We start from the raw sequence: 57,671 nt of genomic DNA on the forward strand, positions 1-57,671 counted from the left end.
ATAAATACCACTCCTAACAAATAATTCAATTGTAAACTTTTCATAGCTAATTAATTCTTATAATTGTATTTGTTTTCTTTTAAAAGATTCCCGTCGGCATCTTTTATAAATTCTAATCGGTTAAAATCATCATATTCGTAATACACCGTTTGTCCTCTTGGATCGGTGATACTTGTAACTCCTATTAAGGGATCGTAGGTGTAAAAAGTTATTTGCGAATCGTTTAACGCTGTCAGCTGGTGTAACTTATTTAAATAAAAACGCAATTGTCCTTCATTTCCAGCATAATTAATTACATTACCATTTATATCTCGGGTATCTATAGTTCTATCATCATCTAAATTTGATGCATTTTTTATTGGATCAATATAGGTGTTTGGTATATCAGACAAAGTAGCATTCTCTATCTTAGCTATAGGTTGAGTTTGATTATATCCCCAGATATAAACAATATGAGTTCCATCTGCTTTACTTACCTCTGTAGGGTTTCCTTTAGCATCATAACTGTGATATACAACTCGGTCTTCTAACACATTGGTTGTGCTTGGAGCTCCTTTTAATGTCTGTATCTTCTCAGGTAAATATATCCCTTCAAAATCTTTATAAATAGTGTTTTGTTTAGCTAATTTTGTTATGCTTGATCCAACCTCTTTTGTAGTTTCTACATTGATAGGTTCTGTTACTCGGTTTTGATTAATTAATTCTGTGACTGCTACTGAAGGATTAGTAATATCTTCTGGGTATTTAATCTTTTCTGTTATTTTAATCCCTTTACTATCAGTTTTTATTACACTTGTTTTAAGTAAATGATTAGGGTTCTCATATGAGTATGTTGTTGTGTTGGTTATAATATTATTGTTATCAAAATAATCTTTTTCTATTGTTTGATACAAACCACTCCACCCTGTGCTTACTTCATAACTTATTATTTTATTAGGTGTATTATAATCTGCTTGTAAAATAGTCCACTTTGAAGCAAAACCTGATGGGAAGAGAACATTTTTTCCTGTTTTCAAAGCAAATACAATATTCGGATTAACTGAAACTCCTGTATACTTGTTTTCAACAGATTTGATTAGCTTTAAAATGTCTTGTTCTTTTTTATAATATTTAATTTCCTTTATTTGACCTCGGTTAATTTTATTTGATTCGGCAGGTAAATAAGGAAAAGAGGTATAAAAATAGTTATCTTTAGTATGTGTAAAATCATAAACAGTTATACCTGATTTTTCAGGAGTTAAAGTTTCTTCTATCACGGTAGCATACCCTACTAAAGAACCTGAATCACTTACCTGTTGCACACCATTATTGGATCTTATTCTTATATAATCTGCTTCAACAAGTAGTATTTTATCTCCTAAATTTACTTCATTATAAATAGTAACAAAATCATAAAAATTAAAAATTGGTGAGCTAAATAAAACTCCTGATGTTTCAGTTGAATTATAATCTTTTGTATACTTATATTTTTTTACAATAGGTTCCGAATTAGCGTTTGAATAACTTCTAATTTCTTTTATTCTTAAACCGCCAATATATTTATGATTAGTGTTTATCTTCCTCCATTCAGCTATAAAGTGAAAATTTTCATATTGAGCAGATGATTGATTAAAACTTGCGCTCATACTATATGTACCATTAGGTAAATAAAATGAAGAACCTTCTGCTTGAATATAATATTTTTCACCTGTTGACGCTGTAACAGTAAACAATGCACAGGGGTTTGCCCCTCCACTTAAATCACAACCATAATTTCCAATAGAAAAACTAACTATTGCTCCTCCTTTTGGATTTTCATTATTGAGCGTTAAATCTGGAGGGTTATTTATTGTAAAAGTTTTAGTAAAACTACTTGTTATTGGGATAGTAGATTCTGCTTCAAAATATTCCTCACCTGCTAATGATTGATAGTCTTTAACATAATCTAAAGGAAGATTTTCATCACTAGCCTGATTATTTTCATAATCGAATTCTGTATATCCTCCTGTTGGATAAACTATTTTCTTCAAAATTCCAAACTGTGAATATTGAGTAGCAATATTTCTATTTGCTCCAGGAATATAATGTCCTTCGACTGTGTTATTATTTAAAAACAAAGAAGGTATCAAATCTTGATTTGAACTCTGCCCATTATGATACCCCCAAAAATCTTGAGCAAAACTAGTTCTATCTGCAGGAAAATTATCCATATCATAGCTAAATAAGTGTGTTAGTTTTGATTTTCCGTCATTAGACCATTCATTTAAACTGTTTAATATTAACCAATGTTTAGAGAAGTCATCTCCTAAATTAGTTCCAGAACCTACCTTATAACTATACTCAAAATCAAATTTCTTTACTTGTCTATTATTTTTATCCTTTATAATAACTTCTTTTAGACTATACCCTAAGTTTAGGTCTAATCTGGTAGACGAACTTTTCACAAACTCAACTTTACCATTACTAAACTCTATACTGTTTAATCTTTGAGCAGTTATAGCATTAGATAAGCTCAATGGTTTGTCTGTTAAAAAATTGACATTTATTCCACCTCCACTTCTCGATACATATTTTGTTTTAGAAGTAACAAATTTTCTTAATTGTTTTTCTATTTCATAATTGAAAATAATACTTTCATTAGTTTTTGATGAAGTTATCTTTGTTACATTCCAAACATTGTCAATTGGATCTACAACTCCAGTTCCAAATTCATAACCAACTTCGGCTGAGTCTTCTCTTCCTAACGGGCCAAACTCATATACAATTCCTTCTTGTGAAAAAATTTTAAATGTAAGATGCCCTGAAGTATTGTCTCTAATAATTTTAGTATTAGAAACTGGATAGGTTACAAACTCTTTAGTTTCTTGGTTATAAAAAAAAGTACCTGATTCCCCTTTTATGTTATAATAAAAGATATCGGGCTCAGAATCTCTATCCCCTTGATTCAAATCTCGTAATAATTCTTGACATTGATTAGTATTACATTCAACATTTGTACTATAAATTGTTGATAATGGTGCTCCTGAAAAAAAACCTCCTGCATGATCATCTGGAAGTCCTCTAACACTTCTAGAAATAGAAGGAATAGTTCCTAAAGACCAACCTAATCCAACCCATGAAGCTACATCTTCTACTCTATTACCCCCTGCATGATAACTTAATGAAAGAGGTAAACTTAGATCTCCTGAGCTTATAGTATATAAAGGAATTTCAATATTAGGCGTTCCTGTAAAATGCCCTACAGGAACTTCTCCATATTTTGCAATTGATGCTGCATTAGGACTTAATGGAACTACTTTGGGTAATTCTTGTGTATACCCCCATACACAAAATAGCATTGTAAAAATGCTTAACATAGTTTTTTTCATTAAAAAATGTGTTTGATTAAATTAGCAATTTGTTTTCTTTATATAACTTGATTATAACCTAAATACCAGTTACTACTTTTTTTAAATAAATTTTTAATTGTAGATACTCTTTATTTGTTCTATAATTTTTCTTTTTTAAAAATTTAAAATTTTTTACTTCTCCCAAACCTTGTTTTTCTATATAATTTAAAAAAGACAATAATTCATTAAAGTTTCCTTTTACAATGATTGTATATAATTGAGCATTTACTTTATTATCTTTAATTGCAACAGGGTTATCAAACTCTATTAATTCAATTCTACCCTTTTTTTTAAACTCATTTATTTTTTTCAGGAAAACTTGTTGAAACGAATTCGTTATTGAAATGTTCTCTTTTTTTAATATCGAATCTAAAAAGCTTGATTTTTTTCTTAATTGTAAGGCTTCTATAGTACTATTGTTAACCTGTTCTTTTTCTTTACATAATTTAGTATACTCTTTCTTATAATTTAGTGTTTTAGAAACACTAAAAACATAAATAAACCATAATAAAATTATAGCAACAACTAGAAGTATTATATTCTTCTTTTTATAATCCATCCTCTATCTTTATTGAAAAATAAAACTTAGATCCTCTTACTGTATTCACTATCGATAACTTTTCAATTGCTTTAATCCAATTTAACCTCTCCAACTTATCTATCCAACCACTGAGATCTGAATTATTCTTAAAACTACCACTAATCTTTATTTGGCTTAATTCATTTTTAATTTCTTTTCCTTCCTTAATTGAACTTGAAAAAGGTTGATAGTTTAACTCTGATAATAAAATAGATGAAGGTACTATAGTAACAATTTCGTCTACATACCTTGACAAGTTACTTGAAACATAACTTTTTATTTGACTTAATACATTCTCTTTCTCGCTTACTTTACTTCTTAGTAAATTCAATTCTGTTCTTGTATTGTTATATAAATCTATATGGTTATTCAATTGCTCTACTTTTTTGTAATATGTATTAAAAACCAAAAAATTAATTAGCAATATGAGAAAACAAACCACTAAAATTACTTTATAACCCTTCTTAAAAATTATTCTACCCTTGTAAGTACTTACTCTCTCTTCACCTTGATAAAAATTACTTTTTAGATAACAATTAATAACTGTTCCGAGTGATAAAAGGCTCGAATTATTTAATACTAAACCATTCACCTTATACTCTTCTTTTTTATCAAAATGCTTTAATTCAATATCAATTATCCTTTCAGATTCAATTATTATTTCTGCATTCGACGTATAAATTTTAGAAGTTTTAAATAAACTAGTAATTCCATAAATAGCTAAGTTTCCTAATGAAAAATCTAATACTGAAATACCTTTAGAATGATATAATTCCAATATTTCATCTACATATAATCTTCTAGCAAGTGCTATAAAAACATAGTGATTACTTCTTTCACTCTGATAGTAAAAATCTTTTAGTTTTAAATTAGGATACGCACTTTGAACTACATTTTGATTTCCTTCCTCTTTTATTTTTTTTGATAATACTTGTTGATTATTAATAGTTAAGACTATGTGCTGTTGTTTATTTGATTTTAAAAAACTTATAAGCTCTTCATTAGACAGAAAAGACTCTTCTTTTTCTATAAAAAGTTCATTTCTTTTTTTTCTTAGTAATAAACAATTAAAACGTTCACTACCATTAATATCAATCGCATGTTCTACTGCACAAAACCTACTACTATATAAAAACCAATCTTTAAACATTATCTAATAATTGTTGGTTTTATTAAAACAGATAATTTCTTTTTAGAGTCTATACGTTTTCTTTTACTAAACAACCATTTTATTACAGGTATTCTAGATAAAAGTGGTACTCCAGATCCCGAATCATTTTTCAATTTCTCTTCCAACCCTCCTAATATCACCACGTCTTGATCTTTTACTCTAATTATAGATGTAAATTCTCTGGAATTCATTCCTGGAGGAGCTTCTTTATCAATTCTCTTTCCATTAAAACTTGATTGTACAACGTTAATACTCATTGTAATTTGATTATCTCCTGCCACCATAGGTTTAATGGCTATTGACAAATCTGCATCAATAGGTACGTAATTTTTGATTTCTGTTGTTTGAGGATTCTGAGAACCAATTATATCTCTTCTTATTATTGCATAATATGAACGCTCTCCATTAGATAGTAATGCTTGATGTCCGTTTAATGTTGACAATTTAGGAGTGGAACGAATTTTAATATTCCCATTAGCTTCCATAGCACTAATCTTAGCATAAAAATTAGGCACCACTTTACCCACATTTAACGAACCAAACCCATTAAATCCTCCTATAATTTTATTTATTGTAGTCGCTCCTAAAGTAACATCTGTAGAAGAAAATATCTGACCTATATCTTGTGTAGGTTTCTTACCTATGCCAAATTCAACACCTGTATCTACTGTTGCTGACTTGTTAACTTCTATAATCATGACCTCTATCAAAATAACAGGTACGGGTTTATCAATTTCACTAATAAAAGCTTTGAATTTCTCTATTTTTTGTGCATCTCCACTGACAATAAAACTATTTCTTTCAATGTCTGTTTTTACTTCTAAGTCATTTGTAATCTCTTTCGGTAAAATATTTACCAATGCCTCTGCCTTATTATTGTAATTACCAAATGAATTGTAATTTTGAGTATTTATGCTTGTTCGCTGTGTATTAAAATTATTATTAGTAGCAGTATAATTTTGGTTATAACTGTTATTACTATTAAAATTTTGATTATTCATTGTAGAATTGTCACTAAACTGATTTCTACGACGCATTGAAGTAGTCATAATTTCTATAGACCTATACATCAATGGAACTGTAACCACTCTTCTTAAAGAAGCTTGTTCTCTCTTGCCTATAAAGTACAAGTTTTTATCTTTTCTAAATGCATAAGGAGTATCCTCTAATAGTTCAAATAATAACTTATCATAAGTAATATTTTTTGCTTTAACTGATGCTGTTCCTATATCTGACAGTGAAGTATTTGTAAAAATTCCTATTTTTAAATTATATCCAATATCTTTTATTATTGATGCTATATTAATATTTTCAAAATCAACATCTAAACTTTTTTTTACTGTATCATTTATTTGGTAAAAGAAATTTGAGTTTCGATATCTTCTTGGCCTTTGTTTCGATTTATGACTTACTGAGTTAGAAGCAACTACTGAGCCATCTTCAAACAAATAATAATCATCTTTAGTTTTTGTTACTGATAAATTATTTGAAAAAGCTATTTTATCTAAAGTACTTTCAAAAGGTTTACTTTGTATATATCCTGATATCAATTTATTTCCCAATCCTACAGAATATACTAAGTTCTTACCTGTTACGTCTGTTATTTTCTTAAATGCAACTGATAATGTATCATTAATCAGCTCTATAGAAAACTTGTCTGTAACTGAATCATACTTTACAGGGATATTTCTTTTTTCAAACACAAGTTTTGGAGCATATTTCTTTATTGACAAAATATTCCCCAAAGGTTCAATTGTTAGAGAATATTCTTTGCATAAGTACAATAAAATATTACTTACCGTTGCATCTGAAAAATTATGGGATAAAGTGTAGTTATTTAAACTTGGGTCAATACTTATATTTACTTTATGGGTATTAGCCACAGACCTAATAAAAATAGGTAATTCAATATCATTAACACTAAAATCGACTTTCTTGTTAAGACCTATTATTTTAGTTTGTAAGCTATCTAATGTTATTTTCAATTTTTCTATTCTACTATCATTTTGCTGTGAAAAAACAATAGAATTAAATAAAAAAAATAGTAGTATGAATATATTCTTCAAAATGTATAGCAATTAATTTATAATAAAAGAACTGATGGTTTCTTGCGTTTCGTACCCTGAGTTCTCTCCTCGAACACTCCACTCATAACTCCCAGAATCTAGATTTTTGGTAATTAGTGTCTCTGTAACAATTGTATCTAATACTATTTTAGTAGCATTATTAAAGTTTGGTGTTATAATTTTTAAATGATATACATCAACATCGCTAACTTCATTCCATGAAAAAGTCACTTCAGAATTATTTAATTCGGTTCCTTCAGAAGGAGAAATAACTACAATTTTTTTATCTGAAATATTCTCAACAAAAATAGCTTCGCAGCTTGAGCTTGCTATAATTAACACTAAAAGAAGTATTAACTTTATCTTTTCCATATATTTCGCAATTTTGTGCGGCAAATGTAAAAAAATATTTCATTTTTAATACTTTTGACAAAAAATATAAAAATAATATGAAATTGAAATTATCAAAAAAAGTTGATGCCTATAACTTACAAGAACTTTTGGTTGTACTAGTTATTATTGGAATTCTTATTCTTATAGCCTTACCTTCTTTAATGCCACAAATTTCAAAAGCTAAAAGTATTGAAGCTAAAGTTCAATTAAATCATTTGTACGGATTACAAAAAAGCTATTTCTATCTACATTCTAAGTATTCAAATGATTTTAATGAAGTAGATTTTATTATTCCTAAAAATATTAACCAAGGTGGTACAGCTTATTATAGTTATGAAATAATTGAAGCTAGCAATAACTCATTTAAAGCAAGAGCCACAGCCATCAGTGATTTTGATGGTGATGGAACTTTTAATATTTGGGAAGTAGACCAAGATAAAAATTTAAAGGAAATTGTGAAAGATTAAATTAACCTATAACTGTACTTAATTTAAACATTGGTATATACATTGCTATTAGTATTGTAGCAACTATTACCCCCAATATTAAAATAATTAAAGGCTCTAAAGCAGTACTCAACATTTTTGACTTGTACTCTATATCTTTATTATACTGCGTTGTTAAACGTTCAAAAATAACTTGATTTTGATTCGTTTCTTCTGCTACTTTTACTAAAGAAACCATTTTGGAATCAAAAATTGTATGCTTTTTAATACTTTCTGATAATGTTTTACCTATTAAAATATCATTTTCTACACCTATTAACGCTTGCTGTAAAGGATAAAAATCTATCATCTTTTGTGTAAGTTGAATTCCATTTAGCAAAGGTACTTTTGCCCCTAAAAGCAATGTTATCGCTTGCGTAAATTGAGCTATTTTTACTTTTTTCACAAATTCTCCTACAAAAGGAAACCTCAGCACCATTTCAGATTTTATTTGCTTATACCATAATTTCTTTTTAAATAACTTCTTTAGTACCAAAACAAAAATTATCGTTAAAAAAAGCACCCAATAATAACTTTTAAAAAAAGTTGAAATATTAATAATTTTAACTGTAATCCAAGGAAGTTCTACATTATTCTGTTTAAATATATCGGCAAACATTGGTACCACAAATTGTAACATAAAGAATACCGCTAGAAAAGCGGTAGTAAGAATTATAATAGGGTAAGAAAGTGCATTCAACACCATTCTTTTCTGTTCATTTCTTTTTTTATAATAATTACCAAGCTCTTCAATAACTTTATTTAGTGTACCTGTTTTCTCTCCTATTTGAATAGACACACACTCATAAGTCGTGAAGAACCTAAGTTCCTCTAATGCTTCTGAAAAATTTTTCCCTAAAATTAATTTTTCTACTACCGACTCAATTAATTTCCGGTCTGCTTCTTTCTTTTGTTCTTTTGAAATCAGTTCTAATGCATCTTTTAACTCCAAACCTGCTTGTAAAAGCACATAAAGCTCGCTATAAAAACTTTCTTTCTTTTTATTAGAAAATGTACTTCCAAATAAGCTTATCTCTTTTTTTAACAATTCATCTAAATCAAAAGACTTATCCCTTACTTCTCTTTTCTTAATATTTTCTATTTGAAACCCCATCTTTTATTCATTAAGATAAAATGAAACATCTTTTCTTTTATACACAAACAATGTATTATTAGCATAAGTGTCATCAAATACTAACTTCAAAGCATCAATAAAACCGTTATTAACTTTCAAGCCATCTAAATAAAAACTTTTATGATTAATTTGAATAGAAAAACTATCTTTCTCTCTAACAATTATCTTTTCCTCAAAATTATATACTACAGTGTCCATATCTTTTTCAAAGAATAATTTTTTATTTTTTAATGACACCTTTTTACATTCATTAAAATCTTTCCAGAACACTCTATCTAAATGTTCTATTATTTGTTTCTTGTCTATACCTTTTTTTATGACATTAAGCTGTTTCCGAACCATCGTTAACATCAAAAAGGCTAAAGATATTACTATAGTAGACACAACCATAACTACTAGAAGTTCTGTCAAAGTAAAAGCCTTAATCTTTTTCATAACTAATAACTTTTCTAGTTATCATTTTACCGGTTTTTTCAAAGGTAACCTCAAACTTTATCTCATTAAAATCATTATTTTTTTCGTTTAAGACATAAATTAAAAAACCTTCTTCTTTAACTCTATATGGTATTTTTATAATATTATGATGATATTGATATATTACTTCGTTTAATTTATTCTGTAAGGGCTTCTCTTTTCTATTAACTATATTTTGCATGATATTACTGAGTGAAGCTATAGCTATACCAAAAACAACAACAATAACTATAGTAGCTACAATAACTTCATTAAGAGATGATGCTTTTATTTTTTTTAATATAACCACTTTACTACTTTTTGATAATCTGAATTTATTTTTAGCCCCACATATTCACTATATAATTCTCTCTCATTAATCCTACCATTGTAAATATGATTTAAGTAAGTATTTCCAAACTGATTAGCTATAAAACCTTTTGCTATAACAGTTCCATTTATACTCCCTAACAATTCTACATTACCTTCACTATACGTTTCTCCAACTAGTAAAGCTTTGTCTTTTACTATTATTTGAGGTATGTAACTCCTTTTTCCTTGCTTACTTTGATCTTTATATAAAAGAATCCCTTTAAAAACACTCCCTTCTCCTATTTCTATTTTGTTTCCGTTTTTTTTATCCTCCTTATCATCTATCAAAACTAAAGCTGAAGGATACTCAATCTTACAATTTTTCCCTAGGATAATTGACTTAGTTGCAAAAACTTGGAAATTACCATAAACATTCTCTTTTAATTCTATTTCAGGAGCAATAAGTATAACATCGTTGAGCTTTGCTGATGCTTCAACTATTATCTTTTTCTCAGATCTAATAATAATATTTCCTTTTAAAGTTATATTACGTAAAAAAATTCCAAAACCTGAATCATTTAGCAAAGTTTGTTTATTAAATGATTGCATCATATTTAAATTATTTTCCAATTCAAATCTTTGGATAGAATCATTTAAATATGATTGATTCATTACCTCATTTAATATCTCTACATTTTCAATACTTGGTAATTTACTTATGCTAATATATTTTTTACCTATGACTAAATTATCTCCATAAAATGAAATCCCTCCAATGTTTCCTGTTTTTACTCCCTGTTCTGGTAAACTCACATCCCCTATTATTATCGATTTACCCACCAAAACCAGAGGATTATTATTATCTTGGAGATATAACGCTTTTCTATCTTTTTGTTTCCACCCTAGAAGTCCTGTCTTTTGAAAAAACTCTTTGCCCACTTTTGATTTAACCATTCCTAAGTCAAAAAGCCCCCATTTTTTTCTCAGTACTGTAGTTTCTTCTTTTGGGTTATCTGAAAACTCTCTTGACAATTTTTTATTGTACTCTACATAACTATTTGATAAATAATCAAATCCATAATTAACACTATAAATAGCTTGTTTATAAAAAGTATGTTTGGTTGAAATTTGTCTCTGTAAATTAATAAGTAACATAAAAGCAAACATTATAACAGCTATAATAACAGATACCACCAATACATACTGTAAAGCTCCAGCTTTTATTTTTGTTAATTTATATAACATTATTAATTAAGAGTAACTTTTTTACTATTTCCTTTGTAGCTTACCTTAATTTCTTTTTTGCTTCCTGAAAGTAATTTAACACTGTTAATCGTTTGTCCTATTTTTTGGATATTTTGATTTCCATTAATCGATATAATGTAAGATTGATTTTTTCCACTTTGTATCATCCCATTATAAATTATTGAAGGAAAATTTATTGGCTCATCTACTTTTTTTCTTTTTGTCTGTTTCTTAGGAGCATCTAATGACTTTCCTAAAAAAGGATCTCTATTGTGTTCTTTTACTGTATAGTTCTCTCTTTTACTAAACTCGTTTTGATTAAAAACAATTTGCCTATTTGCTACAGGAAGCTCTACCTCTTTGGGAGTGAAATGCTTAAAAACTTGTACTCCTATTATTCCCCATACAATAATTACAACTATAACAAGTATATATGTTTTATGTTCCTTTTTCATTTTACGAAATCAATATTGAGTATACTTCATCCACTGAAGTTATTCCTTCTTTAACTAAAGAAAGTGCATTATCTTTTAATGTTTTTATTTTACTTTTAGTCAAATATGTATCTATTTCTAACTCTTCTTTTTTTATTGCAGAAACAACCTCTTTACTAGCAGGTATAATTTCATATATCGCCTTTCTCCCCTTATAACCAGTGTGATAACATTTTTCACATCCTACAGCAATAAAATGCTTATTCAACACATTTTGTAACTCAGTATAATTTGTTACTGGTTCTTCTTTTTTACAAGAATTACACAACTTACGAACTAACCGTTGTGCTACACTAACGTTTAGAGTACTAGCTATTAAAAATGAAGGCACTCCCATATCTATCAACCTTGAAACCGTACCCCAAGCAGAATTAGTATGTATAGTAGAAAGTACCAAATGTCCTGTTAATGCAGCTCTAATTGCCATATTAGCTGTTGCAACATCTCTGATTTCTCCTACCATTATTATATCGGGATCCTGTCTGAGAAAAGTACGCAGAGTACTTGCAAAATCTAATCCGATATCTTCCTTCAATTGAACTTGATTTACTCCTTCTAATGTATATTCAACAGGATCTTCAATTGTTAAAATATTAGTATCCTCTTTATTTAGCTCTTTAAGTGTTGCATACAATGTTGTTGTTTTCCCTGAGCCTGTTGGACCAGATATTAAAATAATACCATTAGGCTTTTTTACGGCTTTTTGGTATGCACTTAACTCTAACTCACTAAATCCTAATTTGCTCAATTGAATATCAACATTATTTTTTGATAAAATACGTAACACTAATTTTTCTCCTTGTAAAGTAGGTAATGATGATACTCTAATATCAAAATCTTCTTGTTCTGTGGCTAAATTAATACGACCATCTTGTGGCAACCTCTTTTCAGAAATATCCATACCCGCCATAATTTTTAATCGATTGATTATTTTAGGGTATTCTGAAATTGTAACAACATATTTCTCTATTAATTTACCATCTATTCTAAATCGTACTCTTTTTTGTTTTTCAAACGATTCAAAATGAATATCACTACTTCCTATTTCTTTAGCTTCATGTATTATATTCAATAAAAAGTCGTCAGAATATTGCAATGCTAATGATATGTTTCGTTCTCTTTTTCTATAATTTGTCTGAAGATAATTATCAATATTGACAGTCAACTCTTTTTCTATCTCTAGATCTCTTCCTAAAATTATTCGAAGTTCGTTCTTTAAACTTTCTACATCATAAGTATCCGTTACAAAAACAACATTCCCATTCTTGTTTTCAACAGGTATAACCCTATACTCATAAGCTAACTCAGAAGAAATAAGCTGTAATAAATCAGTTGGTAAGTCAAAGTCTTTCTTTTTCATTAAAGCATATAAATATTTACAATATCAAAAATCAAATTTATAAATAATATTAAGAATAAAAACAAAGCTTGAAAACCAGCTAAGGGAACTGTTTTATATGCCATTTTTGATTCTAAAACAGTAAATAGTATAAAAGTAAATATTAGAGATAAAGAGAAAATAACTAAGAAAGAAATAGTAGGAAAACTAACACCTAGAGCTATAAAAAACAATAAATCTCCCAAACCAAATGATTCAAAAAAAGATTTATTTAGCTTAAACTTAGAGTAAAGATAAATTAATAGAATTAGTATAGATAAAAGCAAGAAATTTGTTAGAATGTTGTGCATAAAAAGCTCTAACAATGAGTTTTTAAAATGCAAATATCCTCCTAAACTTAAACTTAGTAATAAAGCTAGTAAAAAAACTTGCCTTTCTTTGAAGTCTTGATAAAAGATTACTAATAATAATACCAGGAAAATATAAATCAATTTTTTAACGACAAAAGTAAAATATTTTTCGAATTATATATCACCAAAAAAGATATCAGTGTATTTTTCTAAAAAAATTATTTAAGGTTTTTGGTAGAATTGTTTAAGTAAGTGAATTACCAATCTAATTAGAAAGCTGAAAATAAGACATGTCTTTCAAGGACTCTAAAATTTAGATTTTATTATCTCAACAAAAAAAGGGGTAAACTTAACAGTTTATCCCTTTTTTACTTATAAGTAGATGTATAAAATCTGTTGTATAAAAAAGCACCAGCTATTTCTAGTGGTGCTTTTTGCTTAGTAGCGGGAGCAGGACTCGAACCTGCGACCTTCGGGTTATGAGCCCGACGAGCTGCCTACTGCTCTATCCCGCGATTTGCGGTTGCAAAGATACGTCCTTTTCTTTGTTTTCTCCAAATAAAAAAGCATTTATTTTTAATTTATTTTTTAACCTACTCAATAACAAGCTCATAAAAATAAACAATTCTTCCCTAAAACAACTTATCTTTGCCCCATGACACATAAAGCAGGATTTGTAAATATTATCGGAAACCCAAATGTGGGGAAATCAACATTGATGAATGCATTGGTGGGTGAAAAATTATCTATCATTACTTCTAAGGCACAAACCACCAGACATCGTATTTTGGGTATTGTAAATAATGATGATTATCAAATTGTTTTTTCTGATACTCCAGGAATTATAGAACCCGCTTATGAACTACAAGAATCTATGATGGATTTTGTAAAATCTGCTTTTGAAGATGCTGATGTACTTATTTACATGGTAGAAGTAGGTGAAAAGGAATTGAAAAATGAAGCTTTCTTTAAAAAAATCATTAACAGTAAAATTCCAGTAATTTTACTACTTAACAAAGTTGATAAATCTACTCAAGAGGAAGTAGAAGAAAAAATAGCATACTGGCGTAATAAAGTTCCAAATTCTTTTGTGTATGTTATTTCTGCTCTTGAAAAATTTAATGTAGATAGCGTTTTTTATAAAATCATTGAGTTATTACCCGAATCACCACCTTTTTACCCAAAAGATCAATTAACCGACAAGTCTGAACGCTTTTTTGTAAATGAAAAAATTCGTGAAAAAATTCTTCAACACTATAAAAAGGAAATTCCTTATTCAGTAGAAGTAGAAACTGAAAGTTTTGTTGAAGAAGATGATATTATAAAAATTCGCTCGGTTATAATGGTTGAACGTGAAACTCAAAAAGGAATCATCATCGGTCACAAAGGCAGTGCTATTAAACGTGTTGGAACTGAAGCCCGTAAAGATCTTCAACAATTTTTTGAAAAAAAGGTGTTTTTAGATTTGCATGTAAAAATCAACAAAAACTGGCGTTCTAACGATCGTCAACTAAAACGCTTTGGCTATAAAGATTAACTATTTTTAATTACCCTTAGCAATTGCTTGGCATATTCCTTTAACTCATCCATTTGTTCTTTTCCTTTTGTTTTTCCTAAACGGCCAACAAGATAAAGTAACACCCATACAATAGGCATAACAATCAACATTACAACAGGAAAAAACATGCTTTTATGCAACGCCCAATTGCTATAAGCAATACCAACAAAAGTTAAAAAAATAGTTATTACGATAAAATGGGAAATTATAAAAAGAGTCCAAACCTGAGGTTTTGGGCCAAACAATCCTTTTATAAGCGATAAGCTTTCAGAAATTTCTTCTATTTCAATATGTAATTGGGGCGACCACAAATGTGACTCTTTTTCAGGCACATCAATCACTACATGGTTATCTACAACCTTCATCTTATACTTTGAATCATCATTTAAATGTTTTTTAATTTCCTCCAACAAAACCTGAGAGTTCATTTCATATTCTAATTGAAATCGAGGTTTTAAAAAAATCTGATTGTATATTTTATCGTCCATCAAAATAAAGTATTAAACGACAACAATATAACAAAAACCATATACTCTTTAAAATTCATTACAAATCATATACTAAATTGTATCTTTGCACAAATTTTTTGCAAAATGAGTATTATTGCGATTGTAGGAAGACCAAACGTAGGTAAATCCACTTTATTTAACCGACTAGTAAAACGCCGTGAAGCGATTGTTGATTCTGTTAGCGGAGTTACAAGAGACAGACATTATGGTAAATCTGAATGGAACGGAAAAGAGTTTTCTGTAATCGATACAGGAGGATATGTTATTGGCTCTGACGATATTTTTGAAGGGGAGATACGTAAACAGGTTCAGTTAGCTATTGACGAAGCTGATATTATTCTTTTTGTGGTTGATGTTGAGCAAGGGATTACTCCTATGGATGCAGAAGTTGCTAAAATTTTACGTCAAGTTGAAAAACCTTTATTTATAGCTGTTAATAAGGTAGATAACGCGATGCGCGATGCCGATGCTGTAGAGTTTTACAATCTTGGTTTAGGTGAATATTACACGATTTCTTCTATTAACGGAAGCGGAACAGGTGAATTATTAGATGCAATCGTTGAAGAAATTCCTGAGCCTGATGAAGACGAAGTAAAAGACGATGAATTACCTCGTTTTGCTGTGGTTGGACGCCCAAACGCAGGAAAATCTTCATTTATCAATGCTTTAATTGGTGAAGACCGAAATATTGTAACCAATATTGCAGGAACAACGAGAGATTCAATTGATACAAAATATAATCGTTTTGGATTTGAGTTCAATTTAGTTGATACAGCTGGGATCAGAAAGAAATCAAAAGTAAAAGAAGATTTAGAATTCTATTCCGTAATGCGTGCTGTACGTGCAGTTGAGCATTGTGATGTAGCCGTACTAGTTATTGATGCTACTCGTGGTTTTGAAGGACAAGACGAAAAAATATTTTGGTTAGCGGAGAAAAACCGAAAAGGAATTGTCATTTTGGTAAACAAATGGGATTTAATAGAAAAAGAAACCAATACCATGCGTGATTTTGAAGCAAAAATCCGCCAAACAATTGCTCCTTTTACAGATGTACCAATTATCTTTATTTCTGCATTAACTAAGCAACGTCTTTTCAAAGCAATTGAAACCGCTGTAGAAGTTTTTGAAAACAGAAAACGTCGTATTCAGACTAGTAAGTTAAACGAAACAATGTTAGAGATTATGGAGCATAATCCGCCACCAGCAACCAAAGGTAAATTCATCAAAATAAAGTACTGTATGCAGTTACCAACGCATACACCTCAGTTTGCCTTCTTTGCTAATTTACCTCAATATATTAAAGATCCTTACAAGCGTTATGTTGAAAACCAATTACGCGAACACTATAATTTCAATGGTGTACCTATAAGTATCTATTTTAGACAGAAATAAGTTTAACAATAATATAAAGAGCCACTAGTAATTACTAGTGGCTTTTTTAATTCTCTTTTTTGAAAGCTGAAGCTACAAAAATCGACTACCTGTTTACAATTTTGTAAATTTGTATTTATAGATAGAGAACTATGAAAATTAGACAAACGAAAGATATTCATACTGTTGAGCTTCCCTTCAAACTCAAAATAAGTTTTGAAAAGATTTTCAATCTGCTTCAAAAATACGCTGATGAAGAATTCAAGGAACATCCTTATCATGAACCATCAAAAAAAATAATTGAGGAAGTAAAAAATATACCTGAATTAATTGATGGATTTTCTGACGAGTCTCTCTTAAAAAAACACGAAGAAACTATTGAATTACTATTAGACCCTCTATTTCCTGAGCTACTATTAGAAAACGAAATTAAAGCGGTAAGTATCCCTTTTACTTTCACTACTTTTAAATTCACTTCTCGATTTGAAAAGATATTACAAAATGCAGGAGAAGATTATGAGCTAAAGGTTCGGAACTTCGAAAGTGATCTAATGTATATTTATGCATGTACTTTAATTTTAGCGAATGTACACAGTTACCCTGTCGATTTAAAGCGTCCCTTTTTCTTTGATATTCCTGACAAAACAACCAACTCTATAAAAAAATATCGCGCTGCTTTTAATGCTGATTTTATGGATATTTTCCCTACAGAAACTGCCCCAAAGCTTAGCGAAGATGATATAAAAATATTGCTTGACAATTTTGAAAACATTGATGTTTGGAAAGAAAAACTCCCTCCAAAATCCTATATATTCAAAGGGTTTGGAATAATGAATTTATTCGATGTAACTACTGATGAAATTATCTCAGAAATAAGAACGAATCTGTTAAAAAGAGAAGACAACCTAGTTCACACTTTACAAGCTAGTTTTCGTAAATTTTTTGGCATTGATGATTTAACATTAGGCTTTTCAGTTTTTGAAATTGACGCTAACAATCTAGCTTACTCTCGTATTAAAAAAGAAGAAAGTTTAGTTTTAAACTATGTAAAAGACATTTCTTGTAATGGTGTTTTTTGCAACTACGTCTTAGAAAAACTTTTTTTAAACAATGAAACTCTTGCTATTTCTGATGTAGAAAAATACGGACAGCAAACTAAAAAAAATAATTTCTATCAAAGATTAAAAAACATGAATATTGGTAGTATTATTTTAGTTCCTATACAAGCCTCTGTAAAAGGAGATTTATCTATTATAGAAATAGCTTCACCAAGACCTTTCGAACTAAATTCTATCAATCAAAATAAGTTACAAGATCTTATTCCATTATTTAAAATTGCTGTCGATCGCTTTTCAGAAGAGCATCAAAATGTATTAGAGGCCACTATTCAAGAAAATTACACCTCTATTCACCCTACTGTAAAATGGCGTTTTTATGAAGCTGCCGAAAAATTTCACAGAGAAAGTTTTGAAAAAAAGGAAAAAGCTAAAGTAGAGGATATTATTTTTTCGGATGTATATCCTTTATATGGTCAATCAGACATTAAAGGTTCTTCTATTGCTAGAAACCAAGCTATCAAAGAAGATTTAACCACCCAACTATCTTTAGCTATTTCTGTGTTATTAGAAGCTTGTAAATCAGAAAGGCTTCCAATCTATAAAGAATTACGATTTAGAGTTGATCAATATCTTTCTGAGGTAAAAAGAGGTTTAAAAGCAGGAGATGAAATAAGTATTTTAGATTTCCTAAAACGTGAAATTTATCCTGTTTTTAATCATATCAAAGAAATCAACAACGAATTAAAAGATTTAGTTGACACTTATATTAATCGCTTAGACCCTAGCTTACATGTAGTGTATGAAAAACGTAAAGCGTATGAAGATAGTGTTACCTTACTAAACGATCAGTTAGCATCATTTCTCGACACAAAACAAGAAGAAGCACAACAAATGTTTCCTCATTACTTTGAGCGTTATAAAACGGATGGTGTTGAGTACAACATGTACATAGGTCAATCGTTAACTAGAGATAAGAAATTTGACAATCTCTACCTATACAACCTAAGGTTGTGGCAATTACAAATTATGTGCGAAATGGAAAATGTTGCGTTAAAAGCAGCAGAACAAATGGACCACAAACTTCGTGTAGCATCTTTAATCTTAGTTCACAGTAATCCTTTAGCTATAAAGTTTAGGATGGATGAAAAACAATTTGATGTTGATGGTGCTTATAATATTCGTTATGAGATTATCAAAAAACGTATTGATAAAGCTCATATAAAAGATACCGAAGAACGCTTAACAGCACCTGGTAAAATTGCCATAGTATATTCTCAAGATAAAGACGCTCAAGAATATTATAAATACATTAAATACTTACAATCTAAAAAATTATTAGGTAAAGTTGAAAAACTAGAGATTGAAGATTTACAGGGTGTTTCTGGATTAAAAGCACTATGTGTAGAGGTTGTATATCAAAAAGATTTTGACATACAAAAAACCATAACCATAGACGAGTTAATTCAAGAGTTTAAATAATCACCTATAATAGCATTGAAACTGCTTCACCTGCTTTCGAAGCATTTTCTTGCATATTGAAAGCAATAGAAAAAACTATTACACTTACTAAGATACCTACCATAAACACTGTATAGGTGATTCTTAGTAATTTATATTTTCTATTTAAAACCAATCCTAAAAAGTATAAATCTTTAGTTAACGAGCCGTATAAATAATCACGGTCTTGCATCATTTCGTTCATCGCCCATTCAAAATCTAGCAACTTCATTTGATGAAAATTACCAAAGAATAATAAATTTACTTTTTTGTTTGCCACATCTTCTTTTGTAAATTTTCCTTCAGTAACATTAGGGCGAGTAGCCATAACCGATAAGACTATAGATATCACTGTAAAAAGCACAAAAACAATTGTTGGTATAATTAAATAGTGGTTTGACGGATTATCAAGCTTTGGTATTAACGTTGATAATGTCATTGAAATAATAATAGCATTTACTGATAATAAAATGTTTGCTTTGGTATCAGCAATATCACTCAAGGTTATATGATTACGAAGCGCTACACGGAACATCGTCTCTATACCTCTCTCAGGTAACTCTATTTTAGTCTTCTTTAATTTTAACTCTTCCTTTTTTTGTTTCTTTTTGAAATTTTCTTCTGAAAGCTTTTTTTGCCTTTTTAAAAGTTGAGCTATATTTTTACTTTTTTGCTTTTCCCATAACCTTGCTGCTCCATTAGAATAAAAACGATGTTTTGTTAAAAAATCTAAATTGGTATTATCCCACTCAATATCGCTATACGTTTCATTTTTAACAAGCTCCCATTCTCTACGTAATAATTCATTAAAATCTGAGTAATTTTTACTTCCCACATGCGAACAATCGGCATCTTTCAATAGCTTCTCCAAAAGAGTCGTTGGTTTCTCTCCCATTTTGGTTGAAGTAATTAATGAAGCAACCTCTTCTATTACATCATTATCTACCTGCTGTTTAACTAAAAAACCTGTTGCTATTCTTACACTTTCCTCTTCATGGTTATCGGCATTTACAGTATACCCAGTATCGTGAAACCATGCTGCCAAAGTTAAAGTTTGCTGTTCCTTTTCCGAAAGGTTCTCTTCTGCAGATAACTCAAGTACTTTTTCAAGAACCCGTTGTGTGTGTGCAATGTTATGATACACAAAATTAGTATCTAGCTTTTCATTCAATAAATTAATTACAAATTTCTCTGTTTCTTGTAACAAATTTTCCATAAAAAAGGTTTTTGCTAAAATAATAAATTATTCCCCAGTATTATTTTTTAATAAAGCGATAAAAAAAATGTATTTTTAAAAGAGTTTTACAAGCACAACAATGACACACGAATTTAAAGACATTATATTTCAAGCTAAAATTAATCAACAAAATGGAATTCAAAATGTACTCGCTACTGTGGTCGATTTGGACGGATCTTCGTATCGAAAACCAGGTGTACGAATGTTACTGTCTTCTGATGGAAAAATGGTTGGTGCAATTAGCGGAGGATGTGTAGAAAAAGAAATACAGCGTAGAGCTCAATCAGTTTTTAATGACAATAAACCTAAAGTAATAACTTACGACGGGCGTTATCGCTTAGGTTGTGAAGGAATATTATACGTTTTATTAGAACCTTTTACTGTTTCTTCTGAATTTATCAATGCTTTTAACGAAAATAATATCCAAAGGAATTCCTATAACATTATATCTTTCTTTAAAAAAGAAGATGAAATATATGGCAACTTTGGATCTGTAATTCAATTTGAGAATCAACAAAAATTCTCTTTTAACAGAGAATTTATTCATGAAAAGACCAATGACTTGGTTGTTTTCAAACAAACTTTGCAACCCTTATTTCGTTTATTAATTATTGGAGGAGAACACGATGCGGTTAAGCTTTGTACACAAGCAACTCAATTAGGATGGGAAGTTGATGTAATTACCTCAGTGAAAGACCCGAAAGAATTATCAGACTTTCCTGATGCTAAATCAGTAATTGCACAGACACCTGAAATGATTGAACTTTCGGATATTAATAAAAATACAGCTGTTGTAATTATGAATCATAACTTTACGTACGATTTACGCTGGTTAATCAAACTACAAGAGCAAAATCCTGTATACATCGGAATCTTAGGAGCAGCTAAGCGTCGTGAAAAGCTATTTAATGAGCTATTTGAGTTTGCTCCAGATGTTTCGGATGCGTTTTTAGAAAAAATCCACACACCAGCAGGATTGAACATTGGTGCTGAAACACCTGAAGAAATTGCCCTCTCTATTTTAGCTGAAATACTTTCAGTAATTCGCAACAAAGAAGTTTTTTCCCTGAAAAAGATTACTGGGAGAATCCACAATTAACCTAATGAAAAAAACAGCAATTCTTATACTAGCGGCAGGTAGTTCTTCTCGAATGGGAACAATAAAACAATTGCTTCCTTATCAAAACACTACTTTATTAGAATGGGCTATTGAACAGGCTAAAAAATCAAATACCAAAAATGTGTTTTGTGTATTAGGTGCCAACAGAGAAACCATAGAAAAACAAATTTCAAAAAAAGATATAGAGATTATTTACAATCCCAACCATCAAGAAGGATTAAGCACCAGTATTGTAAATGGAATTAAGTATTTGCAGGCAAAAGAATTTGACTCTATCTTAATTATGTTGGCAGATCAACCTCATGTAACTTTTGAATATTTAAATAAACTTTTTAAAATTTCAGAAGAAAACCCTTCTAAAATAATAGCTTCAAATTACCAAGATAAAATAGGTGTTCCTGCTATTTTCCCAAAAAAATACTTTAATGAATTATTGAATTTAAAAGGAGACCAAGGAGCTAAAGTTTTTTTACAAAAACATCCAGATATTATCATAGAAGCTAATACTCCTCTAAATCTAATTGACATAGATACTCCCGATGACTATCAGCACTTGCTTAAGCAATAATTTTTAGTTTAAAACCCTTATTTTTACATAACCAAAATTCAACCTAATGAACTTTACCAAGTTTTGCTCGTACCTAACTATCATTGTAATAGTTAGCAGTTGCGCATCCTATAAAGCCAAATATACAGACAAGAGTTTTTCAAAAGCGATTCAAACAGAAAAAGAGTTGGTACACTCTTTTTATTTAATTGGAGATGCTGGTAATGCCAAAATAGGGGAAACAATTCCTTCTTTAACTTACTTTCAAAAAGAATTAGCGAATGCTCCTAAAAACTCAACGACTATTTTCTTAGGAGACAACATATATCCTTACGGAATGCCGGGTAAAGAAAGTTCAGAAAGAGTTTTAGCTGAACACCGTCTACAAACTCAAATTGATGCTGTGCAAGACTTTAAGGGTAAAACAATTTTTATCCCTGGAAATCATGATTGGTACAATGGTGTTAAAGGTTTAAAGCGTCAAGAAAAAATGGTTGAAAAAGCCTTAGGAGATGATTCTTTTTTACCAGAAAATGGTTGTGGTTTAAAGAAAGTAAACATCAATGATGACATTACATTAATTATTATTGATAGCCGTTGGTTTATTGCTGATTGGAATAAACACCCTACTATTAATGAAAATTGTGACATCAAAACCCGCGAGCATTTTATTGAAGAGGTTTCTAGTTTATTCAAAAAAAACAGGTATAAAAATGTTGTGGTAGCTGTTCATCATCCACTGTATAGCAATGGTCCTCACGGAGGTAGCTTTTCAGTAAAAGATCATATGAAACCACTGCCTATTTTAGGAACTTTTAAAAATGCCTTGCGTTCACATGCAGGAATTCAAACCGATATCTTCAATAAAAACTATTCCGACTTTGTCTCTAAAATACAAACCATTGCTGACGATTTTAGCAAGAATGTTGTTTTCGTTTCAGGGCATGAACACAACTTACAATACATAGAAGAAGATGGATTTAAACAAGTTATTAGTGGCTCTGGATCAAAAGAATCTGCTGCTTTAATTGGTTACGGAGCACAGTTTACTTATGGAAATCACGGGTACGCTAAACTAAACTACTACAAAGATGGTTCAGCTATTATTGAGTATTATTCAGCAAATACAAAAGACGGAAACAAGTTATTGTTTAACAAACAGATTATAGCTCCAAGAGCAGCTAAGAACCACACTAGTTTCCCTGAATATGATGAACATAAAGAATTTGTAGAAACTTCCATTTATCCTCCAGAAGCAACCAAAGCTAGCGGTTTTCATAAGTTTATGTGGGGTGATTTGCATAGAGAAAAATATGGTAAAACGATAAAAGTTCCTGTTTTAGAACTCGAAAAGGTTTTTGGTGGTTTACAACCTATCAGACGTGGTGGAGGAAACCAAACCAACTCATTACGATTAGAAAACCCAGAAGGAAAACAATTTGTATTACGCTCAATGGTTAAAGATGGTAGTCGTATTATGGGAGGTATTTTAAAAGGAACTTTTTTAATTGATTTGGTACAAGACATATTCACTATGTCGCATCCATATGCTGCTTTTGTAATTCCTGATATGGCAGAAGCCGTGAATATTTACCATACCAACCCAAGATTGTATTACATGCCTAAACAACCTGCTTTAGGGCAATACAACGAAATTTTTGGAGGTGGTCTGTATTTATTAGAAGAACGTCCAGCAGGTGATAGAAGTGAATTAGACAATTTTGGAAACTCTGAAGATATTATCAGTACATTTGATGTACTTGAAAAAATCAGAAAAAACGGCAAACACAGTGTAGATCAAGAATGGGCAATACGCTCACGTTTGTTTGATATGGTGATTGGCGATTGGGATCGTCATGAAGACCAATGGCGTTGGGCATCTTTTAGAACAGAAGATGGCAAAACGTATTACAGACCTATTCCGAGAGATAGAGACCAACCTTTTTCAAAATTTGACGGAGTAATGATTCCGCTGTTTCAACAATTTGCTCCCCTTGTAAAAAATATGCAAACTTTTGATTACGACATCAAAAACATGAAATGGTACAATAACTATCCTCGCTTTTTTGATACCCGATTTTTAAATGAATTAACTTTAAACGATTGGTATAAACAAGCTGAATATATTCAACAGCATTTAACCGATGAAGTAATTGAAAAATCCATTCAACAATTACCAAAATCTGTATATGATATTGACGGAAAAGAAACCATAACTAAAATAAAAGCGAGAAGAAATATACTAAAAGACATTGCTAAACGCTATTATACAAAACAAGCAAAAACAGTACATGTTATTGGTACCGATAAAGACGATAAATTTATCATTAAAAGATTAAATGATGATGAAACCAGTGTGACGATTTATAGAAAAGGTGATGAAATTTACAATCGTACTTTTAATACTAAAGAAACAAAAGAAATTCAACTTTACGGATTAAATGGAGATGACGAGTTCTTAATTTCTGGAAATGTTAACGATGGAATTTTACTAAGGATTATTGGAGGGCAAGACCATGATGTTTATACTGATAAATCATCCGTTTCTGGCTGGAGCAAAAAGACTAAAATTTACGATTACAAATCCAAAAAGAATACTGTTAACAAAAGTAAAGAAACTGCTGATCTACGCTCTGATAGCTATTTTAAGAACACCTACAACCACAGAAACATAAACAATAACACTACGGTTGTTTTTCCAAGCTTAGGAAGTAACCCAGATGATGGTTTTTTCTTTGGTGCTTCTCTCACTTACACACAACAAGGCTTTAAAAAAACTCCGTTTGCAAATCAACATACAATCACAGCAAATCACTATTCGTCAACAAATGGTTATGATATAGAGTACAATGGTGAGTTTACAGAGCTTATTGGTTCATGGAGTTTGAATTTATATGCCAAAGCTACAAGTGATAATTACTCTTTTAATTTCTTCGGATGGGGTAACGAAAGTGTTTATAATCAAAGTTTCGATTTAGATTATTATCGTGTTAAAAAAGAAGAACGTAGTTTTTCCCCTTCTTTATTAAAAAGATTACGAGGTGGTAGTATTTTTAAAATTTCTGGAATTGTCGAATCTATTGAAATTGAAGATACTCCTAATCGATTTATTAATAATTTTGATAACCAACCAACGGCTATTTTTGATGTCAATTATTTTTGGGGTGGTGAGCTTAATTTTAACCATAACCGAGTAGATAATCTAAGTTTCCCTACCAAAGGAATGAACTTTGACTTAGCTGTAGGTGCCAAAGCAAATGCCGACGACTTCGACCGTCGATTTGGCTACATTAAAAGCTCTTTAGCCATGTATCAAAATTTAGTATACAATCGCTCACTAGTATTTGCTTCGGAAATAGGCACACATGTAAACATAGGAAATCGTTTTGAAGTTTATCAGGCAGCAACCTTAGGAGGCGAGCGTAATTTACGTGGATTTAACAGAGAGCGCTTTTCAGGAAATGAAAGCTTTTACCATAGCAATGACTTACGTTTACGTTTCGGACGCATTAAAACTGGTATTATCCCCATGAAAATAGGTGTTACTGGAGGTTTTGATTACGGGCGCGTTTGGTCTCCTTATTCACCTGAATCTAAAAAATGGCATACTAGTTACGGAGGCTCTTTATGGTTAAGTGGAATCGATTTATTTACAGCAAACGTTTCTTATTTTAAAGGAAACTCATCAGAAGACAGAATTGCCTTTACTATTGGTTTTTCTTTTTAATTTTAACAATTATGACACAACAAATTATATTAGTTTTTGGCGCTTCCTTTGGATTATTAGCGGTAGTTTTTGGTGCTTTTGGTGCGCATGCTTTAAAGAAAGTATTAACCGAAGAGCAATTAAAATCATTTGAAACGGGAGTGAAATATCAAATGTACCACGCACTAGTTTTATTATTTACAGGAAGTTATTTTAATAGTCCAGCTCCATTAATAGGTTGGTGTTTTATCATTGGAATAATGTTATTCTCCTTTAGTATTTATGGTTTGGTGTTATCAGATACAAGAGGAAAAAAAATGAAATTTCTAGGACCTATTACTCCTTTAGGTGGTTTATTCTTAATTATTGGATGGGTTATGTTATTGGTCGAGTTTTTATAATAACTATTTTTTTAATGAGAATTCATACAATCTAGCACTCATCATTTTTGAAGCTTCATCCGTAATATATAACGTTGAATTATCTTTAAAAGTGATTCCTTCTTTTTGAGAAATATGGTCAAAAGAATAATTCTCCATATCTCCGCTAAGAAAATCATCCTCTTGAAAATTGGTAAACACCAATACGGACTGGTGTGTTAACAAGGCTACTTTTTTTCCATCAGGAGAAATCGCTGCATCTGTTATTGAACAATTCACATCACTACAGTGTTCCATTTCGGATATATATTCAGCAGTATAATCACCTTTTGAAGCAGGTATTCTATACAATACTGTCTTTCCGTAATTATTATGCACTCTGCTTTTGGTAAAAACATATAAAAATCCGTCTTTATAAAGCAAAGACTCTGCATCAAAAAATCGATCTTTCTTTTTAGGTGGGTACTTAGTTTGGTTAGGATATGAAAACTTTATTTTCTCCACTTCAATTACATCGTTCTCTAATAACTCTTGTTTATTTATTTTAAGAATCACTAAGTTTTTACGCTTGTTATTATTGTTACCAAAATCTGCTATATAAACGTTTCCCTTTTTGTCTGAAGTAATTGCTTCCCAATCGTGATTCTTAGCCTGTACAGCGAATACATTTTTAATCTCCCCTTTTAAAGACACTTCATATAATTCAGGTTCATTTCCACTATCGTTTATCATCCAGAGTGCATTCGAATCTGAAGTTACTTGTACCCCTGAAACCTCTCTTAAGCCATTAGGTAAATAAGATAGCATCTTTAACTTGCCATAATGAGTACAATTAAGAAAGCCTCCTACCAGTAGTAATAAAAATAGTTTTCGCATAAAAGTAATTTTCTGTGCTATGTAAAAATAGTGAATTATCACAACGAAAAAAGCTACTGAATATTCAGTAACTTTTTATTATCATTTTATAGAAAACACTTTTATAAGATAGCTGTTTTTCCTATGCTATTCGTGTACTCTTTACTTGTTACGATATCTATAAAATTCCAATCAGTTTTTATTGAACCTGAGGTAACCGTCAACTTCATAAATCCTCTTTGAGAGAGATTGCCATACTGCAAATCGTCTATTAACAACTTTAATGCCTCTTCTAGTTCTGTTGCCGAAGCTCCTAGATATTTTTCTAATCCGGGAGAAGACACTGAACTTGTAGCTACTTCAACACCAACTTTTTCTCCAGAATTATTAGTTAAATTACTATACCAAGCATTATGAGTATCTCCGGCCAATACTACTACATTCTTATTTTTAAAACTTTCTAAAACTCGCTCTCTTTCCATAAAATATCCATCCCAAGCATCTAAGTTATATGGTAAAACCGTTTCTATTCTTGCTTTCTCTTCTGCTGTTAACATAGGATCGTTTTGTAAAGCTCTTGTTTTAATGGTTACCAACTCTGTAATAGAAGTTTTAAGCAAATTAAAAGTTTCTTCACTTGCTGATCCTGTAGCAGATACTTCTGCCAATAGTTTTGCTAAAAGTGTTAGTAATTCAGCAGGAATTAACATTTTTCCCATTAAAACTTGCTGTCCTATAATTTGCCATGTATTATTGCTAGCCGCTAGTTCACTTTCTAACCACCCTAATTGGGTAGTTCCTAAAAGTGTACGTTGTGAGTTTAACCATGCTTGTTGAAAAGCCGCTGCATCAAACTCCCCTTTTTCATTATAAAATGCTGAATATTCTAACTGCTTATCTCTTCCAACAATACGCGTATCTAGCATAATTAAATCTACCAAACTTCCAATTTTCAAGTTTCTATAAATAATAGAATTATCAACAAGATTGGTCATGTTAGGTAAATATTCGCTGTATGCTTTTAATGCGCTTTGTTTTCGGGTAGTAAAACTTCCTTCTCCTTCTTGATGGTTTTCAGCTCCGTCTTTATAAGTATCGTTTGCTACCTCATGATCGTCCCAAACACAAATAAAAGGTTTAGTTCTATGCAATTCCTTTAATTGTTCATCTGAACGATATTGACGATAACGAGTACGATAATCTTCTAATGAAATGATTTCACCCTCTGGTTCAGGTGATCTAAACGAACCATAACTATTTTCACCATATTCGTAAATATAATCTCCTAGATGAACAACAACATCTGCATCTGACTTTTTAATTTCTTCATACACGTTAAAATACCCATAAGCAAAGTTTGCACATGAAGCTACAGCCAGTTTTACTTCGTTGATTGATTCGCTAAACGTAAGTGTTTCACCTATAGGAGAAGTTGCTTTAGCATTAACATTTACAAAACGGTAGTATAGTTTTTGTCCTGCTTCTAAGTCTTTAATTTCAACAGCTACGGTAAAGTCTCTTGAAGCATCGGTAGTTACTTCTGCTTGACGAACAACGTCTTTGAAATTTTTGTCTTTCGCTATTTGCCAAACTAAGGTTGCAGAAGATTTATTTGTAGTATAACGTGTCCAAATGATAACTTGTGAATTTGTAGGATCGAAACTAGCAACTCCTTGCTCAAAGTTTTTCTCTGCTAAGTTACTTGGTATAGGTAATTCATCGATATCGTCATCTTTACAACTGATAAAATTAGGCGCTAAAAGTATACCTCCAGTTGCTAATAATGAGTTTCTTAAAAAGCTTCTTCTTTTAATATTAGTTTTCATTAGTAAGGGTCATTTAATTTTCCTGCATAAGTACTATTTCAACTTTGCTTTAACGTTAACTAACCTTTACCAAATAAATGAAGTTACTACCAGCCTCCTGTGGCTCCACCACCACCAAAGCCTCCGCCTCCGAAACCTCCGCCGAAGCCGCCTCCGCCACCAAAGCCTCCTGATGATCCTCCACCAAAACCGCCTCTTCCTGCGTTGCTTAAAATAATAGTTTCTAAAATCCCTCTTGCTACATCCGATTTTCTGTAGCCTCTTCCTCCTCCACGGTTTCCTTTACTTCCGCTTGAGATAATAATAAAAAATACTACCAGAATAATGATAAAGATAATAAAGCTAAAGTCTGTTTTTTTAGATTGTTTTCTAGAGCCTTTGTATTCACCACTCATTACCTTAAAAATAGCATCTACTCCACTGTTTAACCCAGCATAATAGTCACCTTGTTTAAAATAAGGAATAATGTCGTACTCTATAATTTGTCGAGAAACATAATCAGTTAATAAGTGTTCGGTTCCATAACCTGTTCGTATAGTTACTTTACGGTCATCTTTAGCCAACAACATAAACACTCCATTATCTTTCTCTTTACTTCCTCCTATTCCCCATTTGTGTGCCCAATTGGTAGCCAAATATCCTATTTCTTCTCCTTCAGTTGAGCTTATAATTGCTACTACTACTTGTGTTGAAGTGGTATCAGCATATTTAATTAGCTTATTTTCTAAGCTTTTCTTTTGATTAGGTGATAAAAGATTGATATAATCGTAAACACTTGTTTGAAACTTAGGTGTCTCAGGAATTTCAAATCCTTGTGAGAAAAGAGTTTGCACACAAAAACATGCAACAAGAAAAAGAATAACTTTTAAGTTATATAACTTGTTTATTACTCTATACGATAGCCCTATATTTTTTACCATACTCTTTCTTTCTACAAAGTCCTTACCCTTTAGACACTTCATTACTTAATTCATCTTCATTATCAACAGTCCACGGAAAGTGAGCTTGTAATTCTTTTCCTGCTTTCAAAACACCATCAATAATCCCTTGTTTAAAATCTCCTTTCTGAAATTGCTTTTGTATAACTTCTTTCGTTGTTTCCCAAAAATTTTCAGGAACTACTTTGTTAATCCCTTCATCTCCATAAATTACAAACTTATGGTCATCAACTGCTATATATAATAATACAGCATTACGTTGTTGGGTATTAAACATTTTAAGCATACGAAATACTTCTAATGCTCGGTCATAATGAGGGACATCTGTAGTTCTCTCAATATGTACTCGTATTTCACCAGAAGTATTTCGCTCTGCTTGTCTAATAGCTAGAACGATTTCCTCTTCTTCTTTAGCAGTAAGAAAATCTTTTATATCAGACATTTTTTAATTTTTGAAGTCAAAGCTTGCATCTGGAGCTTTTTCTGAACCTGGGTCAGCTTTATAACGTGCCATTTCAGTAAAACCAAACATACCTGCTAATAAATTTCCAGGAAACATTTTAATGTGTTTATTATAAATATTTACTGCTTCATTATAACGATCACGAGCTACATTAATTCTATTTTCAGTTCCTTCTAACTGACTTTGTAATTCTAGGAAGTTTTTGTTTGCTTTGATATCTGGGTAACGTTCTACAGATACTAATAACTTAGACAAAGCTCCACTCAATCCTGTTTGTGCTTGTTGAAATTGTGCCATTTTTTCTGGCGTTAAATCTCCTGCATTAATATTTACTGAAGTTGCTTTTGCTCTTGCATTAATTACGTCTGTTAAGGTACTTTTTTCAAAATCAGCAGCTCCTTGAACAGTTTTTACTAAATTACCTATTAAATCATTTCTTCTCTGGTAAGAACTTTCTACATTAGACCACGTTGTTTTTGCATCTTCTTGATATGTTATCCCTTTGTTATAGAATCCTTTTGCCCATGAATAAATTCCAAAACCTAGAACTCCTATAATAATTAAAGGCACTAACCATTTTTTCATAATTTTTGATTTTTGTAATTATAATTGATTTTTGATTTTTATTAATTCAGCTTTCACTGCTTCTAATCTACTAATAATTTCCTGATTGCTTACGACCTTTTCTGGATTTTTCTTTAGTCTTTGCTTTGCTCCATCTAAAGTAAAACCTCTTTCTTTTACCAGATTGTATATGATCTTGAAGTTTTTTACATCTTCTTGTGTAAACAAGCGATCTCCTTTCGCATTTTTTTTAGGATTGATAATTTCAAACTCTTTATCCCAAAATCGAATTAGAGAACTGTTCACTCCAAAAGCTTTGGCTACTTCTCCTATCTTATAATATCTTTTATCTGGTAAGTCTATATACATTTTTCACAGCTTCTATAAAGTTTAGTCATACGATTGACCTTTTTGTTGTGAAGCTTTTTGCATAGCTATAAATTCTTCAGGAGTTAAGTCTCCATAGTAATAGTAAATAGGATTTACCGGTCTACCATTCTTGTGTACTTCGTAGTGCAAATGCGGTGCAGCAGATCGCCCTGTGTTTCCTACATAACCTATTAAGTCACCACGTTTTACTTTTTGTCCTCTTTTAGCTAAAATTTTACTCATGTGAGCATAAATGGTTTCATAACCATATCCGTGATCTATATAAACCACTTTCCCAAAAGTAGAACTTCTATGTGCTTTTTTAACAATACCATTTCCTGATGCAAAGATTGGAGTCCCAGTTGGCGAGGTGAAATCCATTCCATTATGCATTCTCCATGATTTCAAAATAGGATGTAAACGCATACCATAACCTGATGCCATTCTTTTTAAATCTTGGTTTTTTACAGGTTGAATAGCTGGTATTGAGGCTAACATCTTTTCTTTTGCTTTTGCTAGCTCAACAATCTCATCTAACGATTTTGATTGTACAACCATTTGTTTTGATAAAATATCTAACTCTTTCGTTGCATTCTTTATCATACTACTATTATCAAAACCGTCTAAATGCTTATATCTATTCACTCCTCCAAACCCTGCTTTTCGTTGTTCTTCTGGTATTGGACTTGCTTCAAAATAAGTTCTATAAATATTATTATCTCTTTCTTGTAACTCTGCTAGAACTTCGGAACTCTCTTTCATTTTTTTAGTAAGCAGTTCATAGTGTAGTTTTAAATTTTCTAGTTCTCTTTTTTGTGTTCGTTCTTTAGGAGACATCAAAAACTGACTAAATCCTATAAAACCAAAAAAGGCAATTAATAAAACACTTAATAGCCCCAAAAAAGTTTTCTTATACTTTTCACCTCTTTTTACTTCTATCTTTCTATACGATAAAGTCTCTGGGTCGTAATAATATTTTACTTTTGCCATAATGCTAAATGTACTATTTTTGTGCTTTTTAAATTAAGCATCCTTAAGGGGATGTACAATTTGGAAACTCACAAATTTACAAAATCTTTTAAAACTTCTTTTTACAAGCAGTTTTTTAAATATTTTTTAACAAAAATCAGATACCTAGAGTTGTATGAAATCTCAAGATATTAGAACTAAATTTTTAGATTTTTTTAAATCAAAACAACACGATATTGTTCCGTCTGCACCTATGGTGTTAAAGAACGACCCTACTTTGATGTTTACCAACTCTGGTATGGCACCTTTTAAAGAATATTTCTTAGGTAATGCCACTCCAAAAAATAATCGAATTGCCGATTCTCAAAAATGTTTACGTGTTTCAGGTAAGCACAACGACTTAGAAGAAGTTGGTTACGATACCTACCACCATACTATGTTTGAAATGCTAGGTAACTGGAGTTTTGGTGATTACTTTAAGAAAGAAGCTATTGCTTGGGCTTGGGAATTATTGACCGAAGTTTATAAGATAGATAAGGATATTTTATATGTAACCGTGTTTGAAGGTGATGAGAAAGACGGTACAAAAATGGATCAAGAAGCCTACGATATTTGGAAACAATACATTTCTGAAGATCGTATCTTAATGGGTAATAAAAAAGATAATTTTTGGGAAATGGGAGAGCAAGGTCCTTGTGGTCCATGTTCAGAAATTCATGTAGATATTCGTTCTGCAGAAGAAAAAGCAAAAATCGATGGTAAATCATTAGTAAATGAGGATCATCCTCAAGTTGTTGAAATCTGGAACTTAGTTTTTATGCAATACAATCGTAAAGCTGACGGGTCTTTAGCTGGACTTCCTGCAAAGCATATCGATACAGGAATGGGATTTGAACGTTTGTGTATGGTGTTGCAAGGAGTTCAATCAAACTATGATACAGATGTATTTACTCCGTTAATTCGAGAAATTGAAACAATTACGGGTGTTGGGTATGGTAAAGATGAAAAAGTTGATATTGCTATTCGTGTAATTGCCGACCATGTTCGTGCAGTTGCTTTCGCTATTGCTGATGGACAGCTACCAAGTAATAATGGTGCAGGGTATGTAATTCGTAGAATTTTACGTCGTGCTATCCGTTACGGTTTCACTTTCTTAAATAAGAAGGAGCCCTTTATTTATAAATTAGCTGAGACTTTAGCTCATCAGATGGGGAACGCTTTTCCTGAAATTAGAAAGCAAGACAACCTAGTTCATAATGTAATTAAAGAAGAAGAAGCTTCTTTCTTACGTACGTTAGATCAAGGTTTATTATTGTTAGATAAAGTTATTGAAGAAACCTCGGGTAAAACAGTATCAGGAGCTAAAGCTTTTGAACTGTACGATACTTATGGCTTCCCTTTAGACTTAACACAGTTAATTGCTCGTGAAAAAGGATACGATATTAACGAGGAAGAATTCAATATGGGAATGAAAGCTCAAAAAGATCGTTCGCGTGCAGCATCTGCAAGTGAAACCTCTGATTGGGTTATTTTATTAGATGATGAAGTTGAAGAATTTGTTGGATATGACACCTTAAGTGTTGATGTTCGATTAACGAGATATAGAAAAGTTACCACTAAAAAAGACGGTGATCAATACCAGTTGGTATTCAATATGACTCCTTTCTATCCAGAAGGTGGTGGACAAGTTGGTGACCGAGGATACATAGAAACTCCTAATGGAGATGTTATTTATGTAATCGACACTAAAAAAGAGAATAATGTAATTATTCATTTCACAAAAAACTTACCTAAAAACTTAAACGACACGTTTAAAGCTGTTGTAAATGATGAACACAGACGTTTATCTGCCAGTAATCACTCTGCTACTCACTTATTACACCAAGCTTTACGAACTATTTTAGGTGACCATGTAGAACAAAAAGGTTCTTTAGTTAGCCCTGATTATTTACGTTTCGATTTTTCTCATTTTTCAAAAGTTGATAAAGATCAATTACAAGAAATAGAAGAGTTCGTAAATGCTCGTATTCGTGAAAATCTTCCTCTAGAAGAAAAACGTAACATTCCAATGCAACAAGCTATTGACGAAGGCGCTATTGCTTTATTTGGTGAAAAATACGAAGACAGTGTTCGTGCAATTCGTTTTGGACAATCTATGGAATTATGTGGAGGAACTCACGTACCTCAAACAGGTGATATTTGGTATTTTAAAATTAAATCAGAAGGAGCTGTTGCCGCTGGTATTCGTCGTATCGAAGCAATTACCAATGTTGCTGTTGGAGAATACTTTGAAGATGTTGAGCGCAATTACGATGCTGTAAAGCAGTTATTAAAAAACCCTAAAGACATAGCGAAATCTGTAAGTGGTTTACAAGATGAAAATGCAGCTTTAAAAAAGCAGATTGAGCAATTATTAAAAGACAAAGCTAAAAACATGAAAGGCGATCTTAAAAACCAGCTTCAAGAAGTAAACGGAGTTCAGTTTTTAGCAACAAAAGTAGATTTAGACCCAAATAGCATTAAAGACTTAATGTTTGAATTAGGAGGAGAAATTAACAATTTATTCTTGTTATTTGCTACTGCTCCTTCCACAGACAAAGCTATGCTAACTTGTTATATATCTAAAGATTTAGCTAATGAAAAAGGCTACGATGCTGGAAAAGTAGTTAGAGAATTAGGAAAATTAATCCACGGTGGTGGTGGTGGACAAAACTTCTTTGCTACTGCTGGTGGTAAAAATCCTGGAGGAATTCCTAAAGCATTAGAAAGAGCAAAAGATTATATCGCTTAACATATACTAAAAAGGTTCAGAAAATTCTGAACCTTTTTTTATTGTAACGCTTTTTTGTAAATATCTATCGCACGCTCTCTGGCAAACTTATGCTCTACCATAGGTTGCGGATATGTTAATTCATCAAAATCTTTCACCCATTTTTTTACATATCGCAAGTCTTTGTCGAACTTCTTGAGTTGTTCTGTCGGATTAAACACTCTAAAATATGGTGCAGCATCGCAACCTGTACCGGCTGCCCACTGCCAATTTCCATTATTTGCTGACAGATCATAGTCCAACAGTTTTTCTGCGAAATACGCTTCTCCCCAACGCCAATCAATGAGCAAATGTTTACATAGAAACCCCGCAGTAATCATTCGTACTCTGTTGTGCATATATCCTGTTTCATTCAACTCTCGCATCCCCGCATCTACCATAGGGTATCCTGTTTTTCCTTCACACCATTTTTGAAATTCCTCTTCGTTATTTCTCCAAGGAACAACATCATATTTTTGCTTAAAATTCCGAGTAACTACCTTAGGAAAATGATATAGAATTTGCATAAAAAACTCACGCCAAATCAATTCACTCAAAAAAGTGGTATTGGTTTTTAAAGCAAAACGAACCATTTTTCGAATACTTACCAACCCAAACCGTAAATAAGGAGACAAATACGACGTTTTATCTTGAGAAGGAAAATCTCTCACCTCATCATATACTTCTATATTTGATAAATTATAAGGTTTCACTCTAATGGCACTTTTTTCAAAACCTATTGAAGATAACAAAGGAACCTCTGAAGAAAACGGATAAAAACCATCAAAATTTATTGTAAATTCTTGTGTATCTTCTTCTTTTGAAAAGTTTTGTAACCACTTGTTTTTATAAGGTGTAAAAACGGTATACGGACTGTTATCAGCTTTTAAGACTTCGCTTTCTTCAAAAATTACTTGATCTTTAAAAGCTTTAAATATTATTCTTTTTGAGTCTAAAAAACTTGCAGCTTCTCTATCCCTTTTAATTGCATAAGGCTCATAATCTTTATTCGTATAAACTGCCTCTATATCATATTCTTCTACAAGCTTTTTCCAAACCTCAAGTGGCTTTCCTTTTTTAACAAGTAAAGAAGATGAAGCCTTTTTTAAAGCTTCATCCAATTCTTTTAAGGTTTGATGTATAAAAGTTACTCTGGCATCATTTTTAGGTAATTTATCTAATATTTCCTCATCAAAAATAAAAACTGGAATTACTTTATTGCCAGATTTTAGCGCTTCAAACAAACCTCTATTGTCCTCCAACCGTAAATCTCTACGAAACCAAAAAAATGTAACTTTAGACATTATTGAATAGCTCTTCTAGTGTTTGATAACGATACTCAAATATTGTTTTCAATTGTTTTTTAATAAAAATCACCTGTGCTAAATGACCTAAAAAACCGAAAGGTATTTTGTATGAAATTTTATCTTTCATCAAAGTTTTTCCTTCTGCCAATTCATCAAACCAATGTTCGTGATGCCACATTTTATAAGGACCAAAACGCTGTTCATCTATAAAAAACTCTTTATTTTTTACTTGAGTAATTTCTGTCACCCAGTTTGACTTTACCCCAGGAAGAATTCCTACTTTATACGTTATAATTTGCCCTGCATATGCTTTCTTATCAACTTTAGAAGTCATTTGAAAACTCATATGAGGAGGAGTTATTTTTTGCAAGTTTTCAGGAGAACTAAAAAAATCCCATGCTTGCTTTAACGGAACATTAAGTACCAGCTCCGTTTCGAGTGTATAGATGCCTGAATGCTCATAAAAATGAATCATCTACATTATAACAACTTAGTAATTTTCTTACTAGTAGGTTTTGTAATTGAGTAAAACACATCAATTAATCTACCTTCTTCATCAACTAAGTATTTTTGAAAATTCCACTTTACTGTAGAATTCATTTTTCCGTTTTTCTCTTTTTGAGTTAACCATTGGTATAGCGGATGTTGCCCCTCTCCTTTTACTTCTATTTTCTCTGTCATTGGAAAGTCTACTCCATAGTTTAAACTACAAAACGATTGTATTTCTTTTAAGGTACCTGGTTCTTGCTCTCCAAATTGATTACATGGTAACCCTATTACAACCAACTTATCTTTGTGTTTTGAATACAATTCTTGTAATCCTTCATATTGCTTTGTAAATCCGCATTTCGAAGCTACATTTACAAACAATATTTTTTTCCCTTTAAATTGGTGAAGGTCTAAATTTTCTCCATCAATGCCATTTATTGAAATCTCATACAACGACTCTTTTGGAGTAATTGTTTGTGCTTTTCCTGAAAAACTAAATAATGCCATTATCAAAAATATTTTAAGTGTTCTCATTAATATTACTATTGTTTATTTATTATAATTTTATGTATAAAAATATGCATTTAATTTCATAATTACTCCTTTATTAAATGATTAATCATTCCTTTAAACACGAATGCGTGAAAGGGTAAAACAGCATACCAATACATTCTTCCCCAAATTCCTTTGGGTCTAAAAACTGCTCTTTGATATAGTTTGTCTTTTACTATTTCAAACTCTAACCACGCCTCTCCGGGCAGTTTCATTTCTGCAAACAAAATCAACCTTTTATTTTTTTTATCTGCTAACAATACTCTCCAAAAATCGAGTGGATCTCCTGGTTCTAATTCTGTGGGATGTCTTCGTCCTCTTCGTAATCCAACTCCACCGAAAAGCTTATCTACGTACCCTCTTACCTTCCAAAGAAAATTAAACTTGTACCACCCAGTTTTTCCTCCTATACTCCAAATTTTATGTAATGTATTTGCTTCATTTTGTATTCCTCTAACTCTAATATCTTTAAAGCATCCGTATTGAGGTATTTGAATATGTTTTGCTAATTGATCATTAAATACTCCGCTACTCATAGCATCTTTCCAGCTAGAAATCACTTCATTTTGCTCTATTTTCTGAAATGCTAATGATACCGCTTCTTTATAAGCTATAGGCTCCACATTAAGTAGTTTATTGATATTACTTTGTTTTGCTATTACCTCAACTTTCATACTATCCACTAAAGCTTGTGCTAAATTAAAAGAGGTTGATGTCACAAAATACAACCAATAGGAAGATAATCTTGGTGTTAAAACTGGAAGTGTATAAATATGTCTTTTAAAACCTCTTACCTCAGCGAACTGTAACAACATTTCTTTATAGCTTAATATTTCAGGTCCGCAGATATCAAAAGATTTGTTATGAGTTTCTTTAACTTGTAAACTATTTTCTAAAAAAGCTAAAACATCTCTAACTGCAATAGGTTGTGTTTTCGTTTTTAACCATTTAGGAGTCACCATTACAGGAAGCTTTTCTACAATATCTCTTATAATTTCAAAAGAAGCACTTCCGCTTCCTACTATAATTCCTGCTCTAAAAGTCGTTAATGCATAACTGTTTGATTGTAGCTTTTTTTCTACTTCGTATCTCGACTGTAAATGTTTGGATAATGAGTTGTCATTTACAATTCCACTTAAGTATATAACTTGTTCACAGTTGGTTGGTTCTATCAAACTTTTAAAGTTCTCTGCACAAGTTAACTCTAAGTTTTCAAAATTTTCTGAAGTCGTAGACATCGAATGTATTAAATAGTAAGCTACATCGATATCTTTTGGAAAATTCGTATTTTCTGTATTTAAAAAATCAACTTTTATAAAAGTAACATTCGGATTGTTTTCAAACTCATCTGGTATTCTATCTAAATCACGGACGCAACAAACTAATTGATGCTTACTTTCTAACAACCTAACAATTAATCGTTTTCCTATATAACCTGTAGTACCTGTAATTAAGATTTTCATTCCTTTGGACTTTGATATAGTGAAGACTTATAACCTCTTCATCAATTATTAAATACGATATAAGCATTTAAACTCACTGCAATGGTCATCCATATTAAATACGGAAGTATAAATAAGGTATACCTCTTTATTTTTTTCAAATATTCAAAAGTGAAATAACCAATAAGCAACCATAATAAAACGATTACGACTAAACCTAGTTTTGTTAAATGTTGATTAAAGAAAATATAATTCCAGCTTACGTTTAAAACCCACTGATCTATATATAAAATGAGCACTTTTCTATTTAAAAACTCATACTGAAAACTCACTTTTGTCATGTATACAGAAAACAAAACCATAATGGTTGTCCAAGCCACTCCAAAAACCCAACCTGCTGGTGTCCATGGAGCTTTATTTAAAGACAAATACCAATCTGTCCTTGGCTCTTCATTCATTAACCAAGCCCCAATAGCTAAAGCCGAAAAATTAGCGATTAGGAATATTAAAAATCGTATGTATTTATTTTCTTTCAAGTTTTTTATTTTTTAAGAAATTGAAGATTAACTGTATTGAAAACAACAGGGTAAATGCATAAAAAATATCTTCAAAAGGTATAGTGAAGATTCTAAAATCTAAATTCTCTGCGTTATTGTACCAAACCACTGGTTCATCTATAAAACTTCCTGTTAAAATTCCATTGACAATTAAAAAAGGAATTAATATCACTAAGAAACTAGGATAATATTCTTGCAATGTGCTTAAGTGATTCTTTAACGCATAGCCTAACAATAATAAAAATAGTATAAAATTTACAGTAGTATACCACTTTCCGAAGTTAAAAATCAATAACAAAACAACTAGTACAATTAGTGAAAAACTGAGAAGTACCGTTACTGACTTTGACAACTTAAATTTCGGAAATAAAAACTTCAACGCTTCATGTGTAAATAAGCACGAGTAAGGAATACAGAAGAAGAACATCCATTCTTCCATTGGCATATACAATAGCTTTAATGATAAATGATAGTCTGGATTAAATCCCCATACTCCCATTTGCGTAAACCAACTGTCCCAGATTAAAAAAAACAAGGCAACTAACAAAATACTAAGTGCAGCTTGTTTGAAATATTGTATAAAGTGTAGTTTCTTTTCAAAAACACTATACAATAGCGGAATACTTAAACTCCCTAGATTTAACATTAAATACAAATACTGACTCACTGTCTCTTATTAAAATATTTAAAAGGGACAAACAACATTCCGAAACATTCTCCGTCGTGTTTCCCCAAATGTTTGTGATGAATTTTATGTGCTTTTCTCAAGCCTTTTAAGTATTGGTTATTCGTTTTATCAAACCACTTAAATCTTCTGTGAATTAATACATCATGTACCAAGAAATAAGCAATACCATACAATAAAATACCCAGTCCTATAAAAAACATAAAGTTTAACTCTGGTCGAATCCCGAAGTAGAATAACAGAATACTAGGAATTGCAAAAACCACGAAAAAAGCATCATTTTTCTCAAAAACATGTGGATATCCTGGTTGATGATGATCTTCATGCAAAAACCAACCAAAACCGTGCATCACATATTTATGTGTGCACCAAGTAACTCCTTCCATAACAATAAACGTTAGTGTAGTTACTGCTATGTAATCTGCTATATTCATAATGATGTATTGTTAATTATATATGTATGTAAATAACTTACACTGTCTTTTTTTTGAAGCACTTTTTTTAAAAACTGTTTATCTTCTTTAATAGAAGATGTATAACCTAAAATACTAGGTGTATTTTCTTGTATTACCAATCGAACATACCTTAAGTGAACATTATTAGGGTTCTTTAAAATTAGTTCTTCTAACTGGTTTTTATTAGTGTTAAAGACTTTTAGTTTACTCCAAGGCATCGTTTTATATTTTGCCTGCTTCATTTGTAAGGAAACTACATAGGCTTGAACATTTATATCATTGATGTAATCATACTTCTGAATATACTGTTGCTCATCCTCTTGCCTTAACAAATCATGATATTCTTTAACAAACTCCGGAGTATTTGTAAAACCAGAGAACAACAATATTACAACATGCAACAAAAGATACTTCATTATATTAAATTTAGCTTATATTTTATATAACTTCTTGCCAATAGATTAATTTTCATTGGATTAGAAATTCGAATTCTAGTATCCATAATTTTTGTTGAAGGTGTATCTTTTAGTTTTTTTAATAGTTTTTTGTAATACCTATATGCCATATACACTCCGAATTTTGCTTCAACAGGTAACTTTAAAATTCCGTTTTTATAAGCAAAGTCAAAATCGTCTTCTATTTCTTTAATTATTGTGTTTTTTCCTTCTGCACTTAAGTCTCCAAAATTGATATTTGGAAAATAAGACCTATTCAATTCGTTAAAATCTTCTTTTAAGTCTCTTAAAAAGTTTACTTTTTGAAATGCTGATCCTAAACGCATTGCAGGCTCTTTCAACTCCTCATATTTTTGTTTATTTCCTTTTACAAAAACTTTCACACACATTAACCCTACAACATCTGCAGAACCATAGATGTAGGCATTATATTCCTCTGCAGTTGTATATTCTGTTTTGTACAAATCAGCTTTCATACTTTTTAAAAATGCTTGTACCAACTCATCGGAAATTTTATACTTGTTTACGGTGTGTATGAACGAATTTAAAATAGGGTTTAAGCTAATACCTCTATTCTTGGATTCGTAATAATCTCTTTCAAATTTTAATAGTAATTGCTCCTTATCATACTGATGAAAAGAATCTACTATTTCATCTGCAAAGCGTACAAAACCGTAAATATTATAAATATCTGTACGTATTTTTGGTGATAACATCTTCGTAGCTAACGAAAATGAAGTACTATATTTCTGAGTTACCAACTTACTACACGCGTAAGAAACCTCATCAAACAATTGTTTCATCTTTGTACGTTTTTAAAATTAAATCTGAAGCTATTTTCCCTGAAATTAAAGACGGAGGAACTCCTGGTCCTGGCACTGTTAATTGTCCTGTAAAGAATAAATTCTTTACTTTTTTACTTTTTATCTTAGGTCTTAAAAATGCTGTTTGTGTTAAAATATTAGCTAAACCGTAGGCATTTCCTTTGTATGAATTATACTCTTTCACAAAATCATTTACACAGAAGCTTTCTTTAAACAATACATATTCTTTTACTGATTGACCTGTTAACTTCTCTAATCTTTTGATTATTATATTGAAATAACGCTCCCTCAACTCTGGTGTATCTTCTATACCTGGTGCTAATGGGATCAAAAAAGTGGCTGCTTCTTTTCCTTTGGGCGTAAAAGAATCATCTGTTATAGAAGGAAAACTTGCATAAAACAATGGCTCTTTAGGCCAACTTGGTACATCATAAATAGTTTTAGCATGCACATCAAAATCTGTATCAAAAAATAAAGTATGATGACATACATTTTTTAACTTCTTATCAAAACCTACATAAAAGAGCAATGATGAAGGTGCAAATGTTTTTTTATCCCAATAACTTTCTGAATACTGTCTAAGATATTTAGGTAGTAAAGTTTCTGTATGATGATAATCTGCTCCACTTAACACTACATCAGATTCCATTAATTTTCCATCTACTGCAACCCCAATTGCTTCTCCTTTATCATTTACTATAATTTCTTCAACATTTGCATTGGTTTGAAATTCTACACCTAAGCTAGTAGCTAGAGTAGTCATAGCCTCTATAACTTTATACATTCCTCCTTTTGGATGCCATGTACCTAAACCAAAATCGGCATAATTCATAAAATTGTAAAAAGCTGGAGTGTTGCTTGGCTTTGCCCCTAAAAACAATACAGGAAATTCTAAAATCTGAATTAGCTTTTTACTCTTTATTTTTTTTCTCACTTCATGCCTAATGGTAGAAAAAAACTGAAATATCTTCCCCATAGTAATAGGAGTTATCAACTCTAAAGGAGAAATCCCTGGTTTATAAACCAAGTCATTTATAGAAACATCATAATTGTATTTTGCTGATTTTAAAAAAGATTGTAGGTGTTTCGAACTTCCTTTTTCTTCTTTTTCAAAAACCTCATAAATCTCATCTAATGCTCCTGGAATTATAATTGAATCTTTTTCTCCGAAGTACACTTCATAAGCAGGACTTAATCTTTCTAACTCGTAGTAATCCGAAGGCACCTTTCCAAAGTCTGCAAAAAACTTTTCAAAAACATCGGGCATCCAATACCATGTAGGACCAATATCAAAAGTAAAACCGTCTCTTAATAATTGTCTTGCTCTACCTCCAATCGTTGCGTTTTTTTCTAATACCACCACCTTATACCCCGCTTTAGCTAGATAGCAAGAAGCTGATAAAGATGAAAAACCCGAACCTATTATGTATACTTTTTTTTTCAATTTCTTTCTTATAAATATAATTAAATTAACTACAAACGAGAAACATTTCTCGTTTGTAGTCAACAACTTAACACCTTAATCAAGGCAAAAGAACACTATTTACTACATGAATTACCCCGTTCGTTCCTTGTATATCTGTTAAAGAAATTACAACAGACTGTCCTAAACTTGTATCTAATTTAGCTCCACTAGACAAATCAACTGTTACTATATTTCCATCGAACATTGTGATTTCTTGGTTATCACTTAATTCATCTGACTGCACATTTCCTCCTGCAAATACATGATACTTCAATACCGCTTCTAAAGTTGCTATCGGAATATCTGCTAACGAATTCCAAGAATCATTACTATCTAACAAAGCTTGAAAAGCATCGTTAGTAGGAGTAAAAACCGTATAAGGTCCGTTTTGATTTAATATGGAAACAAAATCTGTAGTATGACGATCATCTGTTAATGCTGCAACCAAAGAGGTAAAGCCACTATTGTTTAATGCTAAAGTCACTACATTAGTTGGTAACATTACTTTATCTATTGTATGTATAACTCCATTTGAAGCCATAATATCTGTTACAATCGGTTTTGAATCTCCATTAAACTCAACACCTCCAGTTACCTCAACTTGTAACGACAACATCTCATCATTTGGACCTGTAGACAGCGTATTTACATACGTATTGGATAAATCTGCCGCTTTTACTTCACCACTTATGACATGAAACAACAACACTGACTTTAATGTTTCAACTGGAATATCATCCAAAGAATTCCATGAGTCATTACTATCTAACAATGCTTGAAACGCTGCATTTGTAGGCGCAAAAACCGTAAAAGATCCTTCAGCCTGTAAAGCAGACACTAAATCAGCCTTTTGCAAAGCAGACACTAGGATACTTAGATTGGAATCTGCAACAGCTACATCAACTATAGTTTTAGCTTGCTCTATAATAGGATCATCATCGTCACTGCATGATGTAAATAGACCAAAACTTAAAAACACACTTAAAAAAAACATCAAAGTTAAATTCTTAGCTTTCATAATTATATACTCTTTAGTTAATGCTTACTCTTATTTTTTTATAGTCTACTTTTCAGCTTCGATAGACTTTGTTTATCCTTTTTAAATAATAATTAAACAAAATAAATCTCCTTAAAAAAATATGCTTTGAAAATCAAAACATTAGCCAAAGTTACATTTTTTGTTTAATAAAAACAAAAAAATATTAAACAAAAATAAATTTCCTAAAAAAATTAAAGTTTATTCAGAAATGCTTTTAAAGATGGATACACCTTGATAACTGCTTTAAAACTAACATCATCAACCGCCATAGCTTTTTTCCCAAAAGCGACTAACTCATGACCTGTACCTTCAAGTACTTCTTCAACCTTAGAAAAGTATTCCGTTATCTTATCCTCAAAAGGTTGTACAGTCATAGAAGTAACAAAACAAATCTTTGTTTTACTTTTAAAAAAGTAATCCAAATTATCAAGAGGCAAACTTTGCCCCAAATAAATTGTCTCATGCCCTCTTAAAATAAGCTCATAATTTAAGTACATCAATCCTAATTCATGAATTTCATTTTCAGGTAAAAACAACACATATGTAACATTAGAATTACTAACTAAGTATTCAAGCTTCTCAATATTAATTTGTATTTTCTGCACTATTAAGTTTGAAATAAAATGCTCATGTGCAGGCAACAAAGTATCTGTTTGCCACAACAAACCTACATGATCTAGAAAGGGCACAAAAACATCTTTAAACACCTCTCTGAAACTTTTTCTCTGCATCAACCTATTATAGGTCTTATTAAACAATGTTTTATCAAACTGGAACATTGCTAGCTTAAGAGAATTTACAGCCTCATCATTAACTGCCATCTTAAAAGCCAACTCTCTTGCTTTTAGAATAATTGTATCATCAGACATTTCAGCTATTTTAGAGATTTTGATGTTATTATTATTTAACAAAACAACATTTAATAGCTTTTGAAGATTCTCTGAAGAATAGTATCGAATATTAGTATCTGTTCTTTCAGGTGATAAAAGGTTGTAACGCTTCTCCCAAATACGAATCGTATGTGCTTTTATTCCTGAAATATTTTCAAGATCTTTTATTGTAAATATAGACTTTATATTGTTCAATACTTTTTAATTATAATTAAACAAATATACAAAAATGATTAAATTTAAACTTGACACTTATATTTCTGATCTTTTTATCGTTATTTTTGATATGAATTTCTCACATTCCACCTATGATTTTTCAAACGCAGATACCTCTAAAAAAACAACCACATCATCAAATTGACTACAATTCAAATTTGTTATTGTTAGGGTCTTGTTTTTCTGAAAACATAGGTAATAAGTTATCTTATTACAAATTTCAATCAGAGCAAAATCCCTTTGGTATATTATTCCACCCAAAAGCTATTGAACAATTAGTTACCAATAGTATTAATCAAAAAGAATATACGGAAGATGCTATTTTTTTTCACAATGAACGCTGGCATTGCTTCGAAACGCATTCAGTGCTTAGTTCACCCTCAAAAGAAGAATTACTTAACAATTTAAACAACAATATCAAATCAACTTTTAAGCAACTTAAAAATGCTTCACATGTAATTATTACTTTAGGAACAGCTTGGGTGTATCGTGAAATCGCAACAGATACTTTTGTTGCGAATTGTCATAAAATTCCGCAGAAAAAATTCTTAAAAGAACTGTTAAGTATCGATGAAATTTTAGAAAGTTTAGAAGCTATCAACTCTTTAGTTCAATCAATAAACAAAGATGCTTCTATAATTTACACCGTTTCTCCAGTACGTCATATCAAAGATGGCTTTATTGAAAATCAACGTAGTAAAGCACATTTACTTTCAGCTATTCATCAAGTGGTTGAACCTCGCAAAAAAGTATATTATTTCCCCTCTTATGAAATCATGATGGACGAATTGCGTGATTATCGTTTTTACGCTGAGGATATGATTCACCCTAACCAAACTGCTATTAACTATATCTGTGACAAATTTTCTGATGTATGGTTTACCGAAGACACTCTTAAAGTGATGAAAGAAGTTGAAACCATTCAAAAAGGATTAACTCATAAACCATTCAATCCAAATTCAGAGGCACACCAACTATTTTTAGAAAAATTACAACAAAAAAAGGAAACACTTTTGCAAGCATTTCCTTTTATGAATTTTTAGTTCTTTATTATTTAACTAGATACTGATCTACATTTTGCCATGGACCACCATTAATTACATCAATACCATGGTTTTGTAAAAATTGAGTTGCTTGACCGCTTCTACCACCACTTTTACAAACCGCGATCACAGGTTTATTCCATGATTTGATTTCATCTACATTTAAAGGAATTGTTGTCAATACAATATGCTTTGCTCCTTCACTATGCCCTTCATTCCATTCTGCTAAAGTTCTAACATCTAACACTACCGCTCCTTTAGCTAAATATTCTTGTATTTCGTTACTCATATTTTTTCTTCTAAATAAATTAAATAATCCCATGTTACATCGAATGTTCTGGCAACAAATGTAAGCCGTTTTCTATTAACGTAGTGTAACTCTTGTTACCTTTTAAGATTTCTAAATGTGATTTTATAGCTTCTTTAACAGAATAATCACGCTCTACAGCCAGTTCTAACAATTCTAGAGGCAATAACCAATCATTTTTAAATTTTGATTGTAACAATTCGAAAATCTCTTGAATTTTTTCTTCAGAAGACGTTCCTTCTTCTCTCATTCCTCTCACCTTCTCATATAAACTGTACAATTCCTTATCTGCATCAGAATAAGCTATTTTATGAGTTTTTGTTTCCGATACTTTTCCAACATCACCAAAAGAAGTTACATCTGCAGCACCTGCAAATGCCGATATTACTTCCACACCAACAGCCATATCATACACCCCCCAATCAGGATGGAACAATACAGTATCACCGTGAGTTACCGTACAATTTTTAAAAGATATCAATAAAATTCTACCTCGTAAATCTCTGGTTCCTGTAATCACTTCACCTTCAACTTTTACTCCTCCTTCAAATTCAAGAACTACTTGTTCTCCTTCATAAATCCCGTAGGCCTTTAAGTCACGTGGACTCATATTTTCAATTGGAATATTAATTCCTTTTAATTTCCCTATTGGGCTTCCAAAACCTTCTGCATGATAAGTAATTCCATGCCCTATAAGTTCTTTATCTCTATTAGCTAAGGCAGTAGGACCAGTAGTTTGCACATAAATAGGCCTATTTTTTTCATCAGAAATCACATTTGTAAATACTCCTGACACTTGAACCCCTGTACTTAGCTCGATGGTTCCTAAATTTTTAGAATCTATCAATTTTTCTACTCCTTTCAACCCTCCAGATCGTATTGCCATTGTATTAGCAAACTCTTCTAACACCATACTCAAGTGAGCAAAATCTGGCGTTACAAATAATTGAGGTTGTGGTTTTGTAATATCAAAACTTACATTCGCTGCTTCAATAGTATAAGGCACTTTTGTAACCTCATCTTTCATACACCATTTACTCTCCCCTATTGAAGATAATAACCCTGCTCCGTAAATTTTAGGATTTTCAAGTGAACCTATCAAACCATATTCAACCGTCCACCAATGCAGATTTCTTATTTGAGCCATTTCAGAAAGCTCTCCCATATTGTCTTGTAACCACTCAACTTTTTCTTGAGCTTCGTCGATTTCTTTTTGACTTGAATTAGGATCTTCTTTTAGTATAGACAACAAACGAATTGCTTCGTACATCTCATAATCTTTAGCCGATGAAATTGCCTTAGCCCCTATTTCACCAAAACGACGTAGATATTCTGCATATTCAGGATTTGCAATAATTGGTGCATGACCTGCTGCTTCATGAATAATGTCTGGTGCTGGTGTGTACTCAATATGATCAATCGTACGCATATCAGAAGCAATTACCAATACATTGTATGCTTGAAATTCCATAAAAGCATTCGGCGGTATAAATCCATCTACTGAAACTGCCGCCCAACCAATTTCTTTTAAAATTCGGTTCATTCCCTGCATATGAGGAATTTTTTCAACCGAAATTCCTGTTTTTTTTAATCCATCTATATACGAAGAGTGTGCTACCTTACCTAAATAATCTATATTCATTCGCATTACATAGCGCCAAACTGCTTGATTTTGTGCAGTATATTCATCATACGGCTGTTTTACTATGAATTTATGTAAATGCTTGGGTAGCTTTTTGGTAACTTCGTTTAATTCAAAATGAGGTTCCATAATGTTGTTTGTTTTGCTGTGTAAATTTAGGTTTTTTATAGTTTACAAAAAATTGATATCCGTTAAATTATCTATTTCTTATATTTACTAACACCCTATAGTTCTAAAAATTCAAATTAGAATCTAACAGTTAAAAAATTTGTTTAATTATAAAAAACCATTTGCTATGAGTTTTGGAGGAGCAGTATCTGCAATGATTACCAGTTTAAAAAACAACAAAAGAAAAAGAGTCAGTGCTTTTGAAAAACTAGAACGATTTCAAAAAGAAAATGACGATAAATTATATTTCAAAAAAACTGCTAGTAAAGAAGAATTAGCACATATTAAAATACGAGTCCAAAAAGAGAACAGAAACCAACTTATCAAGAACAGTATCATTTATTTTTTAATCTTCGGAATATTAATCTATATCGTATTTGTTTTTATGAATTCTTAAAATAATCCCCGAAAATCTTTCTTATTTTTGCAGTGTAACACACAACAAATGAACAAGAAAGTAATTTTAATGATTTTGGACGGTTGGGGAATCACCCAAAACCCAAAAGTATCAGCTATATATAATGCGAAAACTCCTTTTATAAATTCTTTATACGATGAATTTCCGCATGCACAGTTAAGAACTGATGGGGAACATGTTGGTTTACCTGAAGGACAAATGGGAAACTCTGAAGTAGGACACATGAACTTAGGGGCTGGTAGAATTGTATACCAAAACTTAGCTAAAATAAACAAAGCAGTAAAAGAAGGATCTCTTGCCAAAGAAACCGAATTAATAAAAGCTTTTGAGTATGCGAAAGCAAACAATAAAAACATACACTTTTTAGGGTTGGTCTCTAATGGAGGAATCCATTCTCACATAGATCATTTAAAAGGGTTGTTAACAGCAGCTGACAATTTTGGCCTGGATAATGTGTTTTTACATGCTTTTACTGACGGGCGAGATTGCGATCCAAAATCAGGAAGATATTTCATCAACGATATCCAACAACACATGCAAGAAACTACAGGTGAATTGGCAACAATTACTGGTCGTTACTATGCAATGGACCGTGATAATCGTTGGGAGCGTGTACAACTTGCTTATGATGCTTTAGTACACGGAAAAGGCTCAATTTCTTCAGATGCTATAGCTAGTATTCAACAAAGTTATGAGGCTGATGTTACCGATGAATTCATCAAACCAATCATTATGGTGGATGGGAATAATCAACCTAAAGCGACCATTAAAGAAGACGATGTTGTAATTTTCTTCAATTTCAGAACCGATAGAGGACGTCAATTAACTGAAGCTTTAAGTCAGAAAGACTTCCCTGAATTTAACATAAAAAAATTACCATTGTATTTTGTTACCCTAACAAGTTACGATGATACGTTTAACAATATTCATGTTGTTTACGACGGAAAAAATATTGAAAACACACTAGGAGAAGTATTAGAATCAGCAGGGAAAAAGCAGATTAGAATTGCTGAAACAGAAAAATATCCGCACGTAACTTTCTTTTTCTCTGGCGGAAGAGAAGAAGAATTTAAAGGTGAAAAACGTTTACTGTGTCCATCACCAAAAGTGGCAACCTACGATTTACAACCAGAAATGAGTGCTTATGATATTCGTGATGCCATTGTTCCTGAACTACAAAGTGGTAATGTAGACTTTGTATGTTTAAATTTTGCTAATGGAGATATGGTAGGACATACTGGCGTTTTTGAAGCTGCTGTAAAAGCTTGCGAAGCTGTTGACGAATGTGTAAAAGATGTAGTAACCACTGCGCTAGATAACGATTACACTACTATTCTAATTGCCGATCATGGAAACTGTGAAACCATGATTAACCCAGATGGAACACCACATACAGCTCACACAACCAATCCAGTTCCTATGATTTTAATCGACAAAGAATTAAAATCAATAAAAAGTGGTATTTTAGGCGATGTTGCTCCAACCATTTTACAACTTATGGGAGTAGCACAACCTAAAGAAATGACACAACATTCACTTATTTAAAATATATCTTATGAAATGAGCCATAACAAGAAGTTGATATCAACCGAAAGGATTATTGGCGAATTACATCTGACCTATAAAAAACTATAAAAATTAAACAGATGAAAAAAATCGTGTATTTGCTTATTACCGCTTTAGTAGTTTCATGTGCTTCAGCGCCTAAAAATCTTGCTACCAAAAATGAAAATGGAAATTTAGTAGGTATTGCTACAAAAAAAGATCTTCAGCAAGAACCTTACGGTAGTGAGTGGTTTAACGATTTTTATTCATATTATGAAACCGATAAAAATACAGTTGAACAACTAAAACCGTATTTGAAAGACATAAAAATCAAAGGTTTTATGGGAACTTGGTGTGGTGATAGCCAAAGAGATATTCCTAATTTTTATAAAATTTTAGACGAAGCTCAATTTGACTACAAAAACCTTGAATTAGTTACCGTTAATCGTCAAAAGAAAGCAAATGGATTGGAAGAAGGATTTGATATTACTCATGTTCCAACATTTATATTTTACAAAAACGGAAAAGAAATTGGTCGCTTTGTAGAACATGCCTTAGATGACAGTACAGTTGAAGAAGATTTCTTAAAAATACTTTCTGGCCAAGAATACAAGCATCCATATCAAAAATAACCGTAAATTTGCGCCTCAATATTTTTAACATGATTATTCAAAAAACCAGAGAAGAAATTGAATTAATGCGCGAAAGTGCTTTAGTAGTATCAAAAACCTTAGGTATGCTTGCCAAAGAAGTAAAGCCTGGAGTTACTACATTGTATCTTGACAAACTTGCCGAAGAATTTATTCGCGAGCAAGGTGCTGTTCCTGGTTTTTTAGGTTTGTACGATTTTCCGAACACACTTTGTATGAGTCCTAACTCTCAAGTAGTACACGGAATTCCAAACAATACCCCTTTACAAGAAGGTGATATCATTTCTATTGATTGTGGTGCTATCAAAAATGATTTTTACGGAGATCATGCTTATACGTTTGCCGTAGGTGAAATTGCTCCCGAAACACAAAAATTATTAGACGTTACCAAAGAAAGTTTATATGTAGGTATTCGCGAGTTTAAAGTAGGAAATCGTGTTGGCGATGTCGGATTTGCGATTCAAAACTTTACCGAAAAACATGGTTATGGAGTTGTTCGTGAATTAGTTGGACACGGATTAGGACGCAAAATGCACGAAGATCCTGAAATGCCTAACTACGGAAAAAGAGGTCGTGGTAAAAAGTTTGTTGAAGGAATGGTTGTCGCTATAGAACCTATGACAAACATGGGTACACAAAAGATTCTCCAACATAGTGATGGATGGACAATTACTACCTTAGACAATAAACCATCTGCCCATTTTGAACACGATGTAGCCATTATTGATGGTAAACCTGAATTATTATCTACCTTTAAATACATATACGAAGCTTTAGGTATTGAAAGTAACGAAGAAGATGAATTTAGACAACAACCATTAGTTATATAACTTGTGTCTTTATTTAAAACGATATTAAATACAATTCCAAGACCCCTTTTAATCAAAGCTAGTTATTTGGCTAGACCTATAATTGCTTGGTGGTTAAAGGGAGATAATTTTACTGATCCTATTGACGGAAAGTCTTTCAAGAAGTTTTTGCCCTATGGATATGGAAAACAGCGAGAAAATGCACTTTCTCCTTCTACTTTATCGCTAGAAAGACACCGTTTACTATGGCTATTTTTACAAGATGAAACTAATTTTTTCACTTCGAATAAAAAGTTAAAAGTATTGCATATTGCTCCCGAGCAATGTTTTTTAGATCTTTTTAGAAAACAACAAAACCTAAAATATATTACTTCCGATTTAGAATCGCCAATTGCAGATGTAAAAGCAGATATTTGCGACTTACCTTTTGAAGACAATGCTTTTGATGTTGTGTTTTGTAATCATGTTTTAGAGCATATTCCTAATGACACAAAAGCCATGCAAGAATTGTATCGTGTAATGAAAATTGGAGGATTTGGAATTTTTCAAATCCCACAAGATTTATCGAGAGAAACTACTTTCGAGGACAATGCCATTACCGACCCAAAAGAACGTGCTAAAATCTTTGGTCAGTACGATCATGTACGTGTGTATGGACGTGATTATTTTGACAAATTACGTTCTATAGGGTTTAAAGTTAACGAGATAGACTACACAAAAAAAATTGCTCCAGAAAAGTTAGAACGATTTGCCTTAATGAAAGGCGAAATTTTACCTGTTTGCTATAAACAAGAAAATTAATTTTTGTTTTAAATTTATTCAACTAAAACAAAAAATATTCTTTTCCTCTCTCTAAAAACGGGTGTTTTTTCTAAACCATTCTATTTTTTACACTACCATATAGCCTACTTTTCTTTTTTCTAGAGAAATTATTTCACAAAAATTTAAAATATTTTCTTACTTTTATATTTAACTACTAACTAACCAAACATAAATATGCGAGTAAGAAACCACAAAAATGGGGTTTCTTTACATGTCATAGCTGGAACCCATGTGGTATTACTTTGCCTAGATACAGAATCTAAGACAAGAAAAGACTTATTGGGTTTTAAGCTAAATCGTAAAGAAATTGCTTCTGGAAAAACAATTCCATTAAAAGGATTTAAACAATTCAAGAATAGCGAAAAGGAAGAAGACTACAATCTTATTCAATCTTTCTTCTGGGCAGACTACTCTGCGAGTCCAAATACACAATATCAATATTCTGCCACTCCCGTATATGGAACCCCAGAAAAACAAGAAGACAGTGAAGAAATCAGTGTTGAGATAACTACCGAAAACCCTGAAGATGGCACTCACGGTGTTTTCTTTAATAGAGGTACGGTCGGACAAGCCTACGCTAGAAAATTCAACAATCTAAGTCCCGACAAAGTTCCTAATAACGAAGCCTACAAATGGCTATCAAGAGGACTTGAAGAAGCTATTTTATCATTTATTTCTCAGGCAAAAGGGAAAGACTATGCTCTTAGAGTAGCAGCTTATGAGTTTGATTACGTTCCAGTAATCCAAGCTTTATACGATGCATCTCAAAGAGGTGCTGATGTTAAGATATTGTATGATCGATCTAAAACTGGTCCATGGAAAAATACCGATGCAGCCATCGCTCATGTTCCAGGTATTGAAAAGCTTATGATTCCAAGATCCTCTAACTCTTCAATAAAGCATAACAAATACATTATACTTCTTCATAAAGGAAAACCTATTGAAGTATGGACCGGATCTACTAATTTTACCAAAGGAGGTATTTTTGGACAATCAAATGTAGGTCATGTTATTAGAGATAGTAATATTGCTGAGGAGTATATGAAATATTGGACTCGATTATCTAAAAATCCTGATTTAAAAGAATTACGTCCTAAAAACGACGAACACTCTCCTACCCCTAATGGTCAACTCCTTAATGATATAACTCCCATCTTTAGTCCAAGAGTAGATTTAAGTGTTTTAGACTGGTACGGTGAACAAATCGAAAAAGCAAAGCAATCTATCGGTTTCACTGCCGCCTTTGGTGTAAATGAAGAGTTTGCAGAAATAATGAGTAAAGAAGATGAAACTCTTCGTTATATACTCTTAGAACATGAGGGTAAAACATTTGACACTTTTAAAAACACACCTAATAATAGAATTGCCCTAGGCGCTACTCTAAATGGTGATGAAATTAAAGAAGAAGGACTTAAAAACTGGGAAGAAGAGCATCTAACAGGATTAAATGATCATGTAAAGTATCTACATACCAAATATCTTTTTGTAGATCCATTAACAGATAATCCAACTCTAATTACTGGATCAGCAAACTTTTCAAAAGCCTCTACTCACAATAACGATGAGAATATGGTTATTATAAAAGGAGACACTGGAGTTGTAGATATTTATCTTACTGAATTTATGCGCTTGTTTAACCATTATGAATTCAGAGATCAAATGGAACATAATGGCTACGATGAAACCTATTTTAGTGATTACCTAGCAACCGATTCGTCATGGACGGACATCTATTTTAAAGAAGGTACACAACACGCTAAACAACGCGAACTTTTTAGATAAGAACTAAACTAACAAAACACATAAAACCTAACGATTATGATTGGAGGCCCCGTTTGCAATGAGGCGCTTTCTGCTGAATTAATATTTGCAGAAGGCCAGCACTTAACTCATCAAAATAAAGAAGCTTTGTGGGAAATATTTGAAGCTATTGGAAAAAATTGGTCAAATACCAACTACGATTCAAACAACCAAAGAAGCTCTTGGTTTGAAATGATTAAAGCAAAGACTGAAAACGCTCCGAACTATACTGGAGAGTATGTAAACGCTATATATGTTTTAAATGAATTAAAAACAATGTATGGCAAAGATGAAGCTTTTAAAAAACTCTTTTTTGAAAGCGGTATTGATAATAGCCAACCCCCAACAACACGATTAGCACACTGCAAAATATATGTTGTAAATGAGTTTATAAGAATGCAAATCATGGCAGGAGGCTTTAAGAGCTGGGGTACAAAATACGGCGGTGAAGAAGCTAAAAATTATCACGGGTTCCTTGCTGGTACACGCTATAACAGAACCCCAAAAGTTCGCAGCTACACACCAGAAAACCCTCAAAGCTAAGAAACATGAAAAAACAATTCGATTATGTTATTGTAGGTGCAGGAGTGGCAGCTGCAACTATCGCAAAAGGTTTACTCGAACACAAAAATGATACTTCAATTCTAATTTTAGAAGCTGGTCCTGAAGTTATAGCCAAAGACAGACGATTCTGGTGGGATTATATAACCAAAGGGGAAAGACCTTATACATATACCTATGATCAAAAATGGGAAGCTGACTCTACTGGTAATATTGATTACCAAACAGATGGAGTTCGTGTTAAAGCATATGGAGGGTCCACCATGCACTGGGGAGCTTGGTCTTTAAGGTTCAGACCCGAAGATTTCAATCTTTTTTCCAACACTGGTGAAGGTGCTGATTGGCCAATTAATTATGAAGACCTAGAAAAATATTATAACCAAGCAGAAGAATACCTCTCTGTCTGTGGGGATAGTGATGCCAATTGGATTCCCAGATCTAAACCTTATCCTGTTCCTCCTTTTGAATGGACCGCAGCAGATGGTGAAATGATAAAAGCTTGGGAACAATTAGATGTTGTTTACCAAGATGGAGATATAGATCCCGGAACAAAAAAGAAGATAAAATCTGGTAAAATGCCTATTGCTAGATATAGAAAATGTATGACAACAGGAACCTGCAAATACTGCCCTATTGGCGGTAGGTTCAATGCTCAATACGTATTAGACGATCTAAAAAATGACACAAGATTTATCAACTTAGAAATACGAATAAATTCTCCTGTACACAAAGTAAATGTAGCCAATAAAGCCATTGCTGAATCTGTGAGCTATAAAGATAATTTATCGGGAGAAGAGCACACAGTTTATGGCAATACTATCATTTTAGCCTCAGGAGCCTATAATGTTCCTAAACTATTAAGAGCTTCAAAAAACGAATTCTGGAAAGATGGTATTGGAAATGATTTCGACCTGGTTGGTCGCTTCGTTGTATCTCATTCAATGCTAAATGTTGTTGGTAAAGCGAAATCTAATCCTAATGGATGGTTTCAAGAATATGACTTTCCTACTCTTATGTCTCATAGCTACAATACAAAAGAGCATCAAAAGAAAGGAAAGATCTTCATGTTTAAAAACAGGACTACTCCAAACACCGACATCGCTCAACTTATGATTGAAGGAAAAACAAGAGAAGAAATCGATGACATAGTTTACGGAGAGATGACAGTAAACCTACAAGCTTTCCTTGAAGAGAAAGGAAAATTTAGCAATCGTCTTGAAGCTAAACCAGGAACAGATCGCTTTGGGCTACCACAAACAACTGTTCACTTTAGTAGAACTGAGGAAGAAATGAAAAATGCTAACGATCGTTTGAAACTTTTAGAACAGATCTTAGAAAAAATGGGGCTAGAAATAATTTCTTCCAAAGTTGACAAACCAGGAGGTCATCATACAACCGGAACTGCTAGAATGGGAACCAGCCCTGAAAATAGCGTTACTGATAAATTTATGAAAGTTCACGACACAGACAACCTATATGTATGCTCAAATGCAGCTTTCCCAACAGGAAGCGCTGTTAACCCAACACTTACATTGACAGCTCTTGCCTTTAGACTCGTAGAACATTTAACTCAAAAAAGCACAACTAAAATAAAACACAAAAATGCCTACAACACAGCTGAAATATAAAAATGCTTTCCAAGAAAAAGCCTCAAAGCTAACCAATACCAAGGAGCTTATTCAACATTCAAGACTTGTTGAAGACGATCACGAAGACAAATTGCATGTACTAAAGGAACTACTAAATAATGCTGTAATTCTTGAATTTGCAACCATACCTATCTATCTACAAACAATGTGGAGTATTAAGGATAACAACTGTGAGGTTGCCAAATCAATTCGTAATGTTTTCCAAGAAGAAATGTTACATATGGCTATGGTTTGCAATATGATTGCTGGAATTGGAGGTGAACCAAAAATATACAACTCAAAAAATGGTTTAAAATTCCCTTCAGGACTTCCAGGAGGAGTTCACCCAGAACTTTATTTATACTTAGAAGGACTTAGTGATTGCTCTCTAAGAAACTTTATGGAAATAGAGTTGCCTGAAAAAATTGCAGACATCTATGATTATGACACCAAAGAACTAGTAAAAATTGGCGGTCTCTGCAGTACTGAAGGCAAGTTTTCTACTAATCATATTCAAAACTACGAACATAATACAACCATTGGAGAATTGTACGATCGTATTAATGAACTTTTTCAAGATCTTCAACCTAAAATGAATGTTGAGCGACAACTAGCAGGACCTTTATCTTGGTGGGTAATGGCAGATGCTGAAAGTGTTTCAAAAGCCATTGCTATGATTAAAGAGCAAGGAGAAGGTTCAGAGAATGTTTCACCAGCAAGTACTGGCATGGACAA

The 57,671-nt window shown here is 31.7% G+C and carries 53 protein-coding genes and 1 tRNA gene (1 of these 54 running past the window's edge); 19 read left to right on the forward strand and 35 right to left on the reverse strand.

Annotation, left to right across the window (positions count from 1 at the left end):
* Positions 1-50 precede the first annotated feature (50 nt).
* From DFQ07_RS14165 to DFQ07_RS14185, 5 genes are all read right to left on the reverse strand, one after another.
* Complete coding sequence (locus DFQ07_RS14165; protein ID WP_133537911.1) at positions 51-3,347, reverse strand: RHS repeat domain-containing protein; 3,297 nt, start codon at positions 3,345-3,347, stop codon at positions 51-53.
* A 58-nt stretch (positions 3,348-3,405) separates the two neighbouring features.
* Positions 3,406-3,927, reverse strand: coding sequence for a hypothetical protein (locus DFQ07_RS14170; protein WP_133537912.1), 522 nt, complete (start codon positions 3,925-3,927; stop codon positions 3,406-3,408).
* Positions 3,917-5,098: a hypothetical protein gene (locus tag DFQ07_RS14175; protein WP_133537913.1), complete on the reverse strand. Its 1,182-nt coding sequence runs from the start codon at positions 5,096-5,098 to the stop codon at positions 3,917-3,919. The genes DFQ07_RS14170 and DFQ07_RS14175 overlap by 11 nt, the downstream gene beginning before the upstream one ends.
* Positions 5,098-7,104, reverse strand: a complete 2,007-nt coding sequence (locus tag DFQ07_RS14180) for a type II secretion system protein GspD (protein ID WP_243743993.1) — start codon at positions 7,102-7,104, stop codon at positions 5,098-5,100. Before DFQ07_RS14180 ends, DFQ07_RS14175 begins: the two co-directional genes overlap by 1 nt.
* A 93-nt stretch (positions 7,105-7,197) precedes the next feature.
* Positions 7,198-7,557 (reverse strand): hypothetical protein, encoded by a 360-nt coding sequence (locus DFQ07_RS14185; RefSeq protein ID WP_133537915.1) that lies wholly within the window; start codon positions 7,555-7,557, stop codon positions 7,198-7,200.
* Positions 7,558-7,634: 77 nt separating this feature from the next.
* Here DFQ07_RS14185 and DFQ07_RS14190 point away from each other — a divergent pair, with 77 nt between their 5' ends.
* Positions 7,635-8,045: a type IV pilin protein gene (locus tag DFQ07_RS14190; RefSeq protein ID WP_133537916.1), complete on the forward strand. Its 411-nt coding sequence runs from the start codon at positions 7,635-7,637 to the stop codon at positions 8,043-8,045.
* A 1-nt stretch (position 8,046) separates the two neighbouring features.
* On the opposite strand, the gene DFQ07_RS14195 is transcribed toward DFQ07_RS14190, so the two are convergent.
* From DFQ07_RS14195 to DFQ07_RS14225, 7 genes are all read right to left on the reverse strand, one after another.
* Entirely contained in the window at positions 8,047-9,177 is a 1,131-nt protein-coding gene (locus DFQ07_RS14195; protein WP_133537917.1) for a type II secretion system F family protein, read from the reverse strand.
* A 3-nt stretch (positions 9,178-9,180) separates the two neighbouring features.
* Positions 9,181-9,633 carry a type II secretion system protein gene (locus DFQ07_RS14200; RefSeq protein WP_133537918.1) on the reverse strand — a complete coding sequence of 151 codons (453 nt, stop codon included), beginning with the start codon at positions 9,631-9,633 and terminating at the stop codon, positions 9,181-9,183.
* Positions 9,620-9,961: a hypothetical protein gene (locus DFQ07_RS14205; RefSeq protein WP_133537919.1), complete on the reverse strand. Its 342-nt coding sequence runs from the start codon at positions 9,959-9,961 to the stop codon at positions 9,620-9,622. The genes DFQ07_RS14200 and DFQ07_RS14205 overlap by 14 nt, the downstream gene beginning before the upstream one ends.
* On the reverse strand, positions 9,949-11,208 hold the full coding sequence (locus DFQ07_RS14210) for a hypothetical protein (protein ID WP_133537920.1): 1,260 nt from the start codon (positions 11,206-11,208) through the stop codon (positions 9,949-9,951). Before DFQ07_RS14210 ends, DFQ07_RS14205 begins: the two co-directional genes overlap by 13 nt.
* Positions 11,209-11,210: 2 nt before the next feature.
* A complete protein-coding gene (locus DFQ07_RS14215; RefSeq protein WP_133537921.1) occupies positions 11,211-11,663 on the reverse strand; it encodes a hypothetical protein in 453 nt (150 codons plus the stop codon).
* 1 nt (position 11,664) lies between these two features.
* Entirely contained in the window at positions 11,665-13,062 is a 1,398-nt protein-coding gene (locus DFQ07_RS14220) for a GspE/PulE family protein (RefSeq protein WP_133537922.1), read from the reverse strand.
* Between the two features lie 771 nt (positions 13,063-13,833).
* Positions 13,834-13,906 (reverse strand) — tRNA-Met (locus tag DFQ07_RS14225).
* Positions 13,907-14,046: 140 nt separating this feature from the next.
* On the opposite strand from DFQ07_RS14225, the gene era reads away from it, so the two are divergent.
* Complete coding sequence (gene era, locus DFQ07_RS14230) at positions 14,047-14,928, forward strand: GTPase Era (RefSeq protein WP_133537923.1); 882 nt, start codon at positions 14,047-14,049, stop codon at positions 14,926-14,928.
* Here the strand turns inward: era and DFQ07_RS14235 are convergent.
* Positions 14,925-15,437, reverse strand: coding sequence for a GTP-binding protein (locus DFQ07_RS14235; protein WP_133537924.1), 513 nt, complete (start codon positions 15,435-15,437; stop codon positions 14,925-14,927). The two genes, era and DFQ07_RS14235, sit on opposite strands and share 4 nt — an antisense overlap.
* 105 nt (positions 15,438-15,542) lie before the next feature.
* Here DFQ07_RS14235 and der point away from each other — a divergent pair, with 105 nt between their 5' ends.
* Together der and DFQ07_RS14245 are read left to right on the forward strand one after the other, a co-directional pair.
* Complete coding sequence (gene der / locus DFQ07_RS14240) at positions 15,543-16,850, forward strand: ribosome biogenesis GTPase Der (RefSeq protein ID WP_133537925.1); 1,308 nt, start codon at positions 15,543-15,545, stop codon at positions 16,848-16,850.
* Between the two features lie 131 nt (positions 16,851-16,981).
* Positions 16,982-19,366 (forward strand): GAF domain-containing protein, encoded by a 2,385-nt coding sequence (locus DFQ07_RS14245; RefSeq protein ID WP_133537926.1) that lies wholly within the window; start codon positions 16,982-16,984, stop codon positions 19,364-19,366.
* Positions 19,367-19,370: 4 nt separating this feature from the next.
* Here DFQ07_RS14245 and DFQ07_RS14250 read toward each other — a convergent pair whose 3' ends face one another.
* Positions 19,371-20,600, reverse strand: a complete 1,230-nt coding sequence (locus DFQ07_RS14250; RefSeq protein ID WP_133537927.1) for a Pycsar system effector family protein — start codon at positions 20,598-20,600, stop codon at positions 19,371-19,373.
* Positions 20,601-20,700: 100 nt separating this feature from the next.
* On the opposite strand from DFQ07_RS14250, the gene DFQ07_RS14255 reads away from it, so the two are divergent.
* Genes DFQ07_RS14255 through DFQ07_RS14270 form a run of 4 tightly spaced genes read left to right on the forward strand, consistent with a single transcriptional unit; the run spans position 20,701 to position 26,395 of the window.
* Complete coding sequence (locus DFQ07_RS14255) at positions 20,701-21,720, forward strand: XdhC family protein (RefSeq protein WP_133537928.1); 1,020 nt, start codon at positions 20,701-20,703, stop codon at positions 21,718-21,720.
* Between the two features lie 4 nt (positions 21,721-21,724).
* Positions 21,725-22,309 (forward strand): nucleotidyltransferase family protein, encoded by a 585-nt coding sequence (locus tag DFQ07_RS14260; RefSeq protein ID WP_133537929.1) that lies wholly within the window; start codon positions 21,725-21,727, stop codon positions 22,307-22,309.
* A gap of 46 nt (positions 22,310-22,355) precedes the next feature.
* Positions 22,356-26,015, forward strand: a complete 3,660-nt coding sequence (locus tag DFQ07_RS14265; protein ID WP_133537930.1) for a ShlB/FhaC/HecB family hemolysin secretion/activation protein — start codon at positions 22,356-22,358, stop codon at positions 26,013-26,015.
* Positions 26,016-26,026: 11 nt separating this feature from the next.
* Positions 26,027-26,395 carry a DUF423 domain-containing protein gene (locus tag DFQ07_RS14270; protein WP_133537931.1) on the forward strand — a complete coding sequence of 123 codons (369 nt, stop codon included), beginning with the start codon at positions 26,027-26,029 and terminating at the stop codon, positions 26,393-26,395.
* Between the two features lie 3 nt (positions 26,396-26,398).
* On the opposite strand, the gene DFQ07_RS14275 is transcribed toward DFQ07_RS14270, so the two are convergent.
* From DFQ07_RS14275 to DFQ07_RS14305, 7 genes are all read right to left on the reverse strand, one after another.
* Complete coding sequence (locus tag DFQ07_RS14275; RefSeq protein WP_243743994.1) at positions 26,399-27,250, reverse strand: SdiA-regulated/phytase-like domain-containing protein; 852 nt, start codon at positions 27,248-27,250, stop codon at positions 26,399-26,401.
* Positions 27,251-27,351: 101 nt separating this feature from the next.
* The gene (locus tag DFQ07_RS14280) at positions 27,352-29,055 is read right to left on the reverse strand and encodes an alkaline phosphatase D family protein (RefSeq protein ID WP_133537932.1); all 1,704 of its coding nucleotides are present in this window, start codon (positions 29,053-29,055) and stop codon (positions 27,352-27,354) included.
* Between the two features lie 86 nt (positions 29,056-29,141).
* Positions 29,142-30,017 (reverse strand): TPM domain-containing protein, encoded by an 876-nt coding sequence (locus DFQ07_RS14285; RefSeq protein ID WP_133537933.1) that lies wholly within the window; start codon positions 30,015-30,017, stop codon positions 29,142-29,144.
* Positions 29,998-30,435, reverse strand: a complete 438-nt coding sequence (locus DFQ07_RS14290; RefSeq protein ID WP_133537934.1) for a TPM domain-containing protein — start codon at positions 30,433-30,435, stop codon at positions 29,998-30,000. The genes DFQ07_RS14285 and DFQ07_RS14290 overlap by 20 nt, the downstream gene beginning before the upstream one ends.
* 3 nt (positions 30,436-30,438) lie before the next feature.
* On the reverse strand, positions 30,439-31,041 hold the full coding sequence (locus DFQ07_RS14295) for a LemA family protein (protein ID WP_133537935.1): 603 nt from the start codon (positions 31,039-31,041) through the stop codon (positions 30,439-30,441).
* 18 nt (positions 31,042-31,059) lie between these two features.
* Positions 31,060-31,389, reverse strand: coding sequence for a MerR family transcriptional regulator (locus DFQ07_RS14300; RefSeq protein ID WP_133537936.1), 330 nt, complete (start codon positions 31,387-31,389; stop codon positions 31,060-31,062).
* A 21-nt stretch (positions 31,390-31,410) separates the two neighbouring features.
* Positions 31,411-32,379, reverse strand: a complete 969-nt coding sequence (locus DFQ07_RS14305; protein ID WP_133537937.1) for a M23 family metallopeptidase — start codon at positions 32,377-32,379, stop codon at positions 31,411-31,413.
* 154 nt (positions 32,380-32,533) lie between these two features.
* Between DFQ07_RS14305 and alaS the strand changes: the two genes are divergently transcribed.
* Complete coding sequence (alaS, locus tag DFQ07_RS14310) at positions 32,534-35,149, forward strand: alanine--tRNA ligase (protein WP_133537938.1); 2,616 nt, start codon at positions 32,534-32,536, stop codon at positions 35,147-35,149.
* Positions 35,150-35,187: 38 nt separating this feature from the next.
* Here the strand turns inward: alaS and DFQ07_RS14315 are convergent, their stop codons facing one another.
* The 12 genes from DFQ07_RS14315 to DFQ07_RS14370 all read right to left on the reverse strand — a co-directional run bounded on the left by DFQ07_RS14315 (position 35,188) and on the right by DFQ07_RS14370 (position 45,522).
* Positions 35,188-36,471 carry a cryptochrome/photolyase family protein gene (locus DFQ07_RS14315; RefSeq protein ID WP_133537939.1) on the reverse strand — a complete coding sequence of 428 codons (1,284 nt, stop codon included), beginning with the start codon at positions 36,469-36,471 and terminating at the stop codon, positions 35,188-35,190.
* Positions 36,464-36,949, reverse strand: a complete 486-nt coding sequence (locus DFQ07_RS14320) for an SRPBCC family protein (protein ID WP_133537940.1) — start codon at positions 36,947-36,949, stop codon at positions 36,464-36,466. The genes DFQ07_RS14315 and DFQ07_RS14320 overlap by 8 nt, the downstream gene beginning before the upstream one ends.
* A 5-nt stretch (positions 36,950-36,954) precedes the next feature.
* Positions 36,955-37,470, reverse strand: a complete 516-nt coding sequence (locus tag DFQ07_RS14325) for a glutathione peroxidase (RefSeq protein ID WP_243743995.1) — start codon at positions 37,468-37,470, stop codon at positions 36,955-36,957.
* An 89-nt stretch (positions 37,471-37,559) separates the two neighbouring features.
* Positions 37,560-38,978 (reverse strand): SDR family oxidoreductase, encoded by a 1,419-nt coding sequence (locus DFQ07_RS14330; protein ID WP_133537942.1) that lies wholly within the window; start codon positions 38,976-38,978, stop codon positions 37,560-37,562.
* A 41-nt stretch (positions 38,979-39,019) separates the two neighbouring features.
* Positions 39,020-39,493 carry a TspO/MBR family protein gene (locus DFQ07_RS14335; protein WP_133537943.1) on the reverse strand — a complete coding sequence of 158 codons (474 nt, stop codon included), beginning with the start codon at positions 39,491-39,493 and terminating at the stop codon, positions 39,020-39,022.
* Positions 39,480-40,160, reverse strand: a complete 681-nt coding sequence (locus DFQ07_RS14340) for a lycopene cyclase domain-containing protein (RefSeq protein ID WP_133537944.1) — start codon at positions 40,158-40,160, stop codon at positions 39,480-39,482. The genes DFQ07_RS14335 and DFQ07_RS14340 overlap by 14 nt, the downstream gene beginning before the upstream one ends.
* A 17-nt stretch (positions 40,161-40,177) precedes the next feature.
* Positions 40,178-40,633 (reverse strand): sterol desaturase family protein, encoded by a 456-nt coding sequence (locus DFQ07_RS14345; RefSeq protein ID WP_208107707.1) that lies wholly within the window; start codon positions 40,631-40,633, stop codon positions 40,178-40,180.
* A complete protein-coding gene (locus DFQ07_RS14350) occupies positions 40,630-41,070 on the reverse strand; it encodes a hypothetical protein (RefSeq protein WP_133537946.1) in 441 nt (146 codons plus the stop codon). Before DFQ07_RS14350 ends, DFQ07_RS14345 begins: the two co-directional genes overlap by 4 nt.
* Complete coding sequence (locus tag DFQ07_RS14355; protein ID WP_133537947.1) at positions 41,070-41,912, reverse strand: phytoene/squalene synthase family protein; 843 nt, start codon at positions 41,910-41,912, stop codon at positions 41,070-41,072. The genes DFQ07_RS14350 and DFQ07_RS14355 overlap by 1 nt, the downstream gene beginning before the upstream one ends.
* A complete protein-coding gene (locus DFQ07_RS14360; protein ID WP_133537948.1) occupies positions 41,896-43,377 on the reverse strand; it encodes a phytoene desaturase family protein in 1,482 nt (493 codons plus the stop codon). The genes DFQ07_RS14355 and DFQ07_RS14360 overlap by 17 nt, the downstream gene beginning before the upstream one ends.
* 79 nt (positions 43,378-43,456) lie before the next feature.
* Positions 43,457-44,416 carry a fasciclin domain-containing protein gene (locus DFQ07_RS14365; RefSeq protein WP_133537949.1) on the reverse strand — a complete coding sequence of 320 codons (960 nt, stop codon included), beginning with the start codon at positions 44,414-44,416 and terminating at the stop codon, positions 43,457-43,459.
* Positions 44,417-44,628: 212 nt separating this feature from the next.
* Positions 44,629-45,522, reverse strand: a complete 894-nt coding sequence (locus DFQ07_RS14370) for a MerR family transcriptional regulator (RefSeq protein WP_133537950.1) — start codon at positions 45,520-45,522, stop codon at positions 44,629-44,631.
* A 113-nt stretch (positions 45,523-45,635) separates the two neighbouring features.
* Here DFQ07_RS14370 and DFQ07_RS14375 point away from each other — a divergent pair, with 113 nt between their 5' ends.
* On the forward strand, positions 45,636-46,586 hold the full coding sequence (locus DFQ07_RS14375; protein ID WP_133537951.1) for a GSCFA domain-containing protein: 951 nt from the start codon (positions 45,636-45,638) through the stop codon (positions 46,584-46,586).
* A gap of 7 nt (positions 46,587-46,593) precedes the next feature.
* On the opposite strand, the gene DFQ07_RS14380 is transcribed toward DFQ07_RS14375, so the two are convergent.
* Together DFQ07_RS14380 and DFQ07_RS14385 are read right to left on the reverse strand one after the other, a co-directional pair.
* Positions 46,594-46,875, reverse strand: a complete 282-nt coding sequence (locus DFQ07_RS14380; RefSeq protein ID WP_133537952.1) for a rhodanese-like domain-containing protein — start codon at positions 46,873-46,875, stop codon at positions 46,594-46,596.
* 34 nt (positions 46,876-46,909) lie between these two features.
* Entirely contained in the window at positions 46,910-48,664 is a 1,755-nt protein-coding gene (locus DFQ07_RS14385) for an aromatic amino acid hydroxylase (protein WP_133537953.1), read from the reverse strand.
* 166 nt (positions 48,665-48,830) lie between these two features.
* Between DFQ07_RS14385 and DFQ07_RS14390 the strand changes: the two genes are divergently transcribed.
* From DFQ07_RS14390 to DFQ07_RS14430, 9 genes are all read left to right on the forward strand, one after another.
* Positions 48,831-49,100 carry a hypothetical protein gene (locus DFQ07_RS14390; RefSeq protein WP_133537954.1) on the forward strand — a complete coding sequence of 90 codons (270 nt, stop codon included), beginning with the start codon at positions 48,831-48,833 and terminating at the stop codon, positions 49,098-49,100.
* 48 nt (positions 49,101-49,148) lie between these two features.
* Positions 49,149-50,666 (forward strand): 2,3-bisphosphoglycerate-independent phosphoglycerate mutase, encoded by a 1,518-nt coding sequence (gpmI, locus tag DFQ07_RS14395; RefSeq protein WP_133537955.1) that lies wholly within the window; start codon positions 49,149-49,151, stop codon positions 50,664-50,666.
* 101 nt (positions 50,667-50,767) lie between these two features.
* Positions 50,768-51,298, forward strand: a complete 531-nt coding sequence (locus DFQ07_RS14400) for a thioredoxin family protein (RefSeq protein WP_133537956.1) — start codon at positions 50,768-50,770, stop codon at positions 51,296-51,298.
* Positions 51,299-51,327: 29 nt separating this feature from the next.
* On the forward strand, positions 51,328-52,146 hold the full coding sequence (gene map / locus DFQ07_RS14405; RefSeq protein ID WP_133537957.1) for a type I methionyl aminopeptidase: 819 nt from the start codon (positions 51,328-51,330) through the stop codon (positions 52,144-52,146).
* 3 nt (positions 52,147-52,149) lie between these two features.
* Positions 52,150-52,926 carry a class I SAM-dependent methyltransferase gene (locus DFQ07_RS14410; protein WP_133537958.1) on the forward strand — a complete coding sequence of 259 codons (777 nt, stop codon included), beginning with the start codon at positions 52,150-52,152 and terminating at the stop codon, positions 52,924-52,926.
* A 195-nt stretch (positions 52,927-53,121) separates the two neighbouring features.
* Positions 53,122-54,729 carry a phospholipase D-like domain-containing protein gene (locus DFQ07_RS14415; protein ID WP_133537959.1) on the forward strand — a complete coding sequence of 536 codons (1,608 nt, stop codon included), beginning with the start codon at positions 53,122-53,124 and terminating at the stop codon, positions 54,727-54,729.
* 36 nt (positions 54,730-54,765) lie between these two features.
* Positions 54,766-55,290, forward strand: coding sequence for a hypothetical protein (locus DFQ07_RS14420; protein WP_133537960.1), 525 nt, complete (start codon positions 54,766-54,768; stop codon positions 55,288-55,290).
* Positions 55,291-55,295: 5 nt separating this feature from the next.
* On the forward strand, positions 55,296-56,936 hold the full coding sequence (locus tag DFQ07_RS14425; protein WP_133537961.1) for a GMC family oxidoreductase: 1,641 nt from the start codon (positions 55,296-55,298) through the stop codon (positions 56,934-56,936).
* On the forward strand, positions 56,911-57,671 hold the 5' portion of the coding sequence (locus DFQ07_RS14430; RefSeq protein WP_133537962.1) for a ferritin-like domain-containing protein. Its footprint extends 376 nt past the window's final position; only the first 761 of its 1,137 coding nucleotides appear in the window; the start codon lies at positions 56,911-56,913; its stop codon lies off the right edge, out of view. Before DFQ07_RS14425 ends, DFQ07_RS14430 begins: the two co-directional genes overlap by 26 nt.

This window comes from Tenacibaculum caenipelagi, from assembly GCF_004363005.1.
GTDB classification, from domain to species: domain Bacteria; phylum Bacteroidota; class Bacteroidia; order Flavobacteriales; family Flavobacteriaceae; genus Polaribacter; species Polaribacter caenipelagi.

Excerpts from the sequence above, each read along its gene's own strand:
- DFQ07_RS14270 (WP_133537931.1), top strand. The coding sequence starts at position 26,027 with ATGACACAACAAATTATATTAGTTTTTGGCGCTTCCTTTGGATTATTA.
- der (WP_133537925.1), top strand. The coding sequence starts at position 15,543 with ATGAGTATTATTGCGATTGTAGGAAGACCAAACGTAGGTAAATCCACT.
- DFQ07_RS14385 (WP_133537953.1), bottom strand. The coding sequence starts at position 48,664 with ATGGAACCTCATTTTGAATTAAACGAAGTTACCAAAAAGCTACCCAAG.
- DFQ07_RS14415 (WP_133537959.1), top strand. The coding sequence starts at position 53,122 with ATGCGAGTAAGAAACCACAAAAATGGGGTTTCTTTACATGTCATAGCT.
- DFQ07_RS14345 (WP_208107707.1), bottom strand. The coding sequence starts at position 40,633 with ATGAATATAGCAGATTACATAGCAGTAACTACACTAACGTTTATTGTT.
- DFQ07_RS14275 (WP_243743994.1), bottom strand. The coding sequence starts at position 27,250 with ATGCGAAAACTATTTTTATTACTACTGGTAGGAGGCTTTCTTAATTGT.
- DFQ07_RS14305 (WP_133537937.1), bottom strand. The coding sequence starts at position 32,379 with ATGGCAAAAGTAAAATATTATTACGACCCAGAGACTTTATCGTATAGA.
- DFQ07_RS14250 (WP_133537927.1), bottom strand. The coding sequence starts at position 20,600 with ATGGAAAATTTGTTACAAGAAACAGAGAAATTTGTAATTAATTTATTG.
- DFQ07_RS14185 (WP_133537915.1), bottom strand. The coding sequence starts at position 7,557 with ATGGAAAAGATAAAGTTAATACTTCTTTTAGTGTTAATTATAGCAAGC.
- DFQ07_RS14330 (WP_133537942.1), bottom strand. The coding sequence starts at position 38,978 with ATGAAAATCTTAATTACAGGTACTACAGGTTATATAGGAAAACGATTA.
- DFQ07_RS14425 (WP_133537961.1), top strand. The coding sequence starts at position 55,296 with ATGAAAAAACAATTCGATTATGTTATTGTAGGTGCAGGAGTGGCAGCT.
- DFQ07_RS14400 (WP_133537956.1), top strand. The coding sequence starts at position 50,768 with ATGAAAAAAATCGTGTATTTGCTTATTACCGCTTTAGTAGTTTCATGT.
- DFQ07_RS14260 (WP_133537929.1), top strand. The coding sequence starts at position 21,725 with ATGAAAAAAACAGCAATTCTTATACTAGCGGCAGGTAGTTCTTCTCGA.
- DFQ07_RS14380 (WP_133537952.1), bottom strand. The coding sequence starts at position 46,875 with ATGAGTAACGAAATACAAGAATATTTAGCTAAAGGAGCGGTAGTGTTA.
- DFQ07_RS14165 (WP_133537911.1), bottom strand. The coding sequence starts at position 3,347 with ATGAAAAAAACTATGTTAAGCATTTTTACAATGCTATTTTGTGTATGG.
- DFQ07_RS14355 (WP_133537947.1), bottom strand. The coding sequence starts at position 41,912 with ATGAAACAATTGTTTGATGAGGTTTCTTACGCGTGTAGTAAGTTGGTA.
- alaS (WP_133537938.1), top strand. The coding sequence starts at position 32,534 with ATGAAATCTCAAGATATTAGAACTAAATTTTTAGATTTTTTTAAATCA.
- DFQ07_RS14210 (WP_133537920.1), bottom strand. The coding sequence starts at position 11,208 with ATGTTATATAAATTAACAAAAATAAAAGCTGGAGCTTTACAGTATGTA.
- DFQ07_RS14215 (WP_133537921.1), bottom strand. The coding sequence starts at position 11,663 with ATGAAAAAGGAACATAAAACATATATACTTGTTATAGTTGTAATTATT.
- DFQ07_RS14265 (WP_133537930.1), top strand. The coding sequence starts at position 22,356 with ATGAACTTTACCAAGTTTTGCTCGTACCTAACTATCATTGTAATAGTT.
- DFQ07_RS14300 (WP_133537936.1), bottom strand. The coding sequence starts at position 31,389 with ATGTATATAGACTTACCAGATAAAAGATATTATAAGATAGGAGAAGTA.
- map (WP_133537957.1), top strand. The coding sequence starts at position 51,328 with ATGATTATTCAAAAAACCAGAGAAGAAATTGAATTAATGCGCGAAAGT.
- DFQ07_RS14290 (WP_133537934.1), bottom strand. The coding sequence starts at position 30,435 with ATGTCTGATATAAAAGATTTTCTTACTGCTAAAGAAGAAGAGGAAATC.
- DFQ07_RS14190 (WP_133537916.1), top strand. The coding sequence starts at position 7,635 with ATGAAATTGAAATTATCAAAAAAAGTTGATGCCTATAACTTACAAGAA.
- DFQ07_RS14320 (WP_133537940.1), bottom strand. The coding sequence starts at position 36,949 with ATGATTCATTTTTATGAGCATTCAGGCATCTATACACTCGAAACGGAG.
- DFQ07_RS14255 (WP_133537928.1), top strand. The coding sequence starts at position 20,701 with ATGACACACGAATTTAAAGACATTATATTTCAAGCTAAAATTAATCAA.
- DFQ07_RS14195 (WP_133537917.1), bottom strand. The coding sequence starts at position 9,177 with ATGGGGTTTCAAATAGAAAATATTAAGAAAAGAGAAGTAAGGGATAAG.
- DFQ07_RS14350 (WP_133537946.1), bottom strand. The coding sequence starts at position 41,070 with ATGAAGTATCTTTTGTTGCATGTTGTAATATTGTTGTTCTCTGGTTTT.
- DFQ07_RS14220 (WP_133537922.1), bottom strand. The coding sequence starts at position 13,062 with ATGAAAAAGAAAGACTTTGACTTACCAACTGATTTATTACAGCTTATT.
- DFQ07_RS14170 (WP_133537912.1), bottom strand. The coding sequence starts at position 3,927 with ATGGATTATAAAAAGAAGAATATAATACTTCTAGTTGTTGCTATAATT.
- DFQ07_RS14390 (WP_133537954.1), top strand. The coding sequence starts at position 48,831 with ATGAGTTTTGGAGGAGCAGTATCTGCAATGATTACCAGTTTAAAAAAC.
- DFQ07_RS14235 (WP_133537924.1), bottom strand. The coding sequence starts at position 15,437 with ATGGACGATAAAATATACAATCAGATTTTTTTAAAACCTCGATTTCAA.
- DFQ07_RS14200 (WP_133537918.1), bottom strand. The coding sequence starts at position 9,633 with ATGAAAAAGATTAAGGCTTTTACTTTGACAGAACTTCTAGTAGTTATG.
- DFQ07_RS14295 (WP_133537935.1), bottom strand. The coding sequence starts at position 31,041 with ATGAAAAAATGGTTAGTGCCTTTAATTATTATAGGAGTTCTAGGTTTT.
- DFQ07_RS14285 (WP_133537933.1), bottom strand. The coding sequence starts at position 30,017 with ATGAAGTGTCTAAAGGGTAAGGACTTTGTAGAAAGAAAGAGTATGGTA.
- DFQ07_RS14375 (WP_133537951.1), top strand. The coding sequence starts at position 45,636 with ATGATTTTTCAAACGCAGATACCTCTAAAAAAACAACCACATCATCAA.
- DFQ07_RS14175 (WP_133537913.1), bottom strand. The coding sequence starts at position 5,098 with ATGTTTAAAGATTGGTTTTTATATAGTAGTAGGTTTTGTGCAGTAGAA.
- era (WP_133537923.1), top strand. The coding sequence starts at position 14,047 with ATGACACATAAAGCAGGATTTGTAAATATTATCGGAAACCCAAATGTG.
- DFQ07_RS14340 (WP_133537944.1), bottom strand. The coding sequence starts at position 40,160 with ATGTTAAATCTAGGGAGTTTAAGTATTCCGCTATTGTATAGTGTTTTT.
- gpmI (WP_133537955.1), top strand. The coding sequence starts at position 49,149 with ATGAACAAGAAAGTAATTTTAATGATTTTGGACGGTTGGGGAATCACC.
- DFQ07_RS14280 (WP_133537932.1), bottom strand. The coding sequence starts at position 29,055 with ATGAAAACTAATATTAAAAGAAGAAGCTTTTTAAGAAACTCATTATTA.
- DFQ07_RS14245 (WP_133537926.1), top strand. The coding sequence starts at position 16,982 with ATGAAAATTAGACAAACGAAAGATATTCATACTGTTGAGCTTCCCTTC.
- DFQ07_RS14315 (WP_133537939.1), bottom strand. The coding sequence starts at position 36,471 with ATGTCTAAAGTTACATTTTTTTGGTTTCGTAGAGATTTACGGTTGGAG.
- DFQ07_RS14420 (WP_133537960.1), top strand. The coding sequence starts at position 54,766 with ATGATTGGAGGCCCCGTTTGCAATGAGGCGCTTTCTGCTGAATTAATA.
- DFQ07_RS14365 (WP_133537949.1), bottom strand. The coding sequence starts at position 44,416 with ATGAAAGCTAAGAATTTAACTTTGATGTTTTTTTTAAGTGTGTTTTTA.
- DFQ07_RS14325 (WP_243743995.1), bottom strand. The coding sequence starts at position 37,470 with ATGGCATTATTTAGTTTTTCAGGAAAAGCACAAACAATTACTCCAAAA.